The sequence below is a fragment of the Pseudomonas trivialis genome (genome assembly GCF_001439805.1).
GTDB classification, from domain to species: domain Bacteria; phylum Pseudomonadota; class Gammaproteobacteria; order Pseudomonadales; family Pseudomonadaceae; genus Aquipseudomonas; species Aquipseudomonas trivialis.
On record NZ_JYLK01000015.1, the window covers coordinates 1 to 56068 of the forward strand.

The 56068-nt window shown below is 62.1% G+C and carries 53 protein-coding genes (1 of these 53 cut by a window edge); 32 read left to right on the forward strand and 21 right to left on the reverse strand.

The features are described from left to right. A partial coding sequence (locus TU79_RS19445; RefSeq protein ID WP_211263080.1) for a transposase occupies positions 1-121 on the forward strand: 121 nt, incomplete at its 5' end. Between the two features lie 30 nt (positions 122-151). On the opposite strand, the gene TU79_RS19450 is transcribed toward TU79_RS19445, so the two are convergent. Beyond that, complete coding sequence (locus TU79_RS19450; protein ID WP_057009526.1) at positions 152-766, reverse strand: NAD(P)-dependent oxidoreductase; 615 nt, start codon at positions 764-766, stop codon at positions 152-154. A gap of 34 nt (positions 767-800) precedes the next feature. Next, positions 801-1667, reverse strand: coding sequence for an MBL fold metallo-hydrolase (locus TU79_RS19455; RefSeq protein ID WP_057009527.1), 867 nt, complete (start codon positions 1665-1667; stop codon positions 801-803). A gap of 105 nt (positions 1668-1772) precedes the next feature. On the opposite strand from TU79_RS19455, the gene TU79_RS19460 reads away from it, so the two are divergent. Next, positions 1773-2678 (forward strand): LysR family transcriptional regulator, encoded by a 906-nt coding sequence (locus TU79_RS19460; protein ID WP_057009528.1) that lies wholly within the window; start codon positions 1773-1775, stop codon positions 2676-2678. 88 nt (positions 2679-2766) lie between these two features. Then, positions 2767-2943, forward strand: coding sequence for a hypothetical protein (locus TU79_RS26345; protein ID WP_003233987.1), 177 nt, complete (start codon positions 2767-2769; stop codon positions 2941-2943). 31 nt (positions 2944-2974) lie between these two features. On the opposite strand, the gene TU79_RS19465 is transcribed toward TU79_RS26345, so the two are convergent. Beyond that, positions 2975-3841, reverse strand: a complete 867-nt coding sequence (locus tag TU79_RS19465; RefSeq protein ID WP_057009529.1) for a helix-turn-helix domain-containing protein — start codon at positions 3839-3841, stop codon at positions 2975-2977. A gap of 190 nt (positions 3842-4031) precedes the next feature. Here TU79_RS19465 and pobA point away from each other — a divergent pair, with 190 nt between their 5' ends. Then, positions 4032-5216, forward strand: coding sequence for a 4-hydroxybenzoate 3-monooxygenase (gene pobA / locus TU79_RS19470; protein WP_173670293.1), 1185 nt, complete (start codon positions 4032-4034; stop codon positions 5214-5216). Positions 5217-5282: 66 nt separating this feature from the next. Beyond that, entirely contained in the window at positions 5283-6800 is a 1518-nt protein-coding gene (locus TU79_RS19475) for an MDR family MFS transporter (protein WP_173670267.1), read from the forward strand. A gap of 71 nt (positions 6801-6871) precedes the next feature. Here TU79_RS19475 and TU79_RS19480 read toward each other — a convergent pair whose 3' ends face one another. Both TU79_RS19480 and TU79_RS19485 read right to left on the reverse strand, forming a co-directional pair. After that, complete coding sequence (locus TU79_RS19480) at positions 6872-7711, reverse strand: cache domain-containing protein (RefSeq protein WP_057009532.1); 840 nt, start codon at positions 7709-7711, stop codon at positions 6872-6874. A 50-nt stretch (positions 7712-7761) separates the two neighbouring features. Then, positions 7762-8535 (reverse strand): transporter substrate-binding domain-containing protein, encoded by a 774-nt coding sequence (locus tag TU79_RS19485; RefSeq protein ID WP_057009533.1) that lies wholly within the window; start codon positions 8533-8535, stop codon positions 7762-7764. Positions 8536-8675: 140 nt separating this feature from the next. On the opposite strand from TU79_RS19485, the gene TU79_RS19490 reads away from it, so the two are divergent. From TU79_RS19490 to TU79_RS19515, 6 genes are all read left to right on the forward strand, one after another. Next, on the forward strand, positions 8676-9275 hold the full coding sequence (locus TU79_RS19490) for a class I SAM-dependent methyltransferase (protein ID WP_057009534.1): 600 nt from the start codon (positions 8676-8678) through the stop codon (positions 9273-9275). Positions 9276-9397: 122 nt separating this feature from the next. Continuing rightward, the gene (rnd, locus tag TU79_RS19495; protein WP_003233994.1) at positions 9398-10531 is read left to right on the forward strand and encodes a ribonuclease D; all 1134 of its coding nucleotides are present in this window, start codon (positions 9398-9400) and stop codon (positions 10529-10531) included. Continuing rightward, positions 10528-10821 carry a YcgL domain-containing protein gene (locus TU79_RS19500; RefSeq protein ID WP_053136663.1) on the forward strand — a complete coding sequence of 98 codons (294 nt, stop codon included), beginning with the start codon at positions 10528-10530 and terminating at the stop codon, positions 10819-10821. The genes rnd and TU79_RS19500 overlap by 4 nt, the downstream gene beginning before the upstream one ends. 107 nt (positions 10822-10928) lie before the next feature. Continuing rightward, positions 10929-11861, forward strand: a complete 933-nt coding sequence (locus TU79_RS19505) for a D-2-hydroxyacid dehydrogenase (protein ID WP_057009535.1) — start codon at positions 10929-10931, stop codon at positions 11859-11861. Positions 11862-11953: 92 nt separating this feature from the next. Next, on the forward strand, positions 11954-12403 hold the full coding sequence (locus tag TU79_RS19510; RefSeq protein WP_057009536.1) for a YcgN family cysteine cluster protein: 450 nt from the start codon (positions 11954-11956) through the stop codon (positions 12401-12403). Positions 12404-12416: 13 nt separating this feature from the next. After that, on the forward strand, positions 12417-13637 hold the full coding sequence (locus TU79_RS19515; RefSeq protein WP_057009537.1) for a hypothetical protein: 1221 nt from the start codon (positions 12417-12419) through the stop codon (positions 13635-13637). Between the two features lie 85 nt (positions 13638-13722). On the opposite strand, the gene TU79_RS19520 is transcribed toward TU79_RS19515, so the two are convergent. The 3 genes from TU79_RS19520 to TU79_RS19530 form a co-directional block, all read right to left on the reverse strand. Beyond that, positions 13723-14073 carry a YgaP family membrane protein gene (locus tag TU79_RS19520; protein ID WP_057009538.1) on the reverse strand — a complete coding sequence of 117 codons (351 nt, stop codon included), beginning with the start codon at positions 14071-14073 and terminating at the stop codon, positions 13723-13725. Between the two features lie 67 nt (positions 14074-14140). Continuing rightward, positions 14141-14608, reverse strand: a complete 468-nt coding sequence (locus TU79_RS19525) for an RNA methyltransferase (protein ID WP_003189607.1) — start codon at positions 14606-14608, stop codon at positions 14141-14143. 160 nt (positions 14609-14768) lie between these two features. After that, positions 14769-15143: a YajD family HNH nuclease gene (locus TU79_RS19530; RefSeq protein ID WP_003172528.1), complete on the reverse strand. Its 375-nt coding sequence runs from the start codon at positions 15141-15143 to the stop codon at positions 14769-14771. Between the two features lie 97 nt (positions 15144-15240). Between TU79_RS19530 and TU79_RS19535 the strand changes: the two genes are divergently transcribed. Continuing rightward, on the forward strand, positions 15241-16161 hold the full coding sequence (locus TU79_RS19535) for a ParB/Srx family N-terminal domain-containing protein (RefSeq protein ID WP_057009539.1): 921 nt from the start codon (positions 15241-15243) through the stop codon (positions 16159-16161). Between the two features lie 42 nt (positions 16162-16203). On the opposite strand, the gene TU79_RS19540 is transcribed toward TU79_RS19535, so the two are convergent. Then, a complete protein-coding gene (locus TU79_RS19540; RefSeq protein WP_057009540.1) occupies positions 16204-16890 on the reverse strand; it encodes a spermidine synthase in 687 nt (228 codons plus the stop codon). A gap of 78 nt (positions 16891-16968) precedes the next feature. Between TU79_RS19540 and TU79_RS19545 the strand changes: the two genes are divergently transcribed. After that, positions 16969-17253, forward strand: a complete 285-nt coding sequence (locus tag TU79_RS19545) for a hypothetical protein (RefSeq protein ID WP_057009541.1) — start codon at positions 16969-16971, stop codon at positions 17251-17253. On the opposite strand, the gene TU79_RS19550 is transcribed toward TU79_RS19545, so the two are convergent. Next, entirely contained in the window at positions 17250-19295 is a 2046-nt protein-coding gene (locus tag TU79_RS19550; RefSeq protein WP_057009542.1) for a S9 family peptidase, read from the reverse strand. The genes TU79_RS19545 and TU79_RS19550 overlap by 4 nt on opposite strands. A gap of 24 nt (positions 19296-19319) precedes the next feature. Here TU79_RS19550 and TU79_RS19555 point away from each other — a divergent pair, with 24 nt between their 5' ends. From TU79_RS19555 to TU79_RS19565, 3 genes are read left to right on the forward strand one after another with little or no spacing between them, the layout of a single operon-like run. Further along, complete coding sequence (locus TU79_RS19555) at positions 19320-19850, forward strand: hypothetical protein (RefSeq protein ID WP_057009543.1); 531 nt, start codon at positions 19320-19322, stop codon at positions 19848-19850. A gap of 21 nt (positions 19851-19871) precedes the next feature. Beyond that, positions 19872-20648, forward strand: a complete 777-nt coding sequence (locus TU79_RS19560; RefSeq protein ID WP_003234016.1) for a class II glutamine amidotransferase — start codon at positions 19872-19874, stop codon at positions 20646-20648. Positions 20649-20659: 11 nt separating this feature from the next. Further along, positions 20660-21202 carry a DUF2937 family protein gene (locus TU79_RS19565; protein ID WP_057009544.1) on the forward strand — a complete coding sequence of 181 codons (543 nt, stop codon included), beginning with the start codon at positions 20660-20662 and terminating at the stop codon, positions 21200-21202. Positions 21203-21491: 289 nt separating this feature from the next. Here the strand turns inward: TU79_RS19565 and TU79_RS19570 are convergent, their stop codons facing one another. The 3 genes from TU79_RS19570 to TU79_RS19580 all read right to left on the reverse strand — a co-directional run bounded on the left by TU79_RS19570 (position 21492) and on the right by TU79_RS19580 (position 24745). After that, positions 21492-22670: a vWA domain-containing protein gene (locus tag TU79_RS19570; RefSeq protein WP_057009545.1), complete on the reverse strand. Its 1179-nt coding sequence runs from the start codon at positions 22668-22670 to the stop codon at positions 21492-21494. Next, complete coding sequence (locus TU79_RS19575) at positions 22670-23515, reverse strand: AAA family ATPase (RefSeq protein ID WP_057009546.1); 846 nt, start codon at positions 23513-23515, stop codon at positions 22670-22672. The genes TU79_RS19570 and TU79_RS19575 overlap by 1 nt, the downstream gene beginning before the upstream one ends. Positions 23516-23668: 153 nt before the next feature. Continuing rightward, the gene (locus TU79_RS19580; protein ID WP_057009547.1) at positions 23669-24745 is read right to left on the reverse strand and encodes a DUF748 domain-containing protein; all 1077 of its coding nucleotides are present in this window, start codon (positions 24743-24745) and stop codon (positions 23669-23671) included. 124 nt (positions 24746-24869) lie between these two features. On the opposite strand from TU79_RS19580, the gene cysK reads away from it, so the two are divergent. Both cysK and TU79_RS19590 read left to right on the forward strand, forming a co-directional pair. Further along, complete coding sequence (gene cysK / locus TU79_RS19585) at positions 24870-25844, forward strand: cysteine synthase A (protein ID WP_057009548.1); 975 nt, start codon at positions 24870-24872, stop codon at positions 25842-25844. Between the two features lie 144 nt (positions 25845-25988). Further along, positions 25989-26927 carry an aspartyl/asparaginyl beta-hydroxylase domain-containing protein gene (locus tag TU79_RS19590; RefSeq protein WP_057009549.1) on the forward strand — a complete coding sequence of 313 codons (939 nt, stop codon included), beginning with the start codon at positions 25989-25991 and terminating at the stop codon, positions 26925-26927. 481 nt (positions 26928-27408) lie between these two features. Here the strand turns inward: TU79_RS19590 and acnA are convergent, their stop codons facing one another. Further along, the gene (gene acnA, locus TU79_RS19595; protein WP_057009550.1) at positions 27409-30150 is read right to left on the reverse strand and encodes an aconitate hydratase AcnA; all 2742 of its coding nucleotides are present in this window, start codon (positions 30148-30150) and stop codon (positions 27409-27411) included. A 189-nt stretch (positions 30151-30339) separates the two neighbouring features. On the opposite strand from acnA, the gene rlmM reads away from it, so the two are divergent. Both rlmM and tusA read left to right on the forward strand, forming a co-directional pair. Continuing rightward, positions 30340-31416 (forward strand): 23S rRNA (cytidine(2498)-2'-O)-methyltransferase RlmM, encoded by a 1077-nt coding sequence (gene rlmM, locus TU79_RS19600; RefSeq protein ID WP_057009551.1) that lies wholly within the window; start codon positions 30340-30342, stop codon positions 31414-31416. A 125-nt stretch (positions 31417-31541) separates the two neighbouring features. After that, positions 31542-31784 carry a sulfurtransferase TusA gene (gene tusA, locus TU79_RS19605; RefSeq protein WP_057009552.1) on the forward strand — a complete coding sequence of 81 codons (243 nt, stop codon included), beginning with the start codon at positions 31542-31544 and terminating at the stop codon, positions 31782-31784. Here tusA and TU79_RS19610 read toward each other — a convergent pair. Then, entirely contained in the window at positions 31781-33175 is a 1395-nt protein-coding gene (locus tag TU79_RS19610; protein WP_057009553.1) for an MATE family efflux transporter, read from the reverse strand. The genes tusA and TU79_RS19610 overlap by 4 nt on opposite strands. A gap of 183 nt (positions 33176-33358) precedes the next feature. Here TU79_RS19610 and pdxB point away from each other — a divergent pair, with 183 nt between their 5' ends. After that, complete coding sequence (gene pdxB, locus TU79_RS19615; protein ID WP_057009554.1) at positions 33359-34501, forward strand: 4-phosphoerythronate dehydrogenase PdxB; 1143 nt, start codon at positions 33359-33361, stop codon at positions 34499-34501. A gap of 57 nt (positions 34502-34558) precedes the next feature. Here pdxB and TU79_RS26350 read toward each other — a convergent pair whose 3' ends face one another. After that, a complete protein-coding gene (locus tag TU79_RS26350) occupies positions 34559-34726 on the reverse strand; it encodes a PA1571 family protein (protein ID WP_003234031.1) in 168 nt (55 codons plus the stop codon). Positions 34727-34969: 243 nt separating this feature from the next. Between TU79_RS26350 and TU79_RS19625 the strand changes: the two genes are divergently transcribed. Then, the gene (locus TU79_RS19625) at positions 34970-36727 is read left to right on the forward strand and encodes an ABC transporter transmembrane domain-containing protein (protein WP_057009555.1); all 1758 of its coding nucleotides are present in this window, start codon (positions 34970-34972) and stop codon (positions 36725-36727) included. An 85-nt stretch (positions 36728-36812) separates the two neighbouring features. Here the strand turns inward: TU79_RS19625 and TU79_RS19630 are convergent, their stop codons facing one another. Beyond that, positions 36813-38741, reverse strand: a complete 1929-nt coding sequence (locus TU79_RS19630; protein ID WP_057009556.1) for a transglycosylase SLT domain-containing protein — start codon at positions 38739-38741, stop codon at positions 36813-36815. A gap of 213 nt (positions 38742-38954) precedes the next feature. Between TU79_RS19630 and TU79_RS19635 the strand changes: the two genes are divergently transcribed. Next, positions 38955-40877: an ATP-binding cassette domain-containing protein gene (locus TU79_RS19635; RefSeq protein ID WP_057009557.1), complete on the forward strand. Its 1923-nt coding sequence runs from the start codon at positions 38955-38957 to the stop codon at positions 40875-40877. A gap of 194 nt (positions 40878-41071) precedes the next feature. On the opposite strand, the gene TU79_RS19640 is transcribed toward TU79_RS19635, so the two are convergent. Next, positions 41072-41512: a universal stress protein gene (locus tag TU79_RS19640; RefSeq protein ID WP_043047503.1), complete on the reverse strand. Its 441-nt coding sequence runs from the start codon at positions 41510-41512 to the stop codon at positions 41072-41074. Between the two features lie 106 nt (positions 41513-41618). Here TU79_RS19640 and TU79_RS19645 point away from each other — a divergent pair, with 106 nt between their 5' ends. The 7 genes from TU79_RS19645 to TU79_RS19675 all read left to right on the forward strand — a co-directional run bounded on the left by TU79_RS19645 (position 41619) and on the right by TU79_RS19675 (position 50170). Further along, the gene (locus TU79_RS19645; RefSeq protein WP_057009558.1) at positions 41619-42056 is read left to right on the forward strand and encodes a hypothetical protein; all 438 of its coding nucleotides are present in this window, start codon (positions 41619-41621) and stop codon (positions 42054-42056) included. 482 nt (positions 42057-42538) lie between these two features. Further along, a complete protein-coding gene (gene fadB, locus TU79_RS19650; protein ID WP_057009559.1) occupies positions 42539-44686 on the forward strand; it encodes a fatty acid oxidation complex subunit alpha FadB in 2148 nt (715 codons plus the stop codon). Positions 44687-44715: 29 nt separating this feature from the next. Further along, complete coding sequence (gene fadA / locus TU79_RS19655; protein WP_003234046.1) at positions 44716-45891, forward strand: acetyl-CoA C-acyltransferase FadA; 1176 nt, start codon at positions 44716-44718, stop codon at positions 45889-45891. A 97-nt stretch (positions 45892-45988) separates the two neighbouring features. Then, the gene (locus TU79_RS19660) at positions 45989-46225 is read left to right on the forward strand and encodes a DUF1653 domain-containing protein (protein ID WP_057009560.1); all 237 of its coding nucleotides are present in this window, start codon (positions 45989-45991) and stop codon (positions 46223-46225) included. Positions 46226-46339: 114 nt separating this feature from the next. Then, on the forward strand, positions 46340-48961 hold the full coding sequence (gene topA, locus TU79_RS19665; RefSeq protein ID WP_057009561.1) for a type I DNA topoisomerase: 2622 nt from the start codon (positions 46340-46342) through the stop codon (positions 48959-48961). A 115-nt stretch (positions 48962-49076) separates the two neighbouring features. Then, positions 49077-49598, forward strand: a complete 522-nt coding sequence (locus tag TU79_RS19670; protein WP_057009562.1) for a DUF6586 family protein — start codon at positions 49077-49079, stop codon at positions 49596-49598. Positions 49599-49936: 338 nt separating this feature from the next. Further along, positions 49937-50170 (forward strand): hypothetical protein, encoded by a 234-nt coding sequence (locus TU79_RS19675; RefSeq protein ID WP_003234053.1) that lies wholly within the window; start codon positions 49937-49939, stop codon positions 50168-50170. A 59-nt stretch (positions 50171-50229) separates the two neighbouring features. On the opposite strand, the gene sulA is transcribed toward TU79_RS19675, so the two are convergent. Together sulA and lexA are read right to left on the reverse strand one after the other, a co-directional pair. After that, complete coding sequence (gene sulA, locus TU79_RS19680) at positions 50230-50703, reverse strand: SOS-induced cell division inhibitor SulA (protein ID WP_057009563.1); 474 nt, start codon at positions 50701-50703, stop codon at positions 50230-50232. Between the two features lie 8 nt (positions 50704-50711). Then, on the reverse strand, positions 50712-51320 hold the full coding sequence (lexA, locus tag TU79_RS19685) for a transcriptional repressor LexA (RefSeq protein WP_003172575.1): 609 nt from the start codon (positions 51318-51320) through the stop codon (positions 50712-50714). A 263-nt stretch (positions 51321-51583) separates the two neighbouring features. On the opposite strand from lexA, the gene TU79_RS19690 reads away from it, so the two are divergent. Then, complete coding sequence (locus TU79_RS19690) at positions 51584-52291, forward strand: TetR/AcrR family transcriptional regulator (protein WP_057009564.1); 708 nt, start codon at positions 51584-51586, stop codon at positions 52289-52291. Positions 52292-52427: 136 nt separating this feature from the next. Further along, positions 52428-53438: a beta-N-acetylhexosaminidase gene (nagZ, locus tag TU79_RS19695; protein ID WP_057009565.1), complete on the forward strand. Its 1011-nt coding sequence runs from the start codon at positions 52428-52430 to the stop codon at positions 53436-53438. Between the two features lie 149 nt (positions 53439-53587). Here the strand turns inward: nagZ and TU79_RS19700 are convergent, their stop codons facing one another. Continuing rightward, a protein-coding gene (locus tag TU79_RS19700) for a DEAD/DEAH box helicase (RefSeq protein WP_057009566.1) crosses the window boundary here: on the reverse strand, positions 53588-56068 show its 3' portion. It continues 225 nt past the right edge of the window; 2481 of the gene's 2706 nt are visible here — the last part of the coding sequence; the start codon falls outside the window, past its right edge; the stop codon is at positions 53588-53590.

Below are 56068 nucleotides of genomic sequence, written 5' to 3' on the forward strand. Positions count from 1 at the left end.
TACGGGTCAGTTGGAAGGAATAAACAATCGAATAAAGGTCATCAAGCGGATGGCGTACGGTTACCGGGATAGCGAATTCTTTTTCATGAAGATCAAGAACGTCTTTCCCGGTAATCCGTGAAGAACCAAAAAAATGCGGCCTGAGCCACTATCAGTAGCCGACGGTGAAGCGTTGGCGCGAGTGCCTTGGGGTTTCCACTTCATCGATCAATGCGATGGCGTAATCGGCGAAGCTGATCCAGCTGCGCCCCTCGGCACTGACCAGCAACTCATCCTGACCCAGACGGAATGCACCTGTGCGCTTGGCCTCGACAAAGTCGGCCGACGGCGACAAGAAGGTCCAGTCCAGCTCCTTTTCCTGACGCAGTGCTTCCAGAAACTCAGCCCCTGCGCTGGCTTCGGCGCGGTATTCCTCAGGGAAACCGGCGCTGTCGATTACCCGGCCACCGCCTGGCAGCAGCAGCGACCCGGCGCCGCCCACCACCAGCAGGCGTTGCACCCCGGCCTGTTTCACCGGCCCGATCACGGCGCTGGCGGGCAGGGTGGCGAAGTGCGCGGCGCTGATCACCACGTCGCTGCCGCTGATGGCCTGTTGCAAGGCCTGTGCGTCGAGTGCGTCCACTTGTTTGACGGTGACGCCTGGCTGCGCGGCGAGTTTTTCGGTGTTGCGCGCAATGGCCACCACGCTGTGCCCGCGCCGCAGCGCCTCTTCCAGCAATTGACTGCCCGCACGGCCAGTGGCCCCGATGATTGCGATTTTGCTCATGGTGTTCTCCAGGTCGGTTAAGGGTTGAAACGCTTCACCACTTCATTTCGCCTTTGGCGACTTTAGCGCTCAGTTCCAGCGAGCTTTCGTCGGCAAGGCCTGGGTAACGTTTTTTCATGGCCGCGATCAGGGCGGTGGAATCCTTGGCCTTGGCGGTTTCGAGGTCGAATGCCTTGATGTAGTCAGCGGTGAAGGCCACGGAGGCCGGCGATGGCGTACCCAGGTAATGGCCCGGGACCACGGTGTTCGGCTTCAGCGCCTGAATGCGCTGCAAGGTGGTCAGCCAATCCTTGTGGGACTGCGCGCCCTGGGTATCGGCCATCCACAGGTGAATGTTTTCGGAGACGACCACCCCGCCCACCACGGCCTTGATCGAAGGGATCCACACAAAACTGCGGTCCGGCTGCGGACCGTCGAGGCCGATCACCTGCAGCGGCTGGCCCTCAAGCGTCAGGCTGTTGCCCTCAAGCACCTGGGGCACGATGGTTTTGCCTGGTTTATCGGCGCCCATTTTCGGGCCCCAGAACGCCAGCTTGTCGGCCACGGTCGCCTTGATATGGTCGACCACCGGCTGTGGCGCCAGCACCTTGGCGTCGGGGAACGCGGCGGTGAGGGTATCGAGGCCGAAGTAGTAATCCGGGTCACCATGGCTGATGTAGATGGTGGTCAGGTGCTTGCCGCTGGCGCGAATCTTCTGCACCAACTGTTCGGCCTGGGCCTTGCCGAATTGAGCGTCCACCAGGATCGCGTCTTGCGCGCCGCTGACCAGCACCGAGCTCACCGGGAAAATCGCCGCTTCACCAGGGTTGTACACGTCGAGTTTCAGCTCGGTCGCCGCTGCGTGGGCGGCAAACGCCAGAGCGGCGGTCGCCAGGGTCAAGCGCTTGAAGGTTGAGAACATCGGGCAGCTCCTGCATTCGATAAGGGATGCGCACAGCTTAGTTGCCTGAAACACTACAAAAAATGCCATGCTTGGACATAGTTTGTTTCTGAAAGTGGGCAGATCATGGATCGTCTTCAAGCAATGCGGGTGTTTGTGAGCGTGGTGGAGCTGGGTAGCCAGTCGGCCGCCGCCGATCACCTGGACCTTTCGCGCCCGGTGGTATCGCGCTACCTGGCCGAGCTCGAAGACTTCGTCGGCGCGCGTCTGCTGCACCGCACCACGCGCAAGCTCAGCCTCACCGCCGCCGGCAGCGAAACCCTGCCGCGTTGCCGGCAATTACTGGAACTGTGCAGCGACATGCAGGCCGCCGTCAGCACGCCGGATGACGCGCCGCGCGGGCTGTTGCGCCTGAGCGTGAGCACCTCGTTCGGCCAGGCGCAATTGGCCGACGCCATCGCCGCCTACGTCAAGCGCCACCCCCTGGTGACCGTCGACCTGCAAATGCTCGACCGCACGGTGAACCTGGTGGACGAGCGCATCGACCTGGCCATTCGCACCAGCAATGACCTGGACCCCAGCCTGATCGCCCGGCGCCTCACCGTCTGCCGCTCGGTGGTGTGCGCCACGCCGGCCTACCTGCTGGAGCACCCGGCACCGCGGAAAGTCGAAGACCTGGCCCGGCATAACTGCCTGACCCACTCCTACTTCGGCAAAAGCCTGTGGCATTTCGAGGAGGGCGGTGAGCATGTTTCGGTGCCCATCACGGGCACGATCACCTCCAACGAGGCCACTACCCTGCTGCGGGTGACGCTGGCCGGGGCCGGAGTGGCGATGCTGCCCAGTTATCAGGCCGGCGACTACATTCGTCGCGGTGAACTGGTGCGCCTGCTGCCCGGCGCCGAGCCCCGGCAAATGAACATTTACGCGGTGTATGCCTCGCGCAAACACATGCCGTCGGCGTTGCGCAGCCTGCTGGATTTTCTGGTGGAGAGGTTTCCGGAAGAGCCGATCTGGGACATCGGTCTTTAAGTCGACATAAACGGTTTGAATATCGCCCAATAATGGCAACTCGCCCTGGCTGACCTATGCTTCAAACAGTCATCCAGAGGTCTGTGCCATGACCCTCAAAACCAGAAAGTACCTGACGATTTTCGCCCTTTGCGCCCTGGCCAGCGCGTTGTACGGCACGGCCGCCTACCGTGTCGAGCAAACGCGCATGCAGCCAAGTTTCGCGATCACCTGCCATCAGGATCAATGCGTGCCGCACACCGGCAGTTTCAGTGCCTTGCGCTGATCGCGAGACACTAAATACCCGACGTGGCCAGTCAATCCGGCTTGAGTTGCTCGCGAAACGCCTTCGGCGAAAATCCCACCCGCCGCCGAAACAGCCGCGAGAAGTTGGTCGGGTCGGAAAACCCCAGCACCTCCGACATCTCGTTGATCGTCATGCGGGTATAGGTCAGCAGGCGTTTGGCTTCCAGCAACTGACGGTCGTGCATGATCTGCAGCGCCGGCTGCCCGCCCAGTTCGCGGCAGGTGCCGTTCAGGTGTGACACCGAGATGCCCAGCTTGTGGGCCAGGTCCTCGATCCTGGGGTGCTCGCGGTAATGCTGCTCGACCAACTGGGTAAAGCGTCGAAAATATTCGCGCCCACGCGGCGCACGCGGGTGGCGACGCTGGATGGCCTGGCGGCTCACCCACACCAGCAGCACGCTGACCACCGCGTGCATCATCATGTCGCGGGCCGGTTGGTCATTCACGTATTCGTCCTGCAGACGCACGAAGAGGCTGTTGAGGTAGTCGCTGTCCTTGCCCGCCGGATAACTGCCCAGAGTCTGCAAACCGTCGACTGTCGCGCCCAATTGCCCCTGCAAATGGCTGATCAGCGGCGCGGACAGGGTCACTACGTAGCCGTCCACATCCTCGGCAAACCGAAACCCGTGCACACACAGCGGCGGCAGCACCTGCAGCGTCGCTTCGCTGAGGGTGCTGCGCTGGCCTTCGATTTCCAGGTGCGCCTGGCCCTTGTGCACGTAGAGCAATTGGCACAGATCCGCGTGCCGGTGGGGCTGAATCTCCCACTGATATTCCCGACTGCGTCGGGAAATGGTTTCGCAGTGCAGCAAATCGGGGGTAGGCCACTGCTGGCTTTCCCCGTACAGCTTGAAGACTGGAATCGCGGTTTGGCTCATGGTTTCGATCCGATACTCAGGATAGTGGTGCGGTAATCGCACCGATTGGCAAAAAGCGCAGACTTTGGCGCAGTTTTCACCTTCTTGTAGCGGCCACTCAAGTGAAAAATGTCAGCAGCAGGATCAATGACAACGCTTTCACCCGATCCGTTCGTGGTGGACCTTGCAGGCGATAAAAACAATGAAGACGCTGAAAACCCAGGTTGCCATCATTGGCGCCGGTCCTTCGGGATTGCTGCTTGGCCAATTGCTGCACAACGCCGGCATCCAGACCCTGATGCTTGAGCGCCAGAGCGCCGACTACGTGCAGGGCCGCATCCGTGCCGGCGTGCTGGAACAAGGCATGGTCGACCTGCTGCGCGAGGCTGGAGTCAGCCAGCGCATGGACGCCGAAGGCCTGGTGCACGATGGCTTCGAACTGGCGCTCAATGGCCGGCTGACGCATATCGACCTCAAGGAACTGACGGGCGGCCAGTCGGTGATGGTCTACGGCCAGACCGAAGTCACCCGCGACCTCATGGCCGCCCGCGCCGCGGTCGGCGCCACCACGCTGTACGAAGCGCGCGAGGTGCAGCTCCATGACCTGAAAACCGATCAACCCTGGCTGACTTTCGAGCATCAGGGCGAGGTGTTTCGCCTGGAGTGCGACTACATCGCCGGTTGCGACGGTTTCCACGGGGTGGCGCGGCAGTCGATCCCGGCCGAGTCGCTGCAGGTGTTCGAACGGGTGTATCCGTTCGGCTGGCTGGGCATGCTCTGCGACACGCCACCGGTGCACCCGGAGCTGGTGTACGCGCGGCACCCGCGCGGTTTTGCGTTGTGCAGCATGCGCTCGGCCACGCGCAGCCGTTATTACCTGCAAGTACCCGCTGACGAACCGGTCAGCGACTGGTCGGACGAGCGATTCTGGGCCGAATTGAAAAAACGCCTGCCTGCCGAGCTGGCCGAAACGCTGGTCACCGGGCCCTCCCTCGAAAAAAGCGTCGCGCCGCTGCGCAGCTTCGTGGTCGAACCGATGCAGTACGGCCGTCTGTTCCTGCTGGGCGACGCCGCGCACATCGTGCCGCCCACCGGCGCCAAGGGCCTGAACCTGGCGGCCAGCGACGTGAGCACGCTCTATCGCATTCTGCTCAAGGTGTATGGCGAAGGGCGCGTCGACCTGCTTGAACAATACTCGGCCATCTGCCTGCGCCGGGTGTGGAAAGCCGAGCGGTTTTCCTGGTGGATGACCTCGATGATGCACCAGTTTCCCGAGGCCGACAGCTTCACCCAACGCATCGCCGAAAGTGAGCTGGACTACTTCATCCACTCCCGCGCGGGCCGCCAGACCATCGCGGAAAATTACGTCGGACTTCCTTACGAGGCTATCGAATAGCCTGCTATCGTATCGAGCGTTCCCGCAGGGCGTCTTTCCTGCGGGCCTTTGCTCGAAGGTTCTGCCGTGACTCAGCTCAATCAGCCCGTTCCACCGGTTCCCGCCGTGCGCAGCATCCTCATCGCGTTGATGCTGGCGATCTTTCTTGGCGCGCTCGACCAGACCATCGTCGCCGTGTCGATGCCGGCCATTTCCGCGCGGTTTCACGACGTCGACCTGCTGGCCTGGGTGATCTCCGGCTACATGGTGGCGATGACGGTGGCGGTGCCGATCTACGGCAAGCTCGGCGACCTGTACGGGCGCCGGCCGATGATGCTGATCGGCATGGGCCTGTTCACCGTGGCATCGCTGTTCTGTGGCATGGCGCAAGGCATGGAGCAACTGGTGCTGGCGCGGATTGTCCAGGGCATCGGCGCCGGCGGCATGATCTCGGTGAGCCAGGCGATCATCGGCGACATCATCACGCCCCGTGAGCGCGGACGTTACCAGGGCTATTTCAGCAGCATGTACGCGGTGGCCAGTGTGGCCGGTCCGGTGCTGGGCGGCCTGATGACCGAGTACCTGTCGTGGCGCTGGGTGTTCCTCATCAACCTGCCGTTGGGCGCCGGCGCCTGGTACGTGGCCCATCGCACCCTGCGCGGGCTGCCGGCGCCGCAGCGCAAGCCGGTCATCGATTACGTGGGCACCGTGCTGATGATCATCGGCCTCACCGCGTTGCTGCTGGGCATCACTGAAATCGGCCAGGGCCATGCCTGGCGTGACTCCGAGGTGCTGGGCCTGCTGTCAAGCGCGCTGGTGGCGCTGTCGGTGTTCGTGTGGCACGAGCGCCGCGCCCGCGAGCCGTTGTTGCCGATGCACCTGTTCGCCAACCGCAGCGCGGTGCTGTGCTGGTGCACGATTTTCATCACCAGCTTCCAGGCGATTTCCCTGACCGTACTGATGCCGCTGCGTTACCAGACCTTGACCGGTTCCGGTGCCGACAGCGCGGCCCTGCACCTGTTGCCGCTGGCGATGGGCCTGCCGATGGGCGCTTATTGTGCCGGGCGCCGGACCTCGGTGACCGGCCGCTACCAGCCGATGATTCTCTGCGGCGCGCTGTTGAGCCCCCTGGCGATCCTCGGCATGGCCTTGAGCGCGCCGCAGGCGGTCGGACTGACGGCGTTGTTCATGGTGCTGTGCGGGATCGCCGCCGGCATGCAGTTTCCGACCTCTCTGGTGGGCACACAGAATTCGGTGGCGCAACGCGACATTGGCGTGGCCACCAGCACCACCAACCTGTTTCGCTCCCTCGGCGGGGCGGTGGGGGTGGCCTGCATGTCGGCGCTGCTGCTGGCGCTGTTGCAGGATTCCAGCTTCGCCCACATGGCCAGTGGCGCGCTGGCGGCCGAAGGCAGTTCCGGCAGTGTGCTGCTCGACGGCCTCAACGCCGCCCCCGGCCCCGCGCAGGACGCCCTGCGCGCGGAGCTGGCGGTAACGTTCCGGCATTTGCTGATGGTAAGTGCCGCGGTGTCGCTGCTGGGCCTGGCGGCGGCCATAGCGATGCCCAATCATGTGCTGCGCGGCCGCGAAGACAAAGCCGGCTGACTGACCAGCGAAGCTCCACATGTGGGAGGGGGCTTGCTCCCTCCCACAAGGAACTGCATTCCAGCGCCGGATCATGGGCTGTAATAACCCACCGCCACCATGAAGTGCCCGGTCTTGCGCACGTAGGCATGCTTGTTCTCGACCTTGCCGGTCACCGGGTTCTGCCAGCGGTATTTGTATTCGCCCTGGTCCTGCTCGGTCATCATCTTGAGGATCGGCTCGCCCACGGGTCTGCCATCCGGATCCTTGACCTTGCTGAAGTCGGTGTTGATCAGTCGCAGAGTGGTGCCATGGGCCACGTAGCGCCGGGTGTCGAGGTCGACCACGAACACGTAGAGGTCGTCCTGCAGAAACCCACCCTGCAACGAGTTGATCGATTTGAGCGTGCCCGCCTCATCCTTCACCAGCGCGCTCACCGCCTTGTTGCGCAACGCTCGCGCCTGCTCCGGGGTGGCGCGTGGCAGGTAGTAGCCGACCGCCAGAATGCGCTCGCCCACCCGCTGGTAAAACACATGCTTGTGCTCGACCTTGCCATCGTTCCAGTTCTGCCAGCGATAGTCGGCCTGCTGCACACCCTGGTTTTCCGGCACCTTGAGCGCGTCCTTGAACGATTGGCGCAACTCCGGCCCCAGCACTTCGGACACATCACGGCCTATCAACGCCGAGGACGGGCCGCCACTGGCCAGCAGTACGCCCTTAGTGTCGACCACGAACACGTAGCGATCCTGGTCGACAAACTCCCCTTGGCGGCTGAATGCCGCAAGGGCCTTGTCACCATTGCTCTGATAGTAGGCCAGGGCTTTTTGCAGCAACGCCTTGGCCGCCTCGGCGTCTTCTTCCTGCGCCGTCGCGGCATGCACCTGGCCGGCGCACGCCAGCAGCAGCCAAGTGATTCGCAGCAATGCCTTCATGTTTCATCCCTCATTATTGTTGATGTGACAGGAGCGTAGACGGACATGGCTCAAGGCGCCGCCAGCCACTGGTTGACGATGCCGTCATATACCCCGGTCGCCACGCTCAGGTGCAGCCACTGATCGACGTAGCTTTTCCACGCCACATCGTCGCGCGGCAGCAGGAAGGCTTTCTGGCTGTATTGCATCTGCCGCTCGGGGTTGACCGCACACAGCCCGGGCTTGAGCTTTTGCTGGTAGCGTGCCTCGCTGGCGTCGGTGATCATCACGTCGGCCTTGCCGGCCAGCAGTTCGTCAAAAATCGTCACGTTGTCATGCAGGCGGATCTGCGCCTGGGCCAGGTGGGCGCGGGCGAACACCTCATTGGTGCCGCCTGCCGGTTCGATCACCCGCACCTGCGGCTGGTTGATCTGCTCCACGGTCTGGTAGCGCTGCACATCGGTGCACCGCACCAGCGGGATCTTGCCGTCGACGCCGAGGGATTCGCTGAAGAAGGCTTTTTTCTGGCGTTCCAGCGACACCGAAATACCGCCCACGGCGATGTCGCAGCGTTGCGCGAGAAAATCCGGCATCAGGGTTTTCCAGTTGGTGGGCACCCAGTTGATCTTCGCGTTGAGGCTCTTTGCCAGGGACTCGGCCATGGCAATGTCGATGCCTTCATAGCTGCCATCGGCGCGCAATGAACTGTAGGGCTTGTAGTCGCCGGTGGTGCACACGCTGAGCGTGCCGCGCTGGATCACCTCATCGAGGTGCGACGGGGCGGGGTCGGCGAGGGCGGTGGTTGCCGAGCACGCCAGTACACACAGGGCCAGGGAAGCTTTCATCGGGACGGGTCCTTGGGGCAATTTTTTTGTAGGCGCGAGCATTGACGCGCCGCCTGCGCCTTTCAACCTTTTTTTCACGTTGCACGGTTTAAGCTGCCCATCAAGGTCGTTCACTCCTGTTCCACCCTGATGAGCCCATGATGTCGCCACAACCTCCATCCTCCATCGAGATTGACTTCGCCCAGCGCTATGATCAGGAGCACGCGCGGGTCTGCGGCGACCCGCGTCCGCCCAGGCTGCGGCGACGCCTGGCGATGTGGCGCGACGAATGGCTGGTGCGCCAGGCGCTTAAAGTGGCCGGCGAGCCGGGCCTGATCCTCGACCTGGCCTGCGGTTCGGGGCGGTTCTGGCCGGTGCTGGGCGAACACATCAACCGTGTGATCCTCGCCTCGGACAATTCCCAGGACATGCTCGACCACGCGCTTACCCACCACTCGGCGGCGTTGCTCAAGCGGGTCAAGACCTTCCAGGGATCAGCGTTTTCCATCGGCTTGTCGGCGAATGCGGTGGACTGCATTTTCTGCCTGGAGTTGTTTCGCCATGTGCCCAGCGCAGAAGGGCGGCTGGCGTTGCTGCGCGAGTTTCATCGGGTCAGCCGCGATACCGTGATTGTCTCCGTGCCTTCACGCACCTTTGTGGAAGGCGAATTTCGCCAGGCGGGCTTCAAGGTCCTGAAACATCAGGAATTCATGCCGGGCTCCCGGCTCTGGCGGGTTTACGTACTGCGTAAGAGGGGATAACTCCCGCTCGTCGGACTATTCTTCAGTGCCTGTCCGAGTTTTCATGATTGCCTGTGCACTGTGAATGCTCGCAAGGCCCTTTCGCGATATATACTGCGCGCCATTCTTCAAGGGAGAGCCGTGTGGCCATCGATATTCACTGGATCTGCGACAACGATAGCCTCGGCCAGCATTGCGCCGAATGGCAGCAGTTGCCATTCGTCGCCCTCGACACCGAATTCATGCGGGTCGACACCTTTTATCCCATCGCCGGGCTGATCCAGATCGGTGATGGCGTACGCGCTTACCTGATCGACCCCCTGACCATCGACAACTGGCAACCCCTGGCCGCCCTGCTGGAAAATCCGGCGGTGATCAAGGTGGTGCACGCCTGCAGCGAAGACCTTGAAGTACTGCTGCGCCTGACCGGCAGCCTGCCGGTGCCGTTGTTCGACACCCAGTTGGCGGCCGCCTACCTGAACCTTGGCTTCTCCATGGGCTATTCGCGCCTGGTGCAAGCCGTGCTCGATATCGAGCTGCCCAAGGGCGAGACCCGCTCGGACTGGCTGCAGCGGCCATTGTCCGACACGCAGGTGAGCTACGCCGCCGAAGATGCGGTGCACCTGGCCGAGGTCTACATCCGTCTGCGTCCGCAGTTGTCCGACGATAAATACGCCTGGGTGCTGGAAGACGGTGCCGAACTGGTGGCCAACCTGCGCCGCGAGATCGACCCCTACGAGCTGTACCGCGATGCCAAGCTGGCGTGGAAACTGTCCCGCGCGCAACTGGCCGTGCTGCGTGAACTGTGTGCCTGGCGCGAGCAGCAGGCGCGGGCCCGCGACCTGCCGCGCAACCGCATCATCCGCGAACATTCGCTGTGGCCGTTGGCCAAATCCCAGCCGGACAACCTGGTCGCCCTGGGCAAGATCGAAGACATGCACCCGCGCACCGTGCGCCAGGACGGCCCGTTCCTGCTCGACCTGATCAAGCGCGCCGCCAGCGTGCCCATGGACCAATGGCCACCGGCCGTGGCCGAGCCGCTGCCGGTGGACGCCGCCACGCTGATCAAGCAGTTGCGCGCCCTCGGCCAGGCCGAAGCCGAACGCCTGGACATGGCGCCGGAGCTGATGCTGCGCAAGAAAACCCTCGAAGCCCTGGTCAAGAGTGGCTACCCCGATGGGCCTTATACATTGCCCGACTCGCTGCGTGGCTGGCGCCGCGCGTTGATGGGTCAGGCGCTGCTCGACAGCCTGGCCTCTGCCGGAGAACAGCCTTGAAACGTATTTGCTCCATCTACCGCAGCCTGAAAAAAGACGGCATGTACCTCTACGTGCTCAAAAGCGATGCCCTCGAGCGGGTTCCCGAGCCCCTGATGGTCGCCTTCGGCAAGCCGCACCACGCCTTCGACATGGTGCTGACCCCGGAGCGCAAGCTGTCGCGCGAAGACATCCTGGTGGTCCTGGAAAACCTCGACAAGCAGGGCTATCACCTGCAAATGCCGCCGGCCGAGGACGAGTACATCGAACACTTGCCCGAAGAGCTGCTGCGCCGCAACGACCCGATGTGATCGGTGGGTGCCCTGCCCGGGGCACTTTCTTCAACGCAATCGTAATGAGTGGGCGGTGGCCGCAAGGACGCGGGCGGCCGTCTGCACTGTTTTGAAAGGTTTTAAGCATGCGTGTTCTGATTGCTGAACAGGATCACCCGCTCTACGCCCAACTGCTGCGCGCCGCCGCGCCGGATCTTGAGGTGCTGACCAGTGGCGATTCGGCCGAACTCTCGCGGCTGGCCGCCGATTGCCCGGTGTGGCTGGGCCAGCCGGACCTGCTGGCGACCCTGCTGCGCCAGGGCCATCAGCCGCAGTGGCTGCAATCGACCTGGGCCGGCATTACGCCGCTGCTGGCCGACGGCCTGCCGCGCGGCTATCGCCTGACCCGTGCGGTGGGCATTTTTGGCCAGGTCATGGCCGAGTTCGTGCTCACCTACATGCTGGGCCACGAGCGTGAAGTGCTGGCGCGCCTGGTCAGCCAGGTGGAGCGCAAGTGGGACAACCGCATCGGCCAGAGCCTGGCGGGGCGCACGGCGCTGATCGTCGGCACCGGTGATATCGGCCAGCGTGTTGCCGAATTTCTGCTGCCGTTTGGCGTGAAGCTGTACGGCATCGCCAGCACCGCGCGTGAGCAGGCGCCGTTCATTGAAGTGGCCGCGCTTGATCAGTTGGAACGGCTGGTGGGGGAGGCGGACTACGTGATCAACCTGCTGCCCAACACACCGGAAACCCACGACCTGTATAACGCGGCGCTGTTCAAGCAGTTCAAGCCGACGGGCGTGTTCATGAACGTCGGACGCGGCGTGGCGGTGGTCGACGCCGATCTGGTCGAGGCGCTGAAAGAAGGGCACCTGGCCGGCGCGGTGATCGATGTGTGTCGCCAGGAGCCGTTGCCGCAGCGCCATCCGTTCTGGACCGCCTGGGGCCTGCTGCTGACCGGGCACAGCTCGGCGCCGACCTCGCCGTCGATGATGGTGGATTTGTTTGTGCAGAACCTGCGCGCGTATCAGGCCCGGCAAGCCCTGCGCGGTGAAGTGGACTTCGAACGCGGCTATTAGTCTGGTAACACCGCCAGTCGCCGACGCTTGGTTCCAGGCGGCTTGGGCACTAGACTGGCGGCCTTTTCACTTACCGATACCGATGCAGAGCCATGGCCGCCAAAGTCGAACCCTTCTGGATACGCAAAACCCTTGAACACCTCGACCAGGAGGAATGGGAGTCGTTGTGCGACGGCTGCGGCCTGTGCTGCCTGCAGAAGCTTGAAGATGAAGACGACAACAGCGTCTATTACACGCGCATCGCCTGCAAACTGCTCGACCTGAACACCTGCCAGTGCACCGACTACCCCAACCGCAGGGCCTCGGTGCCGGACTGCATCCAGCTCACGCCGGGCCAGGCCGACCAGTTCAAATGGCTGCCGCCCACCTGCGGCTACCGGCTGGTCAGCGAGCGCAAGGACCTGCCGTTGTGGCACCACCTGGTCTGCGGCGACCGCGATGCCGTGCACCACGAACGCATTTCCCAGTCCGGGCGCATGGTCAGCGAAGGCAGCGTGGCCGAAGACGACTGGGAGGATTACCTGATTTTCCGCGCGGGCTGAACCAGGAGTGGGTATGAGGGAAGTGATCAAGCTGACGGCCACCCTGGCGCTGCTGGCAATGAGCAGCTCGGCCTGGTGTGCGAAAAAGGTCGACCTGGACTATCACGTCAAGCTGCTGCCCCAGAGCGATCAAGCCGAAGTGCGCGTGAGCCTGTCCCATGGCGCGGCGGTGCGTAGTCTGAATTTCGACCTCGGTCACGCGGGCGACTACAGCGACTTCAAGGCCGATGGCCAGTGGAAGGTCACCGGCAGCCGCGGCCTGTGGCAGCCCGACGCCGACAAGGCCAGCCTCACTTACCGCGTGCGCCTGAGCCATGCGCGCAAGCCGGGCACCTATGAAGCGCGGATGACACCGAGCTGGGCGCTGTTTCGCGGTGAAGACCTGGTGCCGACCGCGCACCTGGACCAGCAGGACGGTGTCGAACTGGTCTCGCGCCTGGTGTTCGAGCTGCCACCTGGCTGGAAAAGCGTCGAGACCGCCTGGCCGCGCATCGGCAAGCACAAATTCCGCATCGACAATGTGTCGCGCCTGTTCGACCGGCCCACTGGCTGGATGCTCGCCGGCACCCTCGGCAGCCGCCGCGTGCGCCTGGGGGACACCGACGTCACCGTGGCCTCGCCCAAGGGCCAGGCCATGCGCCGCATGGATGTGCTGACCTTGCTGACCTTCGTCTGGCCGCAGGTGGAGGCCGCGTTCCCGCGTCATCCGGCCAAGCTGCTGGTGGTGGGCGCCAGCGACCCGATGCGCCGTGGCGCGTTTGCGGCGCGCGACTCGATCTACCTCAACAGCCGCACGCCGCTGGTCAGTGAGAGCGGCAGCAGCCCGTTGCTGCGTGAAGTGGTGCAGGCCATCGGGCGCTTCAATGACCACGACACCAGCGACTGGATCAGCGAAGGGTTTGGCGAGTTTTACGCGATTGAGTTGATGCGCCGTGCCGGCGGGATTACCGATGAGCGCTACGCAGCGATTCAGGCGCGGCTGGGCAAACAAGGCAAGGACGTGACCAGCCTGCGCGGCGAGCACGTTAGCGGCGCCACGGTGGCGCGGGCGGTGCTGGTGCTGCAGGAGCTGGACCGCGAGATCCGCGTCAAGACCCATAACAAGCGGTCCCTGGATGACCTGGCGCAGGCGGTGATGCGGGCTGACAGCGTGAACACGGCGCAATTTGTGCAGTTGGCTGAAAGCATTATCGGTGAGCCATCAGCGGTGCTCGATTCCAGATTACTGCACTGATCTGGAAACACACACACACAGGACACATGTGGGAGGAAGCAAGCCCCCTCCCACATGTGGATGTTCAACAGGCCTGGAAGCCTGATCAGCCGGTGGTTTTTACCGCTTTCTCGGCGGCCACTTCGGCTTGGGTCTTGAGGTTGTTCAGCTCTGCGCCGGCCCGTTCAATCTTGGTGCGCAGGCTGTTCATCTCCTGACGACCCTGCTCCAGCTTGTCCTTGAGCGAACTGTGGCCGGTAAAGCCGCGCTTGAGCGCCACGCCGCCGATTGCCACCTGGATCAGGCCGAGCACGCCGCCACGGCGCAGGCCTTTGCCCAGCATGATGAAACCCCCTGCCACCGAGCCGATGCGTTCCCAGCCGTGCACGTTTTGCTCATGCTGCGGGGCGGGCTGCAGGTGCTCGATGATAGGTCGCAGGTGTGTGCTGTCACTCATGATCCGTCTCCAACAAGGGCTAGTGTCAATAGCTGACTGCTGGCCGGCGCCGGATGTTCCCGAAAAATCAGTACTTGGGCCCCGAGCGGGTGTTGTTGCCCTTGGCCAGGCGGTCGTAGAGCACCACATTGACGGTGGCGGCAAGGTTCATGCAGCCGGTGGTCGGGATGTACACCACGTCTTCGCACCAGTCGCGAATCTCTTTATCCAGCGAGCCGTCTTCCGGGCCGAAGATATACAGCGCGCGGTCGGGATGGGTGTATTCGGGCAGCGGGCGGGCGCCTTCCACCAGCTCCACGGCCACCGGGATGCAGCCCAGGGGCAGGATTTTCTTCAGGTCATCGATGCCGATCAGCGGAATATCGTGGTGGACTTTTTTGGTGTCGGTGATGAAATCCCGCGCACGCTCGTAACGCACGCCGGTGTAGAACACCGAGGCCACGCCGTAGCAGCCGGCGGCGCGCATCACCGAACCGACGTTTTCGGGGGATTTGGGGTTATACAAACCGATGCAGCTGTAGCGTTTATTGCCCACGGGGAGGGTGCCTTGACGAAAAGGCGCGATTATACGGCCTTGAAGTGATGCGGTGCTTGCACGATCGCTATCGGGAGCAAGGCCCCTCCCACCGTTGGACTGCATTTCAGTGTCGGAGGGGGCTTGCCGCCGCTGAGGCCGGTGCAGGCGATGACGATGTTCAGCTGTCTTTTTTCATCAACCCCGCCAACGCCGCAAACGGGTTGTGCGTGGCCTTGGCAATCGTCGGGCTGCTGGTGGAGCCTTCGCCGAAATACTGCTGGTCGGTGTAGCGCGAGTGCTCGTTGTCATGGCAATACAGGCACAGCAGTTCCCAGTTGGAGCCATCCTGAGGATTGTCATCATGGTTATGGTTGCGGTGGTGTACGGTCAGTTCGCTCAGGCGTTTGCCGGCGAACTCACGGGCGCAGCGGCCGCATACGTGGGGGTACATTTTCAGGGCTTTGTCGCGATAGCCCATTTCCCGGTCGCGCTGGGCATCGGCGAGAATGCGGTCCAGCTTGGCGGTGTGGGAGGGCGGGTTGGTCGAGCTCATCATGGCTCCTGGCTGTATGAGGGTTCACGGATACCGTGGATTCTAGCCGCTCGCGCGCTAAATAACCGCTTCACTTTAGCCATAAGGATTTAACTTCATGCGTCTGCATACATGGATTGCTGCATTGCTGCTGTGTGGGGCGACGGCTCATGCCTACGCGCTTTCTACGCCCAGACCCGGACAGGTGATCGAGGTGGCCCTCGAGCAGTTGCATCCCACCCAGGCCGTGGTGGGCTTTGACCAGATTTACTACAGCCTGGGGCTGTTCGCCGCCAAACCTGCCAAGGTCTTCGATGAATACTGCGAAACCAACGGCCAGGGCGAAGCGAAAAAGGTGCCGAAAAAGGCCGACCTGCATCACCCCGACAGCTTTACCTGCGAGGACCCGGTAGGTGCTCACCCGGATGAGATGAAAACCGTCGTGGCAGGCCCCGGCGGCCAGTTGTACCTGACCGACGGTCACCACAGCTTCACCACGCTGTGGGAAGTGCCCGGCGGCGGGGCGCGGTTGAAAATGTGGGTCCGGGTGACCGACGATTTCAGCAGCAGCCCGGACATGAAAACGTTCTGGCAGCGCATGGCGGCGGCGCGCAAAGTCTGGCTCAAGGACAGTCAGGGCCGGACCCTGGCGCCTGAGCAGTTGCCGGCGCATCTGGGCTTCAAGCACCTGCAGAACGACACCTTTCGCAGCCTGGTGTACTTCACCCGCAAGGCCGCCTATGGCAAGCCGGACGATGGCGGGATTGCCCCGGAATTTCTGGAGTTTTACTGGGGCGACTGGCTGCGCACGCAGATTGATTTGGGCCAGTACGACCTGGACAGCAAAGGCGGCTACAAGGACGCCATCGAAGCCGTTGCCAAGCGGATGGTCAGCCTGGCGCCAGGCTCGAAGGTGGGTGACAGCGGGTTTACCGCCCATCAACTGGGCGGCATGAGCGAACTGGATCGCAAGGCGCTGGAGAAGACGTTCGACGACAAGGTGCCGTACATCTTTGACTACCGCAAATCCCTGCGCTGAAACAGATCAGACATGTGGGAGGGGGATTTGCGGTGTCTGGTATCAGGCTTTCAGTTTTTCGGCGATCCAGATGGTGTGCCGGGTGCCTTTGTTGCCATGGGCAAATACCTGCACTTCCTCGGCCTTGAAGCCGGCCTTGCGCAGTTTGTCGCTGAACAGCCTGTCGGCGCTGGCCGACCACACGGCCAGCACGCCCTTGGGCCGCAACGCCTTGGCACAGGCGGCCAGGCCGCCGGCGGAGTAGAGCCAGCTGTTGGCCTTTTGCGTGAGGCCTTCGGGGCCGTTGTCGACGTCGAGCATGATCGCGTCAAAGCCCTGGGGTTCGGCCTGCAGCACCTTGGCCACGTCTTCCAGGCGGATCACGGTGCGCGGGTCCAGCAACGGGCGGCCGGATTTTTCGCCCAGCGGGCCGCGGTTCCACTCCACCACGCCGGGCACCAGCTCGGCCACCACCACTTCGGCGGTCTTGCCCAGGTGCTTGAGCGCCGAAGCCAGGGTGAAACCCATGCCCAGCCCGCCAATCAATACCCGTGAACCGGGGCGCCCGGCTACCTTGCGGCAGGGAATCTCCGCCAGGGCGTCCTCGGAGCCGTGCATGCGGGTGTTCATCAACTGGCCGCCGTCACCGCCCTGGATCTTGATGACAAAATCCTCGCCGTATTCGAACAGGCACAGGGCGCCGCCGTTGTCGGGGATCGGGGTGGTGTCGAGCAGAATGAAACGTTTCATGGAAATCTCATTGGGAAGGGCATTCTTGCGCGGTTGGGAGTAGCCTTGAGGCATTCCGGTCAGGCCATGGAGCCATCGATGAAGTGCAGCATTCTAACGGTCATTGTGCTCGGCGCGCTCACATTGGGTTCTGCGCAGGCGCAGGAGGCGCAAAGCGTGCCGGCCGCCCCCGCGCCAACCCCAGGCGCGCCGGGCACGCCGACGCCGACGCTGTACCCGCAGGTGACGCCGCCGGCGTTGCCCAAAGCCAACGCCGACGGCTCGCCGGCGCTGGTGCCGATCGTGTTGCCGACGCCGCCCAGGGACCAGACAGTGCCGGGCCTGCAGCAGAACGACAGCAAACCGAAAACGCCCGGTGGTTAAGCGTCGAGTGCCAGCGCCTTGAACACGAAGGCATATTCCAGCGCCACGTCGCGTAGCCCCTGGTAGCGACCGCTCATGCCGCCGTGGCCGGCACCCAGTTCGGTCTTGAGCAGCAGCAGGTTGTCGGAGGTGGCGGTGTCGCGCAGCTTGGCGACCCATTTGGCGGCTTCCCAGTACTGCACGCGGCTGTCGTTGTAGCCGGCGATCACCAGCAGCGCCGGGTAGGCCTGGGCGCTGACGTTTTCGTAGGGCGCATACGCCTTGATGCGCGCATACACCTCGGGCTCTTCGGGGTTACCCCATTCGTCGTACTCGGTGATGGTCAGCGGCAGCTCCGGGTCGAGCATGGTGTTGAGCACATCCACAAACGGCACTTCGGCAATCGCCGCCTGGAACAGCGCCGGGCGCTGGTTGAGCACCGCGCCGATCAACAGGCCGCCGGCACTGCCGCCGCTGATCGCCAGTTGCCCGGAGGTGGTCAGGCCCTCGGCAATCAGGTGTTCGGCGCAGGCGATAAAGTCGCTGAAGGTGTTCTGCTTGTGGGCCTGCTTGCCGTTGCGGTACCAGGCTTCCCCCAGCTCGCCGCCGCCGCGCACGTGGGCGATGGCGAACGCCACGCCACGGTCCAGCAGGCTCAGGCGCGCGTGAGAGAACCACGGGTCGAGGCTCTGGCCGTACGCACCGTAACCGTAAAGGTACAACGGGGTGGGCTTGCCCAGTTGGTCGCGCTTGACCACCAGGCTGATCGGCACCTGAGTGCCATCGGCCGAGGTCGCCCACAGGCGCTGACTGACGTAGTCATCGGCATTGAATGCGCCGAGTACCGGCGTTTCCTTGAGCACCTGTTGCGCGCCGCTGGCCAGCTCCAGCTGACGCACCTGCGCCGGGCGGTTCAGCGCTTCGTAGCGCAGGCGGATCCGGTCGCTGGGGAATTCCAGGCTGTTCTGTACGTAGAGGCTGTAGGCGGCGTCGGGTAACTCCACGCGATAGGCCGGCACGCCCTCGGCGTGCACTTCGATCACCGGCAGGCCGCCGATGCGCAGGCTCAGGGTCATGGCGCGGGCGTTCAGGCTCACGCCGTCGAGCATCACCTCGTCACTGTGGGGGATCAGCGTGTGCCAGTCGGCCTCGCCGGGCACGGAGCCGGTGTCGGCGGCGACAAACAGCGCGTAATTGATGCCGTCGCGGTTGCTGCGGATAAACCAGGTCCACTCACCGTCGAGCTGGCCGTGGTCAACATCGTATTCATGGTCTTCGACGCGAGGCGCCAGGCAGGTGAAGTCCAGGTGCGGCTGGCCTGCGTCCAGTGCCCAGATTTCGCTGGTGGTCTTGCTGCCCAGGGCCAGCAGCAGCTGGCGCTCGGAACTGGAGCGGTAGCAATGCAGGAAGAAACGCCCGTCGGGTTCGTGGAACACTTCCTGCGCCGCCGTGCCGTCCAGGCGGTAGCGATACAGCTTGTGCGGGCGATGGGTGTCGTCCAGCTCGCCAAAAAACAGGGTCAGGCTGTCATTGGCCCAGGTCATGCTGCCGTCGCAGTCCTGGAACTCCAGTTCGCTGACCTTGCCCGAGGACAATTCCTTGACGAACAGGGTGTAGATTTCTTCGCCACTGGTATCGAGGCTGTAGGCCAGACGCTGATGGTCGGGACTGATGCTGAAGGCGCCCAGCGAGAAAAAGCCGCCGCCAGCCAGCGCGTTCGGGTCCAGCAGCAGTTCTTCGCTGCCCTCATCCACCTGATTGCTGTCGTCGGCGGGGCGGCGGCAGCGGTAGTGGCGGGCGTATTCGTCGCCGGCGGTGGTGCGCGTGTAATACAGATACGGGCCCCACGGGGAGGGCAGCGACAGGTCGGTCTCGAGGATGCGGCCCTTGATTTCCTCGAACAGCGTGTCGCGCAGCGCCTGCTGGTCGGCCAGTTGGGCTTGCTGCCAGGCGTTTTCGGCCTTGAGGTAGTCGAGGACTTCAGCGTTGTCGCGCTCCTGCAACCAGGCGTACGGGTCTGGACCTGGGGCCTTGCGGGCGATCGGGGCATTGGATAGGGGCATGGATCACTCTCTGTCTGGCGGACGGTGGCAGGCATTGCAGCCGCGACACGCAAAAGCCGTTATCATAGCCGCCTCTTTGCCAGCCTTGCCATGGACACCATGACCGAGAACGATTATCTGATTGCCTGGGGCCTTTACGCCTTCGCCGCATTGGGCTGCCTGTTGGTGTGGTGGCGCATGACCCGCTGGATCTGGCGCTGGCTGCGCGAGCCGCTGCAATTGCTGATGGCGGTGCTGCTGTTCAGCCCGACCATCGTCGATCCGGTCAAGACCCAGTTCGCGCCGGCCGTGGCCATTACCGCGCTGGACCTGGTGCTCAAGGTCGGCAACAACGCCTGGCGGGCGATTTCCGATTTGTTCATGTACACGATGATCGTCTTCGCCGTGTATATCGTGATCGTGTTGATCCGCTGGCCCATCGAGCGCGCCGCCAATGCGCGCCGCGAGCGCAAGGCCGCGTTCGATGCGGCGCTGGCCCAGGAGCCGGCTGAAGACGACGAGCCTTTCCACCGTCCGGCACCCGCCAGCGGCACGCGGGTCGAACCGCGCCTTTAACGTTGCAGCGAGAGCCCTGGCATGTGTGAATTATTGGGCATGAGTGCCAACGTCCCCACCGATATCGTGTTCAGCTTTACCGGGCTGATGCAGCGCGGCGGGCGCACCGGCCCGCACCGCGACGGTTGGGGCATCGCCTTTTACGAAGGCCGTGGCCTGCGCCTGTTCCAGGACCCGGCGGCGAGCAGCGAGTCGGAAGTCGCGCTGCTGGTGCAGCGTTATCCCATCAAGAGCGAAGTGGTGATCGGGCATATCCGCCAGGCCAATGTCGGCAAGGTCAGCCTGGCCAACACTCACCCGTTCGTGCGCGAACTGTGGGGCCGCAACTGGTGCTTCGCCCACAACGGCCAACTGGCGCAGTTCAACCCGCGCGCCACCTTTTACCGCCCGGTGGGCGACACCGACAGCGAGGCGGCTTTCTGCGATCTGCTCAACCGTGTGCGCGAAGCCTTCCCGGAACCGGTGGACATCGAGCAGGTGCTGCCCGACCTGATCGCCGCCTGCACCGAATACCGCAGCAAGGGCGTATTCAATTGCCTGCTCAGCGACGGTGACTGGCTGTTTTGCTATTGCACGACTAAATTGGCGCAGATCACCCGACGCGCGCCCTTTGGCCCGGCGCGCTTGAAGGATGTCGACGTGATCGTCGATTTCCAGGCCGAAACCACGCCCAATGACGTGGTGACGGTGATTGCCACCGAACCGTTGACCGACAACGAAAACTGGACCCGCTACGAACCGGGCCAATGGAGCCTGTGGCGACGCGGTGAATGCGTCAGCCAGGGCGTTACCGAGTAAGGATATCGACCATGTTGCTCAGCTATCTGCGGTTGGTGCTGTTTGCCATTGGCCTGTTGGTCGGCGTGCAAGTGCCGGGATTCATCAACGACTATGCCAAGCGCGTCGAAGCCCACCTGATCGAGGCCCAGACCGGCCTGCGCGGGTTCGAGACCACCGCGCAGCAGTTTTTCAAGGGCGACTTGCAGGCGCTGGTGGCCCATTACCGCGCCAGTGATGACCCGGTGTTCCAGAGCGACGCCAACAGCCTGGGGGCCATGCTTGACCGCCAGCTTGCGTTGGACAAGCAGTTCCAGGCCATGCAAGGTCCCTGGTATATCCGCGCCCTGCAGGTGGCGGTGGCCGCCGACCCGGACATTCGCCGGGAGACCTGGAATGGCTACAGTTACCAGATCCTGCTGACCCCCGAAGCGATGGGCTGGGGGTTGGGTGGGGCGATGCTGTTGTCGTTCGGCATCGAGTGTCTGTTCCGCCTGATCGACTGGGTGGTGTTGGGCGGCAAGCGTCTGCGCCAGAGCCGTCCGATTGAAGAGCGTGACCTCAAAGGCCTTTAAATAGCGGCTCGGTCCACTGTGGGAGCCAGCCCCCTCTTATCAAACACAAAATAACTTTTTGATTTAAAACCTGAAATTTCAGGCAGCCAGTTTCCTGTGGCGAGCAGGCTTGTCCTGCGTTGGGCTGCGCAGCAGCCCCAAAGCCGTGCTCCGCGCAGGGTCAGGTACACCGCGTTTTCCTTTATTGGGGGCGCTGCGCCCCTCAACGCGGGGCAAGCCCGCTCGCCACAGAGGCTCCAGTTTGCTGCGCGACAGCGCTACGTCGAAGAGGCAGTGGGGACTCCCACCGTTATTTGGATAGAAAGCGCATGCCTTCTTCCAGCCCGCGCAACGTCAGCGGGTACATCTGATCTTCCACCAACTCGCGCACAATTCCCGTCGACGCCGTATAGCCCCAGGTGTCCTTCGGGTACGGGTTGATCCAGATCAGCTTCTTGTACTTGGCCATGAAGCGCTGCATCCACACATAGCCCGGCTCCTCGTTCCAGTGTTCGACGCTGCCGCCGGCCTGGGTGATTTCATAGGGCGCCATCGACGCATCGCCGATAAAGATCACTTTGTAATCGGCGCCGTACTTGTGCAGCAGGTCCTGGGTTGAGGTGCGCTCCGAGGTGCGGCGCTGGTTGTTCTTCCACACCGACTCGTACACGAAGTTGTGGAAGTAGAAGTACTCCAGGTGTTTGAACTCGGTCTTGCATGCGGAGAACAGCTCTTCGCAGATCTTCACATGGGCGTCCATCGAGCCGCCGATATCGAACAGCAGCAACAGCTTGATGGTGTTGCGCCGTTCCGGGCGCATCTGGATATTCAGCAGGCCGGCGTCGCGTGCGGTGTGGTCGATGGTGCCGTCGATGTCCAGCTCTTCGGCCGCACCCTGGCGCGCGAATTTACGCAGGCGGCGCAGGGCAACCTTGATGTTGCGCGTGCCCAGCTCGACCTGATCGTCGAGGTTCTTGTACTCGCGCTGGTCCCACACCTTCACGGCCTTGCCCTTGCGCTCGCCGGCATCGCCCACGCGTATGCCTTCCGGGTTGTAGCCGCCGGAACCGAACGGGCTGGTGCCGCCGGTGCCGATCCACTTGTTGCCGCCGGCGTGGCGTTCCTTCTGTTCTTCCAGACGTTTTTTGAATTCCTCGATCAGCTTGTCGAGGCCGCCGAGGGACTGGATCTGTGCGCGCTCCTCATCGCTCAGCGAGCGTTCGAACTCCTTGCGCAGCCAGTCCTCGGGGATGAGCGCCTGCAGGTGATCGTCGAGTTTTTCCAGGCCGTTGAAGTAGGCCCCGAAGGCGCGGTCGAACTTGTCGAAATGCCGCTCGTCCTTGACCAGAATCGCCCGCGCCAGGTAGTAGAACTCGTCCATATCGGCGAAGGTGACGCGCTGTTTGAGCGCGTTGATCAGGTCAAGCAGTTCGCGCACCGACACCGGCACCTTGGCGGCGCGCATTTCATTGAACAGGTTGAGCAGCATCAGCGATGACCGCGACGGCTCATGAACGCCAGCCGTTCCAGCAACTGCACATCCTGCTCGTTCTTGACCAGCGCGCCGGCCAGCGGCGGAATCGCCTTGGTCGGATCACGCTCGCGCAGCACCGCTTCGCCGATGTTGTCGGCCATCAGCAGCTTGAGCCAGTCGACCAGTTCGGAGGTGGAAGGCTTTTTCTTCAGCCCCGGCACTTTGCGCACGTCGAAGAACACGTCCAGCGCTTCGCTGACCAGGTCCTTCTTGATGTCGGGGTAGTGCACATCGACGATTTTCTGCAGGGTGGTGCGGTCGGGGAAGGCGATGTAGTGGAAGAAGCAGCGGCGCAGGAACGCGTCCGGCAGCTCTTTTTCGTTGTTGGAAGTAATGATGATGATCGGGCGTTTCTTCGCCTTGATGGTCTCGTCGATTTCGTAGACGTAGAACTCCATCTTGTCGAGTTCCTGCAACAGGTCGTTGGGGAATTCGATATCGGCCTTGTCGATTTCGTCGATCAGCAGAATCACCCGCTCTTCGGCCTCGAAGGCCTCCCACAACTTGCCCTTCTTCAGGTAGTTGCGTACGTCGTGCACCTTGTCCACGCCCAGTTGCGAGTCGCGCAGGCGGCTGACCGCGTCGTACTCGTACAGGCCCTGGTGGGCTTTGGTGGTGGACTTGATGTGCCAGGTGATCAGCCGGGCGCCGAACGACTCGGCCAGTTGTTCGGCGAGCATGGTCTTGCCGGTGCCCGGTTCGCCCTTGACCAGCAGCGGACGCTCCAGGGTGATGGCGGCGTTGACGGCCAGTTTCAGGTCATCGGTAGCCACATAGGCCTGGGTGCCTTCGAACTTCATCGGTGTGTCCTCGGATTCATCAATGCCCGGACTATACCGCGCGGCCCCGGCGACTGTGAACGCAGACGGGTTATTCAGTCTCTGAATGGCCGGTCACGTTCATTCCCGGCCAATGCAATCAATGTGGGAGGGAGCAAGCCCCTTCCCACAGTTTTAATCGGCGCTCGGCTTGGGTTGTTCGTAACGGGCATTGAAGGCCTGGATGAAGCCGTTGCGCAGGATCGCGATGACCGCGCCAAACGCGCTGACATTCTGCTGATGCACACTGCCGCTCAATTCCACGCGGGTGGCGAACTGGTTTTTACGCTGGTTCTTGAGCACCGTCTCGCTGGCGCCGACCACGGCTTCCCAGATCGAACGGAAGATATTCTTGTCCTTGTTTTCGACATCCTGCTGCCAGTCGAACACTTCCACATCGCGCAGCAGCGGCTTTATATAGCCGCGCAGCTGGCCTTTCTCGGCCTGGGCTTCGATTACTACGTCACCGGTGCCGGCCTTGAAATCGAACTTGCCATAGGCGGAGGCGAAGTCATTCATGCGCGTCAGTTGCAGGTCGCGGGCACGGAAGCGGAACTCGAACTCTTCGAAATCACTCAGCGGGTCAAAGGTGGCGTTGGCTTCCAGAGGTGCCTGGCCTTGCAGCAGCGCCTTGCCTTCAAAGCGTGCGTCGCGCTTGCCTTCCACGTCCACCACGTTGGTCAGGTTGTAGAAACTGGCGTTGACCCCGGTGGCGTTGATATTGACTTGGGGCTTGGAGGTGAAGTTGTGGAACGCGATCTTGCCGTCTTCGATGCGCATTTCGTTGAGGGTGATCGGCAGCAGCTTGCTCAGTTGTTCCTGCCAGTCGGTGCCTTTACCGGTCTGGGACGCGGCCTTGTTGGCGCCACCGTCGACGAAGTTGATTTCCGGACGCACAAAATGCCCCTCGGCGACCACCGCATGGTCGTACCACAGCGAATGCCAGCTCACCGCGAACTCGATCAGCGGCGCCTTGACGAAGGGCACCGGCACCTTGCCGTCCACCTTGACGATCTGCAGGCCGTTGATCCGGTAGGCGCCGCGCCACAGGGCGAGGTCCACGTCGGCAATCTCGCCACGGTAATCGCCCATGTTGGCGAGCTTTTCGTTCAGGTAGTTGCGCACCAGATAGGGCAGGGCGATGTTCAGTGCCACCAGGAAAACCACCAGTGCGGCGACGGTCCAAAGTGGCCAGCTGTAGCGACGTTTCATGAAAGGCTCCTCCGTGCAGATAGGGTGTGGACTGCCGCAGCAGGCGCAACGTTCCGCCGACTGGACGCCTCAAAGCCTGAGGCATACCCTTGTGGCCTTGTTCACATTGCCCCAGGGACCCGTCATGAGCCGCATTTTTGCAGACAACGCGCACTCCATCGGTAACACGCCTCTTGTTCAGATCAACCGCATTGCGCCGCGCGGCGTGACCATTCTGGCGAAGATCGAGGGGCGTAACCCGGGCTATTCGGTGAAATGTCGCATTGGCGCCAACATGATCTGGGACGCCGAGGGCAGCGGCAAACTCAAGCCGGGCATGACCCTTGTCGAACCCACCTCCGGCAACACCGGTATTGGTCTGGCCTTTGTCGCTGCTGCCCGTGGCTACAAACTGCTGCTGACCATGCCGGCGTCCATGAGCATCGAGCGGCGCAAGGTGCTCAAGGCCCTGGGCGCCGAACTGGTGCTGACCGAACCGGCCAAAGGCATGAAAGGCGCCATCGACAAGGCCGCTGAAATCGTCGCCGGCGACCCCGCCACCTACTTCATGCCGGCCCAGTTCGAAAACCCGGCCAACCCTGCCATTCACGAAAAAACCACCGGCCCGGAAATCTGGAACGACACCGACGGCGCGGTGGACGTGCTGGTGGCGGGCGTGGGCACCGGCGGCACCCTCACGGGTGTGTCGCGCTACATCAAGCACACCGCGGGCAAGCCGATCCTGTCGGTGGCGGTCGAACCGATGGCGTCGCCGGTGATCACCCAGGCGCTGGCCGGTGAAGAGATCAAGCCGAGCCCGCACAAGATCCAGGGGATCGGCGCCGGTTTCGTGCCCAAAAACCTCGACCTGTCGATGGTCGACCGCGTGGAACTGGTGACCGACGACGAGTCCAAGGCCATGGCCCGACGCCTGATGCAGGAGGAAGGCATTCTCTGCGGTATCTCCTGCGGCGCGGCGATGGCCGTGGCCGTGCGTCTGGCCGAGAAACCGGAGATGCAGGGCAAGACCATCGTGGTGATCCTGCCGGACTCCGGTGAGCGTTACCTGTCGAGCATGTTGTTCAGCGATTTGTTCACCGATCAGGAAAACCAGGCGTGATGCTCACCACAACCGCCGGCTGATCGCCGGGTTTGATTTGTGTCAGCTGGTCAGGCGGGGCCTTCTGCATACTGGCCCAACTGTTTATCATGGCCGGCTGCTACGTCTGCTGTTGGCCAGGCGCTTATTTTCAGGAGTTGCTGCATGACCTTTTCTTTGGCCGCCAAACTGTCGGTGTTGCTGCTGTTTATCGGCAGTACGCTGTATGTGCACCTGCGCGGCAAGGCCCGTTTGCCGATGTTGCGCCAGTTCGTCAATCATTCGGCGCTGTTTGCCCCATATAACGCCTTGATGTACCTGTTCTCCGCGGTACCGTCCAAACCTTACCTGGACCGCAGCAAGTTCCCGGAGCTGGACGTGCTCAAGGACAACTGGGAAGTGATCCGCGAAGAGGCCATGCACCTGTTCGACGAGGGCTATATCCGCGCCGCCGAAAAGAACAACGACGCCGGCTTCGGTTCGTTCTTCAAGAAGGGCTGGAAGCGTTTCTACCTCAAGTGGTACGACAAACCGCTGCCGTCGGCCGAGGCCCTGTGCCCGAAGACCGTGGCGCTGGTGAGCAGCATCCCCAACGTCAAGGGCGCGATGTTCGCGCTGTTGCCGGGTGGCAGCCACCTCAACCCGCACCGCGATCCGTTTGCCGGGTCCTTGCGTTATCACCTGGGGTTGTCCACGCCCAATTCCGATGACTGCCGCATCTTTGTCGACGGCCAGGTCTACGCCTGGCGCGATGGGGAAGACGTGATGTTCGACGAAACCTATGTGCACTGGGTGAAGAACGAAACCGAGCAGACTCGGGTGATTCTGTTCTGCGACATTGAACGTCCGCTGAGCAACCGCCTGATGACCCGTCTCAACCGTTGGGTCAGCAAGCAGCTGGGGCGTGCGACTGCGCCGCAGAATCTGGATGATGAGCGGGTGGGGGGGATTAATCAGGCGTATGCGTGGAGCAAGACGTTCAGCGACAGGTTCAGCGGTCGGGTTAAACAGTTCAAACGCAAGTATCCCCTGGCTTACCGGATTGCGCGGCCGGTGTTGGCGGTGGTGGTGTTGGTGTTGTTGTGGAAGTGGTTGTTTGGCTGATTTGGGATAGGGTTAGAACTGGGGGAGGGTTTTCTGCTGGTGTTGGTGTACATATTCGTTGCTGCGGTAACGGCTACGTATGGTTCCGCCCTTACGGCGGGTCACTTTTGGAAAAGAGCCCCAAAAGTAACCAAAAGGGCTCTTGCCCCACCACTCGGCACCTCGCTAAGGCTCGGTGTGCCCGAACGCAGGCTTGAATCCGTGGGCCGCCGCGATGGGCCATCCTTGGCCCAGCGCGGCTAACCCGGCGTCCTGCCGGGTTACCCACGGATTCAAGCCTGCGTTCGGCCAGCGTGGTTGACGGGGCGCCTAAGATCAAAAGCCAAAGCAAAGCCAAAGCGGTGTGATATCTATCAGACAAATGGAGATCAAGTGTGGGAGGGGGCTTGCTCCCGATGGCAGTGGGTCAGCTACAGATAAGCTGACTGATCCACCCTCATCGGGAGCAAGCCCCCTCCCACCTTTGCATTTCCAGTGTTGCTTATGAGGCGATCAACTGGCGCAGCACGTAGTGCAGGATGCCACCGGCCTTGAAGTATTCCACTTCATTGAGCGTATCGATCCGGCACAGCACTTCCACTTTCTCGCTGCTGCCATCCTCCCGCGTAATCACCAGCGTCAGGTTCATGCGCGGCACGATCTCCACGTTGGTGAGGCCGAGGATGTCGATGTTCTCCTTGCCGGTGAGTTTGAGCGATTTGCGGTTCTGATCCAGCTTGAACTGCAACGGCAACACGCCCATGCCCACCAGATTGGAGCGGTGAATCCGTTCGAAGCTTTCGGCAATGACTGCCTTGACCCCCAGCAGGTTGGTGCCCTTGGCCGCCCAGTCGCGGCTGGAGCCGGTTCCGTATTCCTGGCCGGCGATTACTACCAGCGGCGTGCCTGAGGCCTGGTATTTCATCGCGGCGTCGTAAATCGCCATGCGCTCGCCGGTGGGGATGTACAGCGTATTGCCGCCTTCCTCGCCGCCGAGCATTTCATTGCGGATGCGGATATTGGCGAAGGTGCCGCGCATCATCACTTCATGGTTGCCCCGGCGTGAGCCGTAGGAGTTGAAGTCGCGCGGTTGAACGCCTTGTTCTTGCAGGTAGCGCCCGGCAGGGCTGTCGACCTTGATGTTGCCGGCGGGGGAGATGTGGTCGGTGGTCACCGAGTCGCCCAGCAGCGCCAGCACGTTGGCGCCCGTGACGTCCTTGATCACCGGCAGGGGGCCTGCAATATCGTCAAAGAACGGCGGGTGCTGAATATAGGTGGAGTCCTGCTGCCACACGTAGGTAGCGGCCTGGGGCACTTCGATTGCCTGCCATTGCTCGTCACCGGCGAACACTTCGGCATATTCCTTGTGGAACATGCCCGTGGTGACTTGCGCGACGGCGTCGGCGATCTCTTTGCTGCTCGGCCAGATATCTTTGAGATACACCGGATTGCCGTCCTTATCGTGACCCAGCGGCTCGCTGCTGATATCGATACGTACGGTGCCGGCCAGCGCATAGGCCACCACCAGGGGCGGCGAGGCCAGCCAGTTGGTTTTCACCAGCGGGTGCACGCGGCCCTCGAAGTTTCGATTGCCGGACAGCACCGAGGCCACGGCGAGGTCGGCGGTCTGGATGGCTTTTTCAATCGGCTCGGGCAGCGGCCCGGAGTTGCCGATGCAGGTGGTGCAGCCGTAGCCCACCAGGTCGAAACCGAGTTTATCCAGGTATTGAGTAAGGCCTGCGGCGTGGTAATAGTCGGTGACCACCTTGGAACCCGGCGCCAGGGAGGTCTTGACCCACGGCTTGCGGGTCAGGCCCTTTTCCACGGCTTTTTTCGCCACCAGCCCGGCGGCCATCATGACGCTGGGGTTGGAGGTGTTGGTGCAGGATGTGATGGCGGCGATCACCACCGCGCCGTTTTTCAGGCGATAGGTATTGCCTTCGTATTCGTAGTCGGCTTCGCCTACCAGGTCTGCATTGCCCACGGCCACGCCACCGCCGCCTTCGCTTTCAAGGCGGCCTTCTTCCTTGTTGGTCGGTTTGAATTGCAGGTCGAGAAAATCACTGAACGCCTGGCCCACATTCGGCAGTGCCACGCGGTCCTGCGGGCGCTTGGGACCGGCCAGGCTGGCTTCGACGCTGCCCATGTCCAGCGCCAGGCTGTCGGTGAACACCGGCTCTTGCCCCGCGTTGCGCCACAGGCCCTGGGCCTTGGTGTAGGCCTCCACCAGTTTCACGGTTTCGCTGGGGCGACCGGACAGGCGCAGGTAGTCCAGCGTCACGTCGTCCACCGGGAAAAACCCGCAGGTGGCGCCGTATTCCGGGGCCATGTTGGCGATGGTGGCGCGGTCGGCCAGCGGCAGGTCAGCCAGGCCATCGCCGTAGAATTCGACGAATTTACCCACCACGCCTTTTTTGCGCAGCATCTGCGTGACCGTCAGCACCAGGTCGGTGGCGGTGATGCCTTCTTTCAATTTGCCGGTGAGCTTGAAGCCGATCACTTCCGGGATCAGCATCGACACCGGCTGGCCAAGCATCGCCGCTTCCGCTTCGATACCGCCGACGCCCCAGCCGAGCACGCCCAGGCCGTTGATCATGGTGGTGTGGGAGTCGGTGCCCACCAGCGTGTCGGGAAAGGCGTAGGTGCGGCCGTCTTCGTCCTTGGTCCACACGGTGCGGCCCAGGTATTCGAGGTTGACCTGGTGGCAGATGCCGGTGCCCGGTGGCACCACGCTGAAGTTGTCGAAGGCGCTCTGGCCCCAGCGCAGGAAGGCGTAGCGTTCGCCGTTGCGTTGCATCTCGATGTCGACGTTCTGCTCGAAGGCGTCGGCGTTACCGAACTTGTCGACCATCACCGAGTGGTCAATGACCAGGTCCACGGGGGACAGCGGGTTGATGCGCTGCGGGTCGCCACCGGCCTTGGCCACGGCGGCGCGCATGGCGGCGAGGTCGACCACGGCGGGCACGCCGGTAAAGTCCTGCATCAGGACGCGGGCGGGGCGGTACTGGATCTCGCGGTCGGACTGGCGCTCTTTGAGCCAGGCGGCGATGGCCTTGAGGTCGGCGCCGGTGACGGTCTTGTTGTCTTCCCAGCGCAGCAGGTTTTCCAGCAGCACTTTGAGCGACATCGGCAGCTTGTCCAGGTCGCCCAGTGTCTTGGCGGCCTCGGGCAGGCTGAAATAGTGGTAGGTCTTGTTGTCGATTTCCAGGGTCTTAAGGGTTCTCAGGCTATCAAGGGATGACATGACACGACTCCTTATGGTCCGCACGGCTACGGACCTGGCGGGACGAACAGAGCGTTTAACTTAGCCCTGTTTTGAGTAGCAGGCTAATAACTGGACTGCCGGGTGAAGTCCAAGGTTCCGAACTCGGCTATCATGCGCGCGTTTTCATGACAGGCCTTGCACGACAGCAAGCCGGTGCCAGGAGATTCAATGAACACCCTTTTTATGCACTGCCGTCCGGGTTTCGAGGGCGAAGTCTGCTCCGAGATCGCCGAGCACGCCGCGCGCCTTAACGTTTCCGGTTACGCCAAGGCCAAGACCGGCAGCGCCTGCGCCGAATTCGTCTGCACCGAGGAAGATGGCGCCCAGCGCCTGATGCACGGCCAGCGCTTCGCCGAATTGATCTTCCCCCGGCAGTGGGCGCGCGGGGTGTTCATCGACCTGCCGGAAACCGACCGCATCAGCGTGATCCTCGCGCACCTGCATCCATTCCCGGTGTGCGGCAGCCTGTGGCTGGAGATGGTTGACACCAACGACGGCAAGGAACTGTCGAACTTCTGCAAGAAATTCGAAGTGCACCTGCGCAAGGCCTTGCTCAATGCCGGCAAGCTGGTGGACGACCCGAGCAAGCCGCGCCTGCTGCTGACCTTCAAAAGTGGCCGCGAAGTGTTCATGGGCCTGGCCGAGTCGAACAACTCGGCGATGTGGCCGATGGGCATCCCCCGCCTTAAGTTCCCGCGTGACGCGCCCAGCCGTTCGACGCTGAAGCTGGAAGAGGCCTGGCACCACTTCATCCCCCGCGACCAGTGGGACGAGCGCCTGCACGGCGACATGACCGGCGTCGACCTCGGTGCCGCACCCGGCGGCTGGACCTGGCAACTGGTCAACCGGGGCATGCTGGTGACCGCCATCGACAATGGCCCCATGGCCGAAAGCCTGATGGACACCGGCCTGGTGCAGCACTTGATGGCCGACGGTTTCACCTTCGTGCCAAAACAGCCGGTGGACTGGATGGTGTGTGACATCGTCGAGAAACCGGCGCGCAATGCCGCGCTGCTGGAAACGTGGATCGGCGAGGGCCATTGCCGCGAGGCGGTGGTGAACCTGAAGTTGCCGATGAAGCAGCGTTACGCCGAGGTCAAACGCCTGCTGGAACGGATCGAAGAGGGCTTCAAGGCGCGCGGTATTCGTGTGGAGATTGGCTGCAAGCAGCTGTATCACGACCGGGAGGAGGTGACCTGCCACCTGCGTCGGCTTGAGCCTGCGAAGAAACCCAAGAGACACTGACCGCCCCTGTGGGAGCGGGCTTGCCCGCGATAGCGGTATAACGGTCGAAATTATGTTGAATGTGCCCCCGTCATCGCGGGCAAGCCCGCCCCCACACTGGAGCGGGTGTGTTTCAGGAGTGATGTATGAGTGAATTACCCATTGACGGCACCCTCGACGCCACCGGCCTCAACTGCCCGGAGCCGGTGATGATGCTGCATCAGCACATCCGGGACCTGGCGCCTGGCGGCCTGCTCAAGGTGATCGCGACCGACCCTTCCACCCGTCGCGATATTCCCAAGTTCTGTGTGTTCCTGGACCACGAACTGGTTGAACAGAAAGAAGAGGGCGGCACCTACCTGTACTGGATTCGCAAGAAAGTCGATTAAACCCGCGCCTTGCCTGCGTGAATACGCCGGCGTGCACTGCGCGCCAGGCGCACCAGCAACATGCCTGCCGCGCAACTCAAACCGACGATCAGGCCTTGCCACAAGCCGCTCGGCCCGCTGGCTGCGCCCAGCCAGTCGGTGAGCCCCAGGGCGTAGCCCACCGGCAGGCCCACGCCCCAATAGGCGAACAAGGTCAGCACCATGGTCACCCGGGTGTCCTGGTAACCGCGCAGCGCGCCAGCGGCGGTGACCTGGATCGAGTCCGAAAACTGGAACAGCGCGGAAAACACGATCAGCGTGGAGGCGAGGTGGATCACCACCGGGTCCGGCGTGTAGATCGCCGCGATCTGCTCGCGAAACAACAGCATCAGGCTGCAGGACAGGCAGGCATAGGCCAGCGCCGTGCCCATGCCGACCCCGGCGGCAAAGCGCGCCTCACGGGGTTCGCCACGGCCCAGGGCCTGGCCGACGCGCACGGTCACGGCCATGCTCAGGGAATAGGGAATCATGAACACCAGCGAGCTGACATTTAGTGCGATCTGATGGCCTGACACCACGGTGGCGCCGAGGCTGCCGAGCAGCAGGGCGATCACCGCAAAAATGCTCGACTCGGCAAAGATCGCCACGCCAATCGGCAGGCCAATGCCCAGCACGCGCTTGATCACCGCCCATTGCGGCCAGTCGAAACGCTTGAACAGTTCGCTGCTCTGGTAAGCCGGGCCCCAGCGGGTCCAGCCGGCGAGGCCGAGCATCATCGCCCACATCGCAATCGCCGTGGCCCAACCACAGCCCACGCCGCCCATGGCCGGCACGCCGAAGTGGCCGTAAATGAAGATGTAGTTCAGCGGAATGTTCAACGCCAGGCCGCACAGGCCCATCACCATGCTCGGCCGCGTGCGGCCCAGGCCGTCGCTGAAACAGCGCAGCACGTAATACAGCGCAATCGCCGGCATGCCGGCGGCGATGCCCTGCAGGTAGCCCATGGACGGCGCGATCAGGTCGGGCTCGACCTTCATCGCCTGCAGCACCGGCTCGGCGCACAGCAGCAACAGCGCGCCGCACAGACCGACCACCACGGCCAGCCACAATGCCTGACGCACCAGCGGCCCGATCTCGCTGAACCGGCCCGCGCCGTAGCGTTGCGCGACTTTCGGTGTGGTGGCCAGCAGGGTGCCGGTCATCAGCAGGTACACCGGGATCCAGATCGAGTTGCCCAGGCCCACTGCCGCCAGGTCCTGAGGGCTGACCCGCCCGGCCATCACCGCATCGACGAAGCTCATCGCGGTGGTGGCCAGTTGACCGATCATGATCGGCAGGGCAAGCGTCATCAGGTCGCGCACTTCCCGGCGGATGCGGGCGGGGCGGGTGAGGGGGGCGGTGGCAGTGTTCACGTACAGATGTCCAATCAAAGGCAAAGCGCAAGGACCGCGGATTCTACGCGTTGACGCAATGGTCAGGAAAAAACCTGTGTTGCGCATTTGTAAACGGTCCCCAGGCACCGCCTCGCACAGGGTTCTTCAGTGTGAGTCAGGTCGCAAGGCTGTACACTGCCGTTCCGCCAAAGGAGCCCCGCCATGCTGATTGTTGCCGACGAGAATATTCCGCTGCTCGATGAATTCTTCCAAGGCTTCGGTGAGATTCGCCGTGTGCCCGGTCGCGCCATCGACCGCGCCACCGTCGAGCAGGCCGACGTGCTGCTGGTGCGCTCGGTGACCAACGTCAATCGGGCCTTGCTCGAGGGCAGCAGCGTCAAGTTCGTCGGCACCTGCACCATCGGCACCGATCACCTGGACCTCGATTACTTCCAGCAGGCCGGCATTCACTGGTCCAGCGCCCCCGGTTGCAACGCGCGCGGGGTGGTGGACTACGTGCTCGGCAGTCTGCACACCCTGGCGGAAATCGAAGGCGCCGACCCCGCCCAGCGCACCTATGGCATCGTCGGTGCCGGTGAAGTGGGCGGCCGGTTGCTCAAGGTGCTCAAGGGCCTGGGCTGGAAGGTGCTGGTGTGCGACCCGCCACGGCAGATCGCCGAAGACGCAGACTACGTGAGCCTGGACCAGATCATCGAGCAGTGCGATGTGATCAGCCTGCACACGCCGCTGATCAAGTCCGGCAATGGCGCCACCTGGCGCCTGTTCGATCATGAACGTCTGCGGCGGCTAAAACCCGGCACCTGGCTGATCAATGCCAGCCGCGGCCCGGTGGTGCATAACGCCGCCCTGCGCGAAGTGCTGCTGGAACGCGAAGACCTGCAAGCGGTGCTGGATGTGTGGGAGGGCGAACCGGAAGTGGACGTCGACCTGGCCGACCTCTGTGTGCTGGCCACGCCGCATATCGCCGGCTACAGCCTGGACGGCAAGCAGCGCGGCACGGCGCAGATCTATCAGGCGTTGTGCGCGTACCTTGGCCAGGCGCCCGGCATTGCCCTGAGTGACCTGCTGCCGCCGCCTTGGCTGGCCGAGGTGCAGTTGCATGCATCCACCGACCCGGCCTGGGCACTGGCCACGCTGTGTCGCAGCGTGTACGACCCGCGGCGCGATGATGCGGATTTCCGCCGTAGCCTGGTGGGAACCGTGCAGGAGCAGCGCAAGGCCTTCGACCTGCTGCGCAAGCATTACCCCGAGCGCCGCGAAATCGATGGCTTGAAGGTGCGGATCAATGGCGAGTCGCCGGTGCTGTCGAACATTGCGCGCGCGTTGGGCGCCGAGGTCGTTTAAGCGCCCATAAAAAACCCGGCCATCAAGGCCGGGTTTAAGAAAGCGCTGGCGCTCGCCTTATTGGGCAGGCTTGACCAGTCGCTGCTCCAGTTCGCTGCAGGCTTGCTGGATCATCTCTTCGGTAATCTGTACTTCGCGGCCCTTGGCGTCGATATACGAGCAAGGCAACTGCTGCGGTTGGCGGATCACTTCAATCTTGGCATCGCTGCTGTTTTGCAAGGTCATGGCCTGTCTCCTCATCAGGTTGTGTCCCTATTCTAAAACCCCCGCGTGACCGCGCTGTGACAACTCCCTGCACGCTCACCGGTTCGAACGACAAGTGCACCAGAAACCGCCATGGATTTCCAGTCGCGCGTTAGATCGATAGCCTCCAGGAGTCCGGGTCGCTGGGCATAATTAACCTGACTCATTGTTATTCGCCCAAGTTCCCCCAATGTTGAGTACAGGTTCCCCATCGGTAATGCCCTCATGTTCTCAGTCCGTCAACGCCGCGCGATTCGCCTGGCCAGTCGCTTTATCGCGCCCTATCGCTGGCAGGCGCTCGGAGCCTTGCTGGCGCTGATCGTTACCGCCGGCATCACCTTGTCCATGGGGCAGGGCATTCGGCTGCTGGTGGACCAAGGCTTCATGACCCAGTCCCCGCACCTGCTCAATCAGTCCATCGGCCTGTTCATGCTGCTGGTGCTGGGCCTGGCGGTGGGCACGTTTGCGCGGTTCTACCTGGTGTCGTGGATCGGCGAGCGGGTGGTGGCGGACATTCGCCGGCAGGTGTTCAACCACCTGATCTACCTGCACCCGGGCTTCTATGAGAACAACCGCAGCTCGGAAATCCAGTCGCGCCTGACCACCGACACCACGTTGCTGCAATCGGTGATCGGCTCGTCGCTCTCGCTGTTTTTGCGCAATGCGCTGATGGTCATCGGCGGCATCGTGCTGCTGTTTGTCACCAACCCCAAGCTCACCAGCATCGTGGTGGTGGCGCTGCCGCTGGTGCTGGCGCCGATCCTGATTTTCGGGCGGCGGGTGCGCAGCCTCTCGCGCCAGAGCCAGGACCGCATTGCCGATGTGGGCAGCTACGTGTCCGAGACCCTCGGCCAGATCAAGACGGTGCAGGCCTACAACCACCAGGTGCAGGACGAGCAGCGCTTCGCCGTGACCGTGGAAGAGGCTTTTGCGACTGCGCGCAAGCGCATCGCCCAGCGTGCCTGGCTGATTACCCTGGTGATCATGCTGGTGCTCGGCGCCGTGGGCGTGATGCTGTGGGTGGGCGGCATGGACGTGATCAACGGGCGGATTTCCGGGGGCGAGCTGGCGGCGTTTGTGTTTTACAGCCTGATCGTCGGCAGCGCCGTCGGCACCCTGAGCGAGGTGCTCGGTGAGTTGCAGCGCGCCGCCGGTGCGGCCGAGCGCATCGGTGAGTTGTTGCAGTCGAGCAACGAGATTAAAGCCCCGGTGCAGGGCGCGGTGCGCTTGCCGCAGCGTGTCAGCGGGCGCATGGACCTGCAGGACCTGCGCTTTGCCTACCCGTCGCGCCCGGACACTTACGCCATCGACGGCTTGAGTCTGACCATCAATCCCGGCGAAACCCTGGCACTGGTCGGCCCCTCCGGCGCGGGCAAGTCGACGCTGTTCGACCTGCTGCTGCGTTTCTACGACCCACAGCACGGTCGCATTTCGCTTGAAGGCCACGCGCTGACCGACCTCGACCCCCTGGACCTGCGCCGCCACTTCGCGCTTGTCTCACAGAACCCGGCGCTGTTTTTCGGCAGCGTCGAAGACAACATCCGCTACGGCAATCCGTCCGCTACCCGTGAACAGGTTGAAGCCGCGGCGCGTATCGCCCATGCCCATGACTTCATCCTGCAAATGCCCGACGGCTACCAGACGCACCTGGGCGAAAGCGGCTTGGGCCTGTCCGGTGGCCAGCGCCAACGCCTGGCCATCGCCCGCGCGCTGTTGGTGGATGCACCGATCCTGCTGCTGGACGAAGCCACCAGCGCCCTCGACGCCCAGAGCGAACACTTGATCCAGCAGGCACTGCCGCAACTGATGCACGGGCGCACCACCCTGGTGATCGCGCATCGGCTGGCGACGGTAAAGAATGCGGACCGGATTGCGGTGATGGACCAGGGCAGGCTGGTGGCGGTGGGCACGCACCAGCAGCTGATTGCGAGCAATGCGCTGTATGCGCGGTTGGCGGCGTTGCAGTTCAGCGCGGACACGTAGTGCCACGCTTGTGGATACACGGAAAATCCAATGTGGGAGCCCAAGCTTCAGGCAGCCATAACAAGCCCACTTTCACATTTGGCTATTACTGATCGTCGAAATAGCGCTCATGCCAATCCACGAGTGGCTGTGGCGAATTGAGCTTCTGTCCGTAGATCACCGAATAAGACAGCACGTTCTGCACATACTGACGGGTTTCGTCGAACGGGATGCTTTCCACCCACACGTCGAAACTCAGGTGGTCGGCACCGCGCAGCCACTGGCGTACGCGGCCGGGGCCGGCGTTGTAGGCGGCGGAGGCGAGCACGCGGTTGCCGTTGAACTGGCTGTGCACCTGGCTCAGGTAGGCGGCGCCGAGCTGGATGTTCTTGTCCGGGTCCAGCACCTGGGCCGGTGAGGCCAGGGGGATGCTGAATTTGCGCGCGGTCTCCTTGGCGGTGCCCGGCATCAGTTGCATCAGGCCGCTGGCGCCGACGCCTGAACGCGCATCGTCCATGAACGCGCTTTCCTGGCGGGTGATGGCGAACACCCAGCTCGAATGCAAGCCACGCACCTTGGCTTCGCGCACCAGGGTGTCGCGGTGGGCCATGGGGAAGCGGATATCCAGGTCGTCCCAGTACTGCGCCTGGCTGATGGTGCGGATCGCCGGGAAGTACCACTTCATGTCGTAGGCCAGCCTGGCCTGGGCGACCATTTCATCGCGGTTGAAGTGACGGCTGACGTGATACCACTCGCGACGCCCGTCGACGATCTGGCCCCGCGCATAGAACTCCATTGCGCGGCGCACGCCCGGTGTATTGCGCACCTTGTTCATCAGCGCCTGGCTCATTACCAGCGGTTTGTTGGTGAGCTGGTACGGCGACTTGGAACGGTCGGCGGCGAGGAAGCCGTAGAAATCCCGTTCCTTGGCGACGTTTTTGTACAGCACCATGGCTTGCGGATTTTTCGGCTCGGCCAGTTCCAGACTGCGAGCCTGCCAGTAGCGCCAACGGTTAGTGGTGGCCAGGTCCTGTGGCAGTTTGCGGGTGAGCTGGTAGGCCTCTTCCCAGCGTGCCAGGCGCAGCAGCAGGCGCAGGCGCCATTCGGACACCGTGTTGTCGCGCAGTTCGGGGTCGTACTGGGTCATCACGTCGAGGGCGCGCGGGTCATAGCGGCGGGCCAGGGTCAGGCCGATTTCGCGGGCGATCGACACTTTTTCGTCACGGGAAAAGTGCATGCTGCTGGCGTAGCCGTCGAGCAGGGCCATGGCCTTGTCCGGGTCCTGACGTGCCAAACGACGCAGGCCCAGGCCCACGGCATCGGACATCGCCTCGTTGGCCGGCAGGAAGCGTGACGGGTCGCTGAGCATGTCGGGTTTTTGCGCCACATCCACCATCAAGCGGCCTTGGGCGCCGAGGGTGGGCAGGGTTTTCACCAGGCTATTGGCCAGCGCGTAGTTGCGCGCCTCGGCGGCGAGCTTGGTGCGGTCCCAGATTTTCTGTTCGGTGAGCTGCCCGGCAGCCGCCCACTGGCCGAAGGTGACATCACAGGCGGCGGGTTGGGTTTTGCCGGTCATCCACAGCTTTTCGGCGGTCTTGTAGCCTTCAGCCTTCAGGTTGTGGGTGAGCTGGTATTGGCCGTGCAGGCAGTCCAGCTCAACGAAATTGAGCTTGGTGTCGTAGTACTTTTCAAAGGTCTGCCAGTCGCCACGCTCGGCGAGCCAGCGCAACCAGCGCAGTTTCATCCAGTTGGCCTGGGGCAGGTCACCATTTTTGGCGAGGAACTGCTCGATTTCCTCGTTGCTCGCGCTTTTAAGGCGCGCGGTCAGTTCGTCATAGGCCAGGTAGGGCGTCAGCGGATAGTCGGCCAGCGCCTGGCTGTATTGCATGTACGGGCCGGTATCGCCCTTGGCCAGCGCGCGTTTGGCTTCATCGTAGTATTGACGTTGGGTGGTGAGGTCCACGGCCTGGGCGGATTGGGCGGCGGTGGCGGAAAGAAGCAGACAGGATAAAAAGTTGAAAAGGCGACTGCGCATGAGACGTCCGTGCAGAGAAATCACGACTAGCACCGGCACCGCCGACACTGATTGCCCCTAGCTTAGCCTTTTGCCAGCGACCGGCGAAAGCTTTGCCGGGAGGTTCGTTCAAGTTCGACGGAAATGTCCTACAGAACGTGTCGACATCGAAAAAGCCGGCCGCATCCCACCCTCAACTCAGGTAGAATGCGCGCCCGGTTTTTGGAGAAGTGTATGACCCTGCTCAAATTCAGCGATGTGTCCCTTGCTTTCGGCGCTATGCCGTTGTTGGACAAGGTGTCCTGGCAGATCGCCCGTGGTGAGCGGGTGTGCATCATCGGCCGCAACGGCACCGGCAAGTCGAGCATGATGAAGCTGGTAAAGGGCGATCAGAAGCCCGATGACGGCTCTGTCTGGCGCGCTCCGGGCCTCAAGATCGGCGAATTGCCGCAGGAATTGCCGGTGGCCGACGGACGGACCGTGTTCGACGTGGTCGCCGAAGGCCTTGATGGCGTGGGCGAGTTGCTCGCGCAATACCATCACCTGGCGCAGAACTGCGTCACCGAAGAGGACCTGGACAAGCTGATGCACGTGCAGCAGGCGCTGGAAGCCCGTGACGGCTGGCGCTTGCAGCAACTGGTCGACAGCACCCTCAGCCGCCTGCAGCTGCCGGCCGACAAGACCCTCGCCGAGTTGTCCGGCGGCTGGCGTCGTCGCGTACTGCTGGCCCAGGCGCTGGTGTCCGAGCCGGATCTGCTGCTGCTCGACGAGCCGACCAACCACCTGGACATCGGCGCTATCGCCTGGCTTGAAGAAGCCATCAAGGACTTCCAGGGCGCCGTGCTGTTCATCACGCACGACCGGGCGTTCCTGCAGAGCCTGGCCACGCGCATCCTTGAGCTGGACCGTGGTGGTCTGATCGACTGGAACGGCGATTACGCCAGCTTCCTGGTGCACAAAGAGGCTGCGCTGTCCGCTGAAGAAACCGCCAACGCGCTGTTCGACAAGAAGCTGGCCCAGGAAGAAGTCTGGATCCGCCAGGGCATCAAGGCGCGCCGCACCCGTAACGAGGGCCGTGTGCGCGCACTCAAGGCCTTGCGTGTTGAGCGTGGTGAGCGTCGCGAGCGCACCGGCAAGGCCAATATCCAGCTGGACACCGCCGACAAGTCGGGCAAGCAGGTGATGGTGCTGGAGAACGTCAGCTTCCATCACCCGGGCGGTCCGTTGCTGATCAAGGACTTCTCCATGGTGCTGGCACGCGGCGACCGTATCGGTCTGCTGGGCGCCAACGGCACCGGCAAGACCACCTTGCTCAAGCTGATGCTCAATGGCCTGCAACCGACCAGCGGCAAGGTGGAAGAGGGCACGCGTATCGACGTGGCCTACTTCGACCAGTTGCGCCACCAGTTGGACCTGGAAAAAACCGTGATCGACAACGTCGCCGAAGGCCGCGACTTTATCGACATCGACGGCCAGAGCCGCCACGTGCTGAGCTACCTCGGCGACTTCCTGTTCAGCCCCCAGCGTGCGCGCACGCCGGTCAAGGCGTTGTCTGGCGGTGAGCGTGCGCGCCTGTTGCTGGCCAAGCTGTTCAGCAAACCGGCCAACCTGCTGGTGCTCGATGAACCGACCAACGACCTCGACGTGGAAACCCTCGAACTGCTGGAAGAAGTGCTGCTGACCTTCAACGGCACCGTGCTGATGGTCAGTCACGACCGGGCATTTCTCGACAACGTGGTCACCAGCACGCTGGTCTTCGAAGGTGAAGGCAAGGTGCGTGAATACGTCGGTGGTTATCAGGACTGGCTGCGCCAGGGTGGTTCGCCGCGTTTGCTGGGCGTCACCGAAAGCAAGTCCGGCAAGGCCGACCTGGCCTCCGCCGTGGTTGCACCGGTGGCGGCCGCACCTGCGCCCGCGCAGGACGCAGCGCCGGTGGCCAGGAAGAAGCTCAGCTACAAGCTGCAGCGCGAGCTGGAAGCCTTGCCGGGGGAGATCGAGGCCAAGGAGCAGCAGATCGCCGCAGTCGAAGCAGAAATGGCTGACGCGGGTTTCTACCTGCGTCCGGCGGCAGACACCGCCAAGGTCATCGCCTCCCTGGAAACGTTGAACCAGGAGCTGGAAGTGCTGGTTGAGCGTTGGGCCGAGCTGGATGCCTGATTGATCGGCAGGCACTAAAAAACCCGGTGTTCATTTGATGAGCACCGGGTTTTTTATATGAAATGCGATTCAAAATGTGGGAGGGGCGGTGCGACGATTCGACTTGCCCCCGATTAGGGAGTGTCAGTGGATACACCTGTAACTGACCCGCCGCCATCGGGGGCAAGCCCCTCCCACATTAGCTTCCATCGGTCTTACGAATTTTTTACCAGCTTGACGGCCAGTACATCGCACGGCGCGCCGTGCAGTACATCATTGGCAGTAGAGCCCAGCAACAACGCCAAACCGTGACGACCATGGCTACCCACCACGATCAAGTCGCAAGCCTTTTCCTTGGCCAAGTGGTGGATTTCCTGGCGCGGTTGGCCGTATGTCAGGTGGCAGTCTTCCTTTTTCAGGTGAGGGTATTTGAGAATCAAACGGTCCAGGCGCTCCTTGGCCTGGTCAAATTGTTGTTGCTGCAACTGGGAAAGGTCCATCGGTACGTCACCGCCAAAGGCCATGGCCATGGGCTCGACGATATGCACCAGCGACAGTATGGCGCCATTGGCCAATGCAGATTCCTGCGCGCGCTTGATCACCGGATCGCACTCTTCGGTCAGATCGACAGCGACCAGAATATGTTTGTAGGGCATGAGGCGTTCCTCCAAGGGACTGCAATAACTTCAGTATGGCTGCTTTCAAGCGGATGCGGTTGCGTCAGGTCAAATCCGCTCATCTGGAAATTCGGGGGTACTTCATATGACGGTCTGGATAGTGGTGTCAATCCTTCTGGTGGTTCTAAGCCCCCTGGCGTGGCTGCGCCCGTCGCGCCAGCAGAGCGGACGCATGGCGCTGCGCATGGAAGCGCGACGCATCGGCCTGGCCATGCAACTGGCGCCGCAGGAGTGGCCGCACTGGCTCAAACACGAACCGCCAAGCCCCTGCGCGCAGTATTGCCGGCCACGACGCGGCACTGCGCCGGCACTGTGGAGCTACTGGCAACTGGAGCCGGGTGTGTGGGTCAACCAGTGGCGCGAGGTGTGCGTGGACCAGGCCTTGCTGGCGCACTTCGCACCGCTGCCGGCCAATGTCTACAAGGTCGAGGCTGACAGGCAGATGATCGCCGTTTACTGGGGCGAAAAGGGCGAGGCGAGTGTGCTCAAAGACATAGACGCGCTGCTCAAGAGCCTGGCCTGAAAGCCGCGCAATAAAAAGCCCGACAGTCATCATCGGGCTGGAGTTGGCCAGGCAGGCCGGTAAATTCCGTTTGTCGCGTCGGATGTTCATCCTGGCGCAGTAAGGTACTCGCTCGCTTGGCGGGCTTACCCATTCTGTACAGCTCTTTTCCCTAATCATTGCATTATTGATTCAGTGAATAATTGAATATTCCTTCTGAGCGGGGCTAGGGTTGTGGTTCCTGAAATGACTGGAAAGTCGTGTTTTTACTGGCCTTTGGAGCGATTGACAATTACCCGGAATTGGATGAAGGTGGCGTACCCAAATCAAACGGGCGTATGAATTGAGCGTTTGTCTGTCAGATGCTTCATACATAGCCCCGACTATCGCATTGGCGGGTGTGCCTGGCGGATGGGCGTGTACATTGAGCAAACCCTCAATGTCCAACCCTAGGCCAGCGTCCAGTGTGTACTGTTCAGCTTCCATATCGTGGAGATCAGTTGATGATTTACGAAGGTAAAGCCATCACGGTTAAGGCTCTTGAAAGTGGCATCGTCGAACTGAAATTCGACCTCAAGGGTGAGTCCGTCAACAAGTTCAACCGTCTAACCCTGAACGAACTGCGTCAGGCCGTGGACACCATCAAAGCGGATGCTTCGGTCAAGGGCGTGATCGTTTCCAGCGGCAAGGACGTGTTCATCGTCGGCGCTGACATCACCGAATTCGTCGACAACTTCAAGCTGCCCGATGCGGAGCTTGTGGCCGGCAACCTCGAAGCCAACAAGATTTTCAGCGATTTCGAAGACCTCAACGTACCCACCGTTGCCGCGATCAACGGCATCGCGCTGGGCGGCGGCCTGGAAATGTGCCTGGCCGCAGACTTTCGCGTGATGTCGGCGACGGCCAAAGTCGGCCTGCCCGAAGTCAAGCTGGGCATCTACCCGGGCTTTGGCGGCACCGTGCGCCTGCCGCGCCTGATCGGTGCCGACAACGCCATCGAGTGGATCGCCGCCGGCAAGGAAAACAATGCTGAAGACGCACTCAAAGTCGGTGCCGTCGATGCCGTGGTTGCCCCGGACAAGTTGGCTGAAGCTGCACTGAACCTGATCAAGGGTGCCATCAGCGGCGAATTTGACTACAAGGCCAAGCGTCAGCCGAAGCTGGAAAAACTCAAGCTCAACGCCATCGAACAAATGATGTCGTTCGAAACCGCCAAGGGTTTCGTGGCGGGTCAGGCCGGCCCTAACTACCCGGCGCCGGTGGAAGCGATCAAGACCATTCAGAAGGCGGCGAACTTCGGTCGCGACAAGGCCCTGGAAGTGGAAGCGGCCGGTTTTGTCAAACTGGCGAAGACCTCGGCGGCCCAGAGCCTGATCGGCCTGTTCCTGAACGATCAGGAACTGAAGAAAAAAGCCAAGGCCTACGACGAGATTGCCAAAGACGTGAAACAGGCTGCCGTACTCGGCGCCGGGATCATGGGCGGCGGTATCGCCTATCAGTCGGCGTCCAAGGGCACGCCGATCCTGATGAAAGACATCAACGAGCACGGTATCGAGCAAGGCCTGGCGGAAGCCGCCAAGCTGCTGGTCGGCCGCGTGGACAAAGGTCGCATGACCGCGGCGAAAATGGCTGAAGTGCTTAACGGCATTCGTCCCACGCTGTCCTACGGTGACTTCGGTCACGTCGATCTGGTGGTCGAAGCCGTCGTCGAAAACCCGAAGGTCAAGCAGGCCGTGCTGGCCGAAGTGGAAGCCCAGGTCAAGGACGACACCATCCTGGCCTCCAACACGTCGACCATTTCCATTTCGCTGCTGGCCCAGGCCCTCAAGCGTCCGGAAAATTTCGTCGGCATGCACTTCTTCAACCCGGTGCACATGATGCCGCTGGTGGAAGTGATCCGTGGCGAGAAGTCCAGTGAGCTGGCCGTTGCCACCACCGTGGCCTACGCCAAGAAAATGGGCAAGAACCCGATTGTGGTCAACGACTGCCCGGGCTTCCTGGTCAACCGCGTGCTGTTCCCGTACTTCGGTGGTTTCGCCAAGCTGGTCAGCGCCGGCGTGGACTTCGTGCGCATCGACAAGGTGATGGAAAAATTCGGCTGGCCGATGGGTCCGGCGTACCTGATGGACGTGGTCGGCATCGACACCGGCCACCACGGTCGTGACGTGATGGCTGAGGGCTTCCCGGACCGCATGAAAGACGACCGCCGCTCGGCGATTGACGCGCTGTACGAGGCCAAGCGCCTGGGCCAGAAGAACGGCAAGGGCTTCTACGCCTACGAGACGGACAAGAAGGGCAAGCAGAAGAAAGTGGCCGACCCGTCGGTGCACGAAGTGCTGGCGCCGGTCATCCATGAGCAGCGTGAGGTGTCCGACGAGGATATCGTCAACTGGATGATGATCGCCCTGTGCCTGGAAACCGTGCGTTGCCTGGAAGACGGCATCGTCGAAACCGCCGCCGAAGCCGACATGGGCCTGGTGTACGGTATTGGCTTCCCTCCGTTCCGTGGCGGTGCGCTGCGTTACATCGACTCGATCGGTGTGGCCGAGTTCGTTGCCCTGGCTGACAAATACGCTGAGCTGGGCCCGCTGTACCACCCGACTGCGAAGCTGCGTGAAATGGCCAAAAACGGCCAGAGCTTCTTCGGTTAAGCGCCCCGGACACTAGAGCGAGACTATTTATGAGCTTGAATCCAAGAGACGTCGTGATTGTCGACTTTGGTCGCACCCCGATGGGCCGCTCCAAGGGCGGCATGCACCGCAACACCCGCGCCGAGGACATGTCGGCGCACCTGATCAGCAAATTGCTGGAACGCAACGTCAAGGTTGATCCTAACGAAGTCGAAGACGTGATCTGGGGCTGCGTCAACCAGACCCTGGAACAGGGCTGGAACATTGCGCGCATGGCGTCGTTGATGACCCAGATCCCGCACACCGCAGCGGGCCAGACGGTAAGCCGCCTGTGCGGTTCGTCGATGAGCGCGCTGCACACCGCTGCGCAGGCGATCATGACCGGCAACGGTGATGTGTTCGTGGTCGGCGGCGTGGAGCACATGGGCCACGTGAGCATGATGCACGGCGTCGATCCCAACCCGCACATGTCGCTGTACGCGGCAAAAGCGTCGGGCATGATGGGCCTCACCGCCGAAATGCTCGGCAAGATGCACGGCATCACCCGTGAAGCCCAGGATGCGTTCGGCCTGCGTTCTCACCAACTCGCCCACAAGGCGACGGTGGAAGGCAAGTTCAAGGATGAAATCATCCCGATGAACGGCTACGACGAGAACGGTTTCCTCAAACTGTTCGACTACGACGAAACCATCCGTCCGGATACCACCCTGGAAAGCCTGGCGGCCTTGAAGCCGGCGTTCAATCCAAAGGGCGGCACCGTAACGGCCGGTACGTCGTCGCAAATCACCGACGGTGCCTCGTGCATGATCGTGATGTCGGCGCAGCGTGCCCAGGACCTGGGTATCCAGCCGATGGCGGTGATTCGTTCGATGGCTGTGGCGGGTGTGGACCCGGCGATCATGGGCTATGGTCCGGTTCCGGCCACACAAAAAGCCTTGAAGCGCGCAGGCCTGACCATCGCCGATATCGACTTCTTCGAGCTCAACGAAGCTTTCGCCGCACAGGCCCTGCCGGTGCTGAAAGATTTGAAAGTACTCGACAAGATGAACGAGAAGGTTAACCTGCACGGCGGCGCAATCGCCCTGGGTCACCCGTTTGGTTGCTCCGGTGCACGTATCTCCGGTACTTTGCTTAACGTGATGAAGCAGAATGGCGGCAACCTGGGTGTTGCAACCATGTGCATTGGTCTTGGCCAAGGCATCTCCACCGTCTTCGAACGCGTCTAAGCGTTGCTTGACGGAACGCCGGGGCCCAGTGCCCCGGTTTTTGTTTTTTGGCGTTTTGTAATATTTTTTTTAACGAATTTTGTGAGGGGGCCACAGCATGAAAGTCGAACCAGGGCTCTACCAGCATTATAAAGGTCCGCAATACCGTGTTTTCAGTGTGGCGCGGCACTCCGAAACCGAAGAGCAAGTGGTGTTTTACCAAGCACTGTATGGCGATTACGGCTTTTGGGTGCGTCCCTTGAGCATGTTCGTGGAGTCCGTCGAAGTTGACGGCGAGCAGGTCCCGCGCTTTGCTTTGGTGCAGGCCGAACCCAGTCTTTTTTCAGGGCAATAACGGCAGGTTGCGCAGAATGCTGCGCTTGACCTCACCTTGTCGCCACTATATATAGCGTTGCCGCGTCAGGCGCCAACTGCCTTTCACTTCTCGAATTCAGGAATTTTCCGATCCATGGGCAAATCGCTGGTCATTGTGGAATCCCCGGCTAAGGCCAAGACCATCAACAAGTACTTGGGCAACGAGTACGTGGTGAAGTCGAGTATCGGCCATATCCGAGACCTGCCCACCAGCGGTTCGGCTAGCGCCAGCAAGGAGCCTGCCGCCAAGCGCGGCAAGGCCGCCGCGGGCGAAGGTCCGGTACTCACGCCAAAAGAGAAAGCGCGCAAGCAGCTGGTCTCGCGCATGGGTGTGGACCCGGATCATGGCTGGAAGGCCAAGTACGAAATCCTTCCGGGCAAGGAAAAGGTCATCGAAGAGCTGCGCCGGCTCGCCAAGGATGCCGACACCATCTATCTCGCGACGGACTTGGACCGCGAAGGGGAAGCCATTGCCTGGCACCTGCGCGAAGCCATTGGTGGTGATGACAGCCGCTACAAGCGGGTGGTGTTCAACGAAATCACCAAGAAAGCCATCCAGGAAGCCTTCTCCAAACCGGGCGAGCTGGACATCGACCGGGTCAACGCTCAGCAGGCGCGTCGCTTCCTCGACCGCGTGGTCGGTTACATGGTCTCGCCGCTGCTGTGGGCAAAGATCGCCCGTGGCTTGTCCGCTGGCCGGGTGCAATCGGTAGCGGTCAAGCTGGTGGTGGAACGTGAGCGCGAGATTCGTGCGTTCAACCCCGAGGAGTACTGGGAAGTCCACGCCGACCTCGGCACCGCCAAGGGCAACAATGTGCGCTTTGAGGTGGCCCGCGAGAAAGGCGAGGCGTTCAAGCCGCTGAACGAAGCCCAGGCGATGGCCGCGCTGGAGAAGCTCAAGGCCTCCAGCTACAGCATCGTCAAGCGCGAAGACAAGCCGACCAGCAGCAAGCCCTCCGCGCCGTTCATCACTTCCACCCTGCAACAGGCCGCGAGCAATCGTCTGGGCTTCGGTGTGAAGAAAACCATGATGATGGCCCAGCGTCTGTACGAAGCCGGCTACATCACCTATATGCGTACCGACTCCACCAACCTGTCCCAGGACTCGTTGGCAATGGCGCGCACCTATATCGAAAGCGAATTCGGCAAGAAGTACCTGCCGGAGAAGCCGAACGTCTACAGCAGCAAGGAAGGCGCCCAGGAGGCTCACGAAGCGATTCGTCCTTCCGACGCCAACACCGAGCCGAGCAAGCTGAGCGGCATGGAACGCGACGCCGAGCGCCTGTACGAGCTGATCTGGCGCCAGTTCCTGGCGTGCCAGATGCTGCCGGCGCAGTACCTGTCCACCACGGTGAGCGTGGGTGCCGGCGACTTCGAGCTGCGTGCCAAGGGCCGTATCCTCAAGTTCGACGGCTATACCCGCGTGATGCCGCAAATCGCCAAGCCGGGCGATGACGATGTACTGCCGGACATGGCTCAGGGCGACACGCTGAAGCTGATCAAGCTCGATCCGTCCCAGCACTTCACCAAGCCACCGGCCCGTTATTCGGAAGCCAGCCTGGTGAAAGAGATGGAAAAACGTGGCATTGGTCGTCCTTCGACCTACGCGGCGATCATCTCCACCATCCAGGACCGTGGTTACGTGGCGCTGCACAACCGTCGTTTCTATTCGGAGAAGATGGGCGATATCGTCACCGAGCGTCTGTCCGAGAGCTTCTCCAACCTCATGGACTACGGCTTTACCGCCGGCATGGAAGAGAACCTCGATGACGTGGCCCAGGGCGAGCGCGACTGGAAAAACGTGCTGGACGAGTTCTACGGCGACTTCAAGAAGAAGCTCGAAGTGGCCGAAAGCCCTGACACCGGCATGCGCGCCAACCAGCCGGTGATGACCGACATTCCATGCCTGACCTGCGGCCGGCCAATGCAGATTCGGACTGCGTCCACCGGCGTGTTCCTCGGCTGCTCGGGCTACAGCCTGCCGCCCAAGGAGCGCTGCAAGGCCACGGTCAACCTGGTGCCGGGCGATGAAATCGCCGCCGATGACGAGGGTGAGTCCGAGTCGTTGGTGCTGCGCGGCAAGCATCGCTGCCCGATCTGCAGCACGGCGATGGACGCTTACCTGCTGGACGAGAAGCACAAGCTGCACATCTGCGGTAATAACCCCGATTGCAACGGTTACGAGATTGAAGAGGGTACCTACCGCATCAAGGGCTATGAAGGTCCGAGCCTGGAATGTGACAAGTGCGGCAGCGAAATGCAGCTCAAGACCGGCCGTTTCGGCAAGTTCTTCGGTTGCACCAACCCGACCTGCAAGAACACCCGCAAGCTGCTCAAAAGTGGTGACGCCGCACCACCGAAGATGGACCCGGTGAAAATGCCCGAGCTCAAGTGCGAGAAGGTCAACGATACCTACATCCTGCGCGACGGTGCGTCGGGGCTGTTCCTGGCTGCGAGCCAGTTCCCGAAAAACCGCGAGACCCGTGCACCGCTGGTGCTGGAAATCGTGCCGCACAAAGACGAAATCGATCCCAAGTACCACTTCCTGTGTGAAGCGCCGAAGAAGGACCCGGATGGTCGTCCAGCCGTGATCCGCTACAGCCGCAAAACCAAGGAGCAGTACGTGCAGACCGAAGTGGACGGCAAGCCGACGGGCTGGAAAGCCTTCTACGACGGTGGCAAGTGGAAGGTGGAGGACAAGCGCCAGGGCGCTTGATTCGCTAGTCTGTTAAGGTTGAAAGCCGTCTGTATAGACGGCTTTTGCTTTTTGTAGGAGCGCGTTTGCTCCCACACTGTCAGCACCAGGCTTATTCGTTGTGGAGATTGCCGTCATGGCCAACGAACTCTATACCCGTACCAACCAGAAAATTTACTTCGCGGGTTTGTCCCTGGAAGCCCTTGGCCGTGCCGAGCAAGGCAAAGAGATGAACGCTATCGCGCTGACCCAGGCCGGTCGGGAAGCGGCCTTGTTTCATCTGTATGGTGCGTTGCTGGGGCTGTGCCATGAAATCGCCGGGTACTACCGCCTGCCGCAGGCCGGTGCGCTCCGTGCGGAACTGATCATGACCCGCGACGTGCTGGAGAGTATGGCTATTCCCGAGCTGGCCGAGCTGGTGGAGATGACCCAGAGCCCGGACAGCTGGATAGCGCGCCTGCTCAAGGCTCATGCCGACATGTTTCAGCCGCCGCGTGTGCCTCATGTGCCCAAGGGGGATGTGACGCAGCCGTTGATCGTGGCGATTTCGCTGGAAGACGATGAGCCCAAGCCGTTGAGCCGCGAGGAGTTGGAAAGCTGGCGCCAGGAGTTGAAGAAGCTGGCGTTGCGCTTTCGCGAAGGTTTGAACGAGTGCTGAAGCGGCGTCCCTGATGCTCACAGAGTCTTCGACTTGGCGCTGTCGCGCAGCAAACCGGGGCCTCTGTGGCGAGCGGGCTTGCCCCGCGTTGGGGTGCGAAGCGCCCCCAATCAACGAAAACGCGGTGTACCTGACACTGCGCAGAACATGGTTTTGGAGCTGCTGCGCAGCCCAACGCGGGGCGAGCCCGCTCGCCACAGGTGTGTGGTTGCCTGAAATAGCTCATGCTTTTGCGCTAAAGCGCCATTCATCAAGCCGTCAAGAAACCTCTTCAGTTCCACAGCGAAGCCGAGTGGATGACTGATATAATCCCGGCCTTTCGTGGAGAACAGACTTTTATGCCGACGTCCTTTCTGGAAATTGTTGAACTGCCTGACGGCCGCATCGAACTGCGCCGGGCTGAGGACGAGGGTTCTCTGGTTATTCTGGACTTTTCCGAGGACGCCAAGGCGTTCCTGCAAGGCCAGCACGTGGAAGTGGCGAAAGCCATGTTGAGTGTAGGTGTGCAGATGGCCGGTCGCCTGGCGGAAGGCGAGCCGGAGAAAGACGATGGCCCAAAGGTGCTTCACTGAATCATTGCCAAGGGTAAGGGGGCTTGTTGTGACAATCCTGCTTGCCACAGAAGCCCTGCTTACCCCAGTCGAATATTCAAACTCTGCGCATCGCCCGTGCGAGCAGCGCTGATCAGCTGTTGCTTGGCCGTCGAGTTCAAAGGATTCAACCAGCTCACCACCGTATGGCTACGGCCCAGGCGTAAGGCTTCGCAGGTTAATTGCTGCGCGCTTTGCAGGCCGCGTGGCTGCAGCAACAGGATACGCTCGCGATTAAGGCCCGCGTCCCGCAGCCAGGCCTGGGTAAGGCTGGCGGGCGGGGCGATCAGCGTCAACCAGCGCGCGTCCTGCTCCTCGCTCAATTCCCGAAGAATCGGCGCCAGCAGGCTCAGGCAGTTTCCGGCAGCACCACGCAACGACAATTCACTGAATGCTTCGGCTTCGGATCCCCACGGGGTCTCGACCGTTTCCTTGAGCAGCGGCGCAAGTGGTTGAGCCATAAAGGCCTCAAACAGCGACAGTTGTGCCTGTTGTGGTGTGTGCATGAACTGCATGATGCCTCCTAGCGGCGTATGACGCCGACACTCAAGCCTTCGATCACCAGATCCTGATCTTTCAGGTTCACTTCAATCGGGGCGAACTCAGGGTTTTCGGCCAGCAGCCAGACCTTGCTGCCTTCACGCTTGAAGCGCTTGACCGTCACTTCATCGCCAATGCGCGCGACGACGATTTGGCCGTTACGCGCTTCGCGGGTGGTGTGAACGGCCAGCAGGTCGCCGTCGAAGATGCCCACGTCCTTCATGCTCATGCCATGTACCCGCAACAGGTAATCGGCGCGAGGGTGAAAGAACGTCGGATTGATGTTGCAGGATTCCTCGACGTGCTGCTGCGCAAGGATCGGCGCACCGGCAGCGACTCGGCCAATGATCGGCAGGGTCGACTCGTCGGCCTTGGCTTCAAAGCCGGGGATGCGGATTCCCCGTGAAGCGCCCGGGGTCATCTCGATCGCGCCTTTGCGGGCGAGGGCCTTGAGATGTTCTTCAGCGGCATTGGGGGATTTGAACCCCAGCTCCAGCGCAATTTCCGCTCGCGTCGGCGGGTAGCCGTTGTCGTCGAGGCAGCGCTTGATAAAAGCCAGAATCTCAGCTTGGCGTGGCGTCAGTTTTAGCATGTTGATCGCTCTGTCTTTTTATACAGTGACTGGGATTATATACAGTGAACTGCGCTTGGCAATCATCCTTTTCCAGACCTCCGCTGGACGGTCATCCGGCAGTCTTCCCACGAGGTAGAGGTGGCGCTGCCTACGCACCCGTAAGAATGTGATTAAATAACGATGAAAAGGGTGACTGCCCGGCCGGAAAACGAACTCACAGGCTTGACAATACACACCTTGAAACGTATGTTTCAAACAAGTGTTTGTCAGGCGGAGTAGCCATGGCCCAGTCGGAAACCGTTGAACGCATTCTCGATGCCGCTGAGCAACTATTCGCGGAGAAAGGATTTGCCGAAACCTCATTGCGCCTGATCACCAGTAAGGCAGGGGTCAACCTGGCGGCGGTGAATTACCATTTCGGCTCGAAAAAAGCCTTGATCCAGGCGGTGTTTTCGCGCTTCCTGGGCCCTTTCTGTGCCAGTCTCGACCGCGAGCTGGAACGCCGGCAGGCCAGGGCCGACCATAAGCCGAGTCTTGAAGACCTGCTGGAGATGCTCGTCGAGCAAGCCCTGGTGGTTCAACCGCGCAGTGGTAACGACCTGTCGATCTTCATGCGTTTGCTGGGCCTGGCGTTCAGCCAGAGTCAGGGCCACCTGCGCCGTTATCTGGAAGACATGTACGGCAAGGTGTTCCGTCGCTACATGTTGCTGGTCAACGAAGCCGCCCCGCGTATTCCGCCCATCGAACTGTTCTGGCGCGTGCACTTCATGTTAGGCGCGGCTGCGTTCAGCATGTCCGGGATCAAGGCACTGCGCGCGATTGCCGAGACCGATTTCGGCGTCAACACCTCCATCGAGCAAGTGATGCGCCTGATGGTGCCATTCCTTGCGGCCGGCATGCGCGCCGAAACCGGCGTCACCGACCCCGCCATGGCAGACGCCCAACTGCGCCCACGCAGCAAAACTGCGCCAGTGCCCGTCAAGGTTTGACACGCTGCGGGTGTGCGTGGTCGCTTGCATCCGCTAAGCTAGCCGCCATGCCGATTTCAGCTATTTATGCACAACCCGTTGTGCTCATCGTGCCTGATGAGTGCGACGGGTTGTGCGCGTTATTAAAGGAAGGTTTATGACTGCTGCCCTGCAAGGTTCTTTGATGGTCGACGTTGCCGGCACATGGCTGACGGCCGAGGATCGCCACTTGTTGCGCCAGCCCGAGGTGGGCGGTCTGATCATTTTTGCGCGCAATATCGAGCACCCGCGTCAGGTGCGCGAGTTGAGTGCCGCGATACGCGCGGTGCGTCCGGACCTGCTGCTGGCGGTCGATCAGGAAGGCGGTCGCGTACAGCGCCTGCGCCAGGGTTTTGTACGCCTGCCGGCCATGCGTGCGCTGGCGGACAACCCCAACGCCGAATACCTGGCCGAGCAGTGCGGCTGGATCATGGCCACTGAAGTGCTGGCGGTTGGCCTGGACCTGAGCTTCGCCCCGGTGCTGGACCTGGATTACCAGCGCAGCGCCGTGGTGGGCACCCGCTCCTTCGAGGGCGACCCCGAACGTGCCGCCGTGCTCGCCGGGGCCTTTATTCGCGGCATGAACAGCGCCGGCATGGCCGCCACCGGCAAACACTTCCCCGGCCACGGCTGGGCCGAGGCGGATTCCCACGTCGCCATTCCCAATGACGAACGCAGCCTGGCGCAGATTCGCGCCAACGACCTGGTGCCTTTCGCGCGCCTGAGTCGGCAATTGGCAGCGGTGATGCCGGCGCACGTTATCTACCCGCAGGTTGACGCCCAGCCGGCCGGCTTTTCGCGTCGCTGGTTGCAGGACATCTTGCGTGGCGAGTTGCAATTTGACGGGGTGATTTTCAGCGATGACCTGTCCATGGCCGGCGCCCATGTGGTCGGCGACGCCGCCAGCCGTATCGAAGCAGCGCTGACTGCCGGCTGCGACATGGGGCTGGTGTGCAATGATCGCGCGGCCGCCGAGCTTGCACTCACCGCCGCGCAACGGATGAAGGTCACGCCCTCTGCGCGCATTGCACGGATGCGCGGCCAGGCAATTGCGTCGACGGACTACAAGCAGGACCCGCGTTGGATGGCGGCGTTAGGTGCGCTGCGGGACGCGCAGTTGATCGAGTAACAAGAGATGCTGCAGCCCCAGCGCTAGAGCGCGCAGCGCCCCCAATCAAGGAAACCCCGGCCTATCTGACACTGCGCGGAGACTGGTTTTGGGGCTGCTTCGCAGCCCAACGCGGGCTAGCCCGCTCGCCACAGAACCTCTCTATCCGGTCAACGCTTTTCCTGCTTGTTGGGCAACGGCGCAAACAATGCCTCAATATCGTCATTGCCCAACTGCCAATCCCCGGTGGTACGGCCGTCCAGTACACCCGCCGCCAAATCCGACTTTTCCTTCTGCAGGTGCTGGATTTTCTCCTCCACCGTGCCCCGCGCAATCATCTTGTACACGAACACCGGCTTCTCTTGCCCGATGCGGTATGCGCGGTCGGTGGCCTGGTTTTCGGTGGCCGGGTTCCACCAGGGATCGTAGTGGATCACGGTGTCGGCCTCGGTCAGGTTCAAGCCGACGCCACCGGCCTTGAGGCTGATCAAAAATATCTGCAACTTGCCACTCTGGAAGTCCTTGACCGGTGTACGCCGATCCCGGGTCTGGCCGGTGAGCAAGGCGTAGGCAATCCCGCGTTGTTGCAGCTCCCCTTCGATCAGGCTCAGCATCGAGGTGAATTGCGAGAACAGCAGTACTCTGCGTCCCTCGGCAAACAGCTCCTCCAGCATCTGCATCAGGCTGTCGAGCTTGCCCGAGCTGCTGCCCTGGGCGGGCAGAGTGGCGTCGTTGACCAGGCGCAGGTCGCAGCACACCTGGCGCAACTTCAGCAGCGCCTCAAGGATGATGATCTGGCTGCGCGCCACGCCCTTGCGGGTGATCTCGTCACGGACTTTCTTGTCCATCGCCAGACGCATGGTTTCGTACACGTCGCGCTGCGCCTCGTTGAGATCGACCCAATGAATGATCTCGGTCTTGGGCGGCAGTTCGGTGGCCACCTGTTCCTTGGTGCGCCGCAACAGGAAAGGTTTGATCCGCCCGTTGAGGTGCTGCAAACGCACTTCACTGGCGCGTTTTTCGATGGGCACGCGGTAATCGCGATTGAAGCTTTTGACGTCCCCCAGCCAGCCCGGCAGCAGGAAATGGAACAACGACCACAACTCGCCCAGGTGGTTTTCCAGCGGCGTACCGCTCAGGCACAGGCGCTGGCGCGCATTCAGCTCGCGTGCCGCCTGGGCCGCCTTGCTGTTGGGGTTTTTGATGTACTGCGCTTCATCGAGGATCAGCACGTGCAAGGGCAGGGCGGCAAGCTGTTCGATGTCCTTGGGCAGCAGCGCATAGGTGGTCAGCAGCAGGTCGTAGTCCTGCAGGCTCTGATCCTTCGAGGGCGCGAAGTGTTTCTTGCGCCCGGCGCCGTACAGCGCCAGCACCTTGAGTTGCGGGGTGAAATGCGCGGCTTCGTCGAGCCAGTTGGGGATCAGGCTGGTGGGCATTACCACCATGCACGGCCGGTCCAGGCGCCCGGCGGCCTTTTCCGTAAGGATATGCGCCAGGGTTTGCAGGGTTTTGCCCAGGCCCATGTCATCCGCCAGAATCCCGCCCACGTCCAACTGGCGCAGCGACTGCATCCAGCTCAGGCCTTCGAGCTGGTAGGGGCGCAGCGTCGCATTCAAGCCTTGGGGCGCGACGCAGGTGAAGTCCTTGATGTCGCGCAGGCGCTGGGCAAAGTTGCGGATCTTTTCGCCGCCTTCCCATTGCAGCGGCAGGTCCTGCAAGGGGTTCAACCGAATCGCGTCGGCCTTGGCCAGGCGCAACGTGGTGGTGCCTGGCTCTTGCAGATAGAACTCGCCGAGGGTGGCCAGTACCGGTTTGAGTCGACCGTACGGCAGCGCCACCTGCAGCGGTCCGTGGCCGTTGGGCAGGCCGGGGATATTCACCAGGATCAGCTCTTCATCGCGGCGCCGCGCCAGTTTCTCCGGGTTGAGAATTTCGGTGTGGGAACGCATCAGGTTCAGCAGAATCGGCAGCAGGCTCAGGCGTTCGCCGTTGACGATGATGCCCAGCTCCAGGTCGAACCAGTCGCGCTCCGGCGCTTCGTCGACGCTGGCGTACCAGTCGTCCACCGGGCTCAGGTCGAAGCCGAAATCCTCATCGATCTGCAGCTCCCAGCCCTCGGCGCGCAGGCCTGGCGACGCATTGAGGGTGAAGTTCAGCCAGGCGCTGTCGTTGACCATCTCGAACAGCTCGCCGGCGCTTTCCGGCAGCGCCTTGCTCTGACGCGTGGCGATCTTGAAACCGAGCAGGCGCAAGTGCTCGCGATAGGGTTGCTCAAGCTCCGGGTGGCGTTTGATGCGCAGGCTCCGGGTTTCCTGGCGCACGATGATGTCGGCATTTTTCTGCCCGCTGACGTAGTTGCCCAGGTAGTTGAACGACAACGCCGCACGGTGCTGGATATAGCGCTGCATCTTGCCGTTGCGCGGCTCGAACGCGCTGAACTCGACACTGGCCAGCCACAGGCGCGGCACCGGCAGCACATCCTCCATCACCACCTGCGGCAGCACCACGCGGTTGTCGAGCACGGCCTGCAATTTACCCAGCAGCTCGGCATCCTGCACCGCCGCCGGGTAGGCCAGGGTTTCCTGGACCTTGAGCAACACCGCAGCGATGTGTTTGCAGTTGGTGTGGACCGGGCAGGTGCAGCGGCTGTC

Excerpts from the sequence above, each read along its gene's own strand:
- fadB (WP_057009559.1), top strand. The coding sequence starts at position 42,539 with ATGATTTACGAAGGTAAAGCCATCACGGTTAAGGCTCTTGAAAGTGGC.
- TU79_RS19450 (WP_057009526.1), bottom strand. The coding sequence starts at position 766 with ATGAGCAAAATCGCAATCATCGGGGCCACTGGCCGTGCGGGCAGTCAA.
- TU79_RS19590 (WP_057009549.1), top strand. The coding sequence starts at position 25,989 with ATGACCTTTTCTTTGGCCGCCAAACTGTCGGTGTTGCTGCTGTTTATC.
- tusA (WP_057009552.1), top strand. The coding sequence starts at position 31,542 with ATGAGTGAATTACCCATTGACGGCACCCTCGACGCCACCGGCCTCAAC.
- cysK (WP_057009548.1), top strand. The coding sequence starts at position 24,870 with ATGAGCCGCATTTTTGCAGACAACGCGCACTCCATCGGTAACACGCCT.
- topA (WP_057009561.1), top strand. The coding sequence starts at position 46,340 with ATGGGCAAATCGCTGGTCATTGTGGAATCCCCGGCTAAGGCCAAGACC.
- TU79_RS19580 (WP_057009547.1), bottom strand. The coding sequence starts at position 24,745 with ATGAAACGTCGCTACAGCTGGCCACTTTGGACCGTCGCCGCACTGGTG.
- acnA (WP_057009550.1), bottom strand. The coding sequence starts at position 30,150 with ATGTCATCCCTTGATAGCCTGAGAACCCTTAAGACCCTGGAAATCGAC.
- TU79_RS19645 (WP_057009558.1), top strand. The coding sequence starts at position 41,619 with ATGACGGTCTGGATAGTGGTGTCAATCCTTCTGGTGGTTCTAAGCCCC.
- rlmM (WP_057009551.1), top strand. The coding sequence starts at position 30,340 with ATGAACACCCTTTTTATGCACTGCCGTCCGGGTTTCGAGGGCGAAGTC.
- lexA (WP_003172575.1), bottom strand. The coding sequence starts at position 51,320 with ATGCTAAAACTGACGCCACGCCAAGCTGAGATTCTGGCTTTTATCAAG.
- TU79_RS19510 (WP_057009536.1), top strand. The coding sequence starts at position 11,954 with ATGGCCGCCAAAGTCGAACCCTTCTGGATACGCAAAACCCTTGAACAC.
- TU79_RS19640 (WP_043047503.1), bottom strand. The coding sequence starts at position 41,512 with ATGCCCTACAAACATATTCTGGTCGCTGTCGATCTGACCGAAGAGTGC.
- TU79_RS19670 (WP_057009562.1), top strand. The coding sequence starts at position 49,077 with ATGGCCAACGAACTCTATACCCGTACCAACCAGAAAATTTACTTCGCG.
- TU79_RS19540 (WP_057009540.1), bottom strand. The coding sequence starts at position 16,890 with ATGAAACGTTTCATTCTGCTCGACACCACCCCGATCCCCGACAACGGC.
- TU79_RS19545 (WP_057009541.1), top strand. The coding sequence starts at position 16,969 with ATGAAGTGCAGCATTCTAACGGTCATTGTGCTCGGCGCGCTCACATTG.
- TU79_RS19635 (WP_057009557.1), top strand. The coding sequence starts at position 38,955 with ATGACCCTGCTCAAATTCAGCGATGTGTCCCTTGCTTTCGGCGCTATG.
- pdxB (WP_057009554.1), top strand. The coding sequence starts at position 33,359 with ATGCTGATTGTTGCCGACGAGAATATTCCGCTGCTCGATGAATTCTTC.
- TU79_RS19575 (WP_057009546.1), bottom strand. The coding sequence starts at position 23,515 with ATGAAGTTCGAAGGCACCCAGGCCTATGTGGCTACCGATGACCTGAAA.
- TU79_RS26350 (WP_003234031.1), bottom strand. The coding sequence starts at position 34,726 with ATGACCTTGCAAAACAGCAGCGATGCCAAGATTGAAGTGATCCGCCAA.
- TU79_RS19520 (WP_057009538.1), bottom strand. The coding sequence starts at position 14,073 with ATGAGTGACAGCACACACCTGCGACCTATCATCGAGCACCTGCAGCCC.
- TU79_RS19535 (WP_057009539.1), top strand. The coding sequence starts at position 15,241 with ATGCGTCTGCATACATGGATTGCTGCATTGCTGCTGTGTGGGGCGACG.
- TU79_RS19565 (WP_057009544.1), top strand. The coding sequence starts at position 20,660 with ATGTTGCTCAGCTATCTGCGGTTGGTGCTGTTTGCCATTGGCCTGTTG.
- fadA (WP_003234046.1), top strand. The coding sequence starts at position 44,716 with ATGAGCTTGAATCCAAGAGACGTCGTGATTGTCGACTTTGGTCGCACC.
- nagZ (WP_057009565.1), top strand. The coding sequence starts at position 52,428 with ATGACTGCTGCCCTGCAAGGTTCTTTGATGGTCGACGTTGCCGGCACA.
- TU79_RS26345 (WP_003233987.1), top strand. The coding sequence starts at position 2,767 with ATGACCCTCAAAACCAGAAAGTACCTGACGATTTTCGCCCTTTGCGCC.
- TU79_RS19570 (WP_057009545.1), bottom strand. The coding sequence starts at position 22,670 with ATGCTGCTCAACCTGTTCAATGAAATGCGCGCCGCCAAGGTGCCGGTG.
- TU79_RS19455 (WP_057009527.1), bottom strand. The coding sequence starts at position 1,667 with ATGTTCTCAACCTTCAAGCGCTTGACCCTGGCGACCGCCGCTCTGGCG.
- TU79_RS19675 (WP_003234053.1), top strand. The coding sequence starts at position 49,937 with ATGCCGACGTCCTTTCTGGAAATTGTTGAACTGCCTGACGGCCGCATC.
- TU79_RS19460 (WP_057009528.1), top strand. The coding sequence starts at position 1,773 with ATGGATCGTCTTCAAGCAATGCGGGTGTTTGTGAGCGTGGTGGAGCTG.
- TU79_RS19550 (WP_057009542.1), bottom strand. The coding sequence starts at position 19,295 with ATGCCCCTATCCAATGCCCCGATCGCCCGCAAGGCCCCAGGTCCAGAC.
- TU79_RS19560 (WP_003234016.1), top strand. The coding sequence starts at position 19,872 with ATGTGTGAATTATTGGGCATGAGTGCCAACGTCCCCACCGATATCGTG.
- TU79_RS19485 (WP_057009533.1), bottom strand. The coding sequence starts at position 8,535 with ATGAAAGCTTCCCTGGCCCTGTGTGTACTGGCGTGCTCGGCAACCACC.
- TU79_RS19480 (WP_057009532.1), bottom strand. The coding sequence starts at position 7,711 with ATGAAGGCATTGCTGCGAATCACTTGGCTGCTGCTGGCGTGCGCCGGC.
- TU79_RS19490 (WP_057009534.1), top strand. The coding sequence starts at position 8,676 with ATGTCGCCACAACCTCCATCCTCCATCGAGATTGACTTCGCCCAGCGC.
- TU79_RS19515 (WP_057009537.1), top strand. The coding sequence starts at position 12,417 with ATGAGGGAAGTGATCAAGCTGACGGCCACCCTGGCGCTGCTGGCAATG.
- TU79_RS19465 (WP_057009529.1), bottom strand. The coding sequence starts at position 3,841 with ATGAGCCAAACCGCGATTCCAGTCTTCAAGCTGTACGGGGAAAGCCAG.
- sulA (WP_057009563.1), bottom strand. The coding sequence starts at position 50,703 with ATGCAGTTCATGCACACACCACAACAGGCACAACTGTCGCTGTTTGAG.
- TU79_RS19660 (WP_057009560.1), top strand. The coding sequence starts at position 45,989 with ATGAAAGTCGAACCAGGGCTCTACCAGCATTATAAAGGTCCGCAATAC.
- TU79_RS19630 (WP_057009556.1), bottom strand. The coding sequence starts at position 38,741 with ATGCGCAGTCGCCTTTTCAACTTTTTATCCTGTCTGCTTCTTTCCGCC.
- TU79_RS19690 (WP_057009564.1), top strand. The coding sequence starts at position 51,584 with ATGGCCCAGTCGGAAACCGTTGAACGCATTCTCGATGCCGCTGAGCAA.
- TU79_RS19625 (WP_057009555.1), top strand. The coding sequence starts at position 34,970 with ATGTTCTCAGTCCGTCAACGCCGCGCGATTCGCCTGGCCAGTCGCTTT.
- TU79_RS19530 (WP_003172528.1), bottom strand. The coding sequence starts at position 15,143 with ATGAGCTCGACCAACCCGCCCTCCCACACCGCCAAGCTGGACCGCATT.
- TU79_RS19505 (WP_057009535.1), top strand. The coding sequence starts at position 10,929 with ATGCGTGTTCTGATTGCTGAACAGGATCACCCGCTCTACGCCCAACTG.